The sequence below is a fragment of the Pseudomonas sp. S30 genome, assembly GCF_016518545.1.
Classification (GTDB): domain Bacteria; phylum Pseudomonadota; class Gammaproteobacteria; order Pseudomonadales; family Pseudomonadaceae; genus Aquipseudomonas.
In genome coordinates this window covers 1-48,323 of the sequence record NZ_JACVTO010000029.1, presented here as the reverse complement: position 1 = coordinate 48,323, position 48,323 = coordinate 1, and the positions used below count along the sequence as shown (strand labels likewise).

The 48,323-nt window shown below is 65.2% G+C and carries 40 protein-coding genes and 2 pseudogenes; 23 read left to right on the top strand and 19 right to left on the bottom strand.

Translation table 11 applies throughout. From position 1 onward, the window contains the following. The coding region (locus IAE34_RS22960; RefSeq protein ID WP_200141252.1) for a mechanosensitive ion channel family protein at nucleotides 1–1,254 on the bottom strand (1,254 nt) is incomplete at its 3' end. A 141-nt stretch (nucleotides 1,255–1,395) separates the two neighbouring features. On the opposite strand from IAE34_RS22960, the gene IAE34_RS22955 reads away from it, so the two are divergent. Both IAE34_RS22955 and IAE34_RS22950 read left to right on the top strand, forming a co-directional pair. Beyond that, nucleotides 1,396–2,718, top strand: a complete 1,323-nt coding sequence (locus IAE34_RS22955) for a DEAD/DEAH box helicase (RefSeq protein ID WP_200141251.1) — start codon at nucleotides 1,396–1,398, stop codon at nucleotides 2,716–2,718. Nucleotides 2,719–2,890: 172 nt separating this feature from the next. Further along, entirely contained in the window at nucleotides 2,891–3,541 is a 651-nt protein-coding gene (locus IAE34_RS22950; protein ID WP_200141250.1) for a DUF2625 family protein, read from the top strand. A gap of 90 nt (nucleotides 3,542–3,631) precedes the next feature. Here IAE34_RS22950 and IAE34_RS22945 read toward each other — a convergent pair whose 3' ends face one another. Next, nucleotides 3,632–4,192 carry an RNA 2'-phosphotransferase gene (locus tag IAE34_RS22945; protein WP_200141249.1) on the bottom strand — a complete coding sequence of 187 codons (561 nt, stop codon included), beginning with the start codon at nucleotides 4,190–4,192 and terminating at the stop codon, nucleotides 3,632–3,634. A 206-nt stretch (nucleotides 4,193–4,398) separates the two neighbouring features. Here IAE34_RS22945 and IAE34_RS22940 point away from each other — a divergent pair, with 206 nt between their 5' ends. Further along, the gene (locus tag IAE34_RS22940; protein ID WP_200141248.1) at nucleotides 4,399–4,809 is read left to right on the top strand and encodes a transcriptional regulator; all 411 of its coding nucleotides are present in this window, start codon (nucleotides 4,399–4,401) and stop codon (nucleotides 4,807–4,809) included. A 192-nt stretch (nucleotides 4,810–5,001) separates the two neighbouring features. After that, nucleotides 5,002–5,130 (top strand): PA1414 family protein, encoded by a 129-nt coding sequence (locus tag IAE34_RS24595; protein WP_325101010.1) that lies wholly within the window; start codon nucleotides 5,002–5,004, stop codon nucleotides 5,128–5,130. 75 nt (nucleotides 5,131–5,205) lie between these two features. Here IAE34_RS24595 and IAE34_RS22935 read toward each other — a convergent pair whose 3' ends face one another. Together IAE34_RS22935 and speB are read right to left on the bottom strand one after the other, a co-directional pair. Continuing rightward, the gene (locus IAE34_RS22935; RefSeq protein ID WP_200141247.1) at nucleotides 5,206–6,585 is read right to left on the bottom strand and encodes a sodium:solute symporter; all 1,380 of its coding nucleotides are present in this window, start codon (nucleotides 6,583–6,585) and stop codon (nucleotides 5,206–5,208) included. Nucleotides 6,586–6,711: 126 nt separating this feature from the next. Continuing rightward, on the bottom strand, nucleotides 6,712–7,662 hold the full coding sequence (gene speB, locus IAE34_RS22930) for an agmatinase (RefSeq protein WP_200141246.1): 951 nt from the start codon (nucleotides 7,660–7,662) through the stop codon (nucleotides 6,712–6,714). A 221-nt stretch (nucleotides 7,663–7,883) separates the two neighbouring features. Between speB and IAE34_RS22925 the strand changes: the two genes are divergently transcribed. From IAE34_RS22925 to IAE34_RS22915, 4 genes and pseudogenes are all read left to right on the top strand, one after another. Next, a complete protein-coding gene (locus IAE34_RS22925) occupies nucleotides 7,884–8,777 on the top strand; it encodes a LysR family transcriptional regulator (protein ID WP_200141245.1) in 894 nt (297 codons plus the stop codon). 128 nt (nucleotides 8,778–8,905) lie between these two features. Further along, nucleotides 8,906–9,220 (top strand): annotated as a pseudogene (locus IAE34_RS24825) (PAS domain-containing protein); the annotation flags it as partial. Nucleotides 9,221–9,406: 186 nt separating this feature from the next. Beyond that, nucleotides 9,407–10,471, top strand: a complete 1,065-nt coding sequence (locus tag IAE34_RS22920; RefSeq protein WP_442793244.1) for a methyl-accepting chemotaxis protein — start codon at nucleotides 9,407–9,409, stop codon at nucleotides 10,469–10,471. Nucleotides 10,472–10,547: 76 nt separating this feature from the next. Beyond that, complete coding sequence (locus IAE34_RS22915) at nucleotides 10,548–11,147, top strand: tRNA-uridine aminocarboxypropyltransferase (RefSeq protein WP_200141243.1); 600 nt, start codon at nucleotides 10,548–10,550, stop codon at nucleotides 11,145–11,147. A gap of 42 nt (nucleotides 11,148–11,189) precedes the next feature. Here IAE34_RS22915 and IAE34_RS22910 read toward each other — a convergent pair whose 3' ends face one another. Next, complete coding sequence (locus IAE34_RS22910) at nucleotides 11,190–12,563, bottom strand: TolC family outer membrane protein (RefSeq protein ID WP_200141242.1); 1,374 nt, start codon at nucleotides 12,561–12,563, stop codon at nucleotides 11,190–11,192. 469 nt (nucleotides 12,564–13,032) lie between these two features. Here IAE34_RS22910 and IAE34_RS24420 point away from each other — a divergent pair, with 469 nt between their 5' ends. Continuing rightward, entirely contained in the window at nucleotides 13,033–18,903 is a 5,871-nt protein-coding gene (locus IAE34_RS24420) for a retention module-containing protein (RefSeq protein ID WP_267908878.1), read from the top strand. Nucleotides 18,904–18,906: 3 nt separating this feature from the next. On the opposite strand, the gene IAE34_RS22900 is transcribed toward IAE34_RS24420, so the two are convergent. Next, the gene (locus tag IAE34_RS22900; RefSeq protein WP_200141253.1) at nucleotides 18,907–19,269 is read right to left on the bottom strand and encodes a YbaN family protein; all 363 of its coding nucleotides are present in this window, start codon (nucleotides 19,267–19,269) and stop codon (nucleotides 18,907–18,909) included. Between the two features lie 9 nt (nucleotides 19,270–19,278). Continuing rightward, on the bottom strand, nucleotides 19,279–19,866 hold the full coding sequence (locus IAE34_RS22895; protein ID WP_200141241.1) for a YecA/YgfB family protein: 588 nt from the start codon (nucleotides 19,864–19,866) through the stop codon (nucleotides 19,279–19,281). Nucleotides 19,867–20,109: 243 nt separating this feature from the next. Between IAE34_RS22895 and recQ the strand changes: the two genes are divergently transcribed. Further along, on the top strand, nucleotides 20,110–22,254 hold the full coding sequence (recQ, locus tag IAE34_RS22890) for a DNA helicase RecQ (protein WP_200141240.1): 2,145 nt from the start codon (nucleotides 20,110–20,112) through the stop codon (nucleotides 22,252–22,254). A gap of 116 nt (nucleotides 22,255–22,370) precedes the next feature. Beyond that, a complete protein-coding gene (locus IAE34_RS22885) occupies nucleotides 22,371–22,808 on the top strand; it encodes a MarR family transcriptional regulator (protein ID WP_200141239.1) in 438 nt (145 codons plus the stop codon). Between the two features lie 19 nt (nucleotides 22,809–22,827). Here IAE34_RS22885 and IAE34_RS22880 read toward each other — a convergent pair whose 3' ends face one another. Continuing rightward, a complete protein-coding gene (locus IAE34_RS22880; protein ID WP_200141238.1) occupies nucleotides 22,828–25,008 on the bottom strand; it encodes a patatin-like phospholipase family protein in 2,181 nt (726 codons plus the stop codon). Nucleotides 25,009–25,076: 68 nt separating this feature from the next. On the opposite strand from IAE34_RS22880, the gene IAE34_RS22875 reads away from it, so the two are divergent. Together IAE34_RS22875 and IAE34_RS22870 are read left to right on the top strand one after the other, a co-directional pair. Then, nucleotides 25,077–25,358, top strand: coding sequence for a SelT/SelW/SelH family protein (locus IAE34_RS22875; RefSeq protein ID WP_200141237.1), 282 nt, complete (start codon nucleotides 25,077–25,079; stop codon nucleotides 25,356–25,358). An 81-nt stretch (nucleotides 25,359–25,439) separates the two neighbouring features. Beyond that, nucleotides 25,440–26,252, top strand: coding sequence for a UDP-2,3-diacylglucosamine diphosphatase (locus tag IAE34_RS22870; RefSeq protein WP_200141236.1), 813 nt, complete (start codon nucleotides 25,440–25,442; stop codon nucleotides 26,250–26,252). Nucleotides 26,253–26,261: 9 nt separating this feature from the next. Here IAE34_RS22870 and IAE34_RS22865 read toward each other — a convergent pair whose 3' ends face one another. Further along, entirely contained in the window at nucleotides 26,262–26,573 is a 312-nt protein-coding gene (locus IAE34_RS22865) for a DUF962 domain-containing protein (RefSeq protein WP_200141235.1), read from the bottom strand. 155 nt (nucleotides 26,574–26,728) lie between these two features. On the opposite strand from IAE34_RS22865, the gene IAE34_RS22860 reads away from it, so the two are divergent. Next, nucleotides 26,729–27,730: an AraC family transcriptional regulator gene (locus IAE34_RS22860; protein ID WP_200141234.1), complete on the top strand. Its 1,002-nt coding sequence runs from the start codon at nucleotides 26,729–26,731 to the stop codon at nucleotides 27,728–27,730. Nucleotides 27,731–27,736: 6 nt separating this feature from the next. On the opposite strand, the gene IAE34_RS22855 is transcribed toward IAE34_RS22860, so the two are convergent. Continuing rightward, the gene (locus IAE34_RS22855; RefSeq protein ID WP_200141233.1) at nucleotides 27,737–29,191 is read right to left on the bottom strand and encodes a TrkH family potassium uptake protein; all 1,455 of its coding nucleotides are present in this window, start codon (nucleotides 29,189–29,191) and stop codon (nucleotides 27,737–27,739) included. Nucleotides 29,192–29,360: 169 nt separating this feature from the next. Here IAE34_RS22855 and IAE34_RS22850 point away from each other — a divergent pair, with 169 nt between their 5' ends. Then, on the top strand, nucleotides 29,361–29,918 hold the full coding sequence (locus IAE34_RS22850; protein WP_200141232.1) for a nitroreductase family protein: 558 nt from the start codon (nucleotides 29,361–29,363) through the stop codon (nucleotides 29,916–29,918). Between the two features lie 66 nt (nucleotides 29,919–29,984). On the opposite strand, the gene IAE34_RS22845 is transcribed toward IAE34_RS22850, so the two are convergent. The 3 genes from IAE34_RS22845 to IAE34_RS22835 all read right to left on the bottom strand — a co-directional run bounded on the left by IAE34_RS22845 (nucleotide 29,985) and on the right by IAE34_RS22835 (nucleotide 33,251). Continuing rightward, the gene (locus IAE34_RS22845; protein ID WP_200141231.1) at nucleotides 29,985–31,313 is read right to left on the bottom strand and encodes a sensor histidine kinase; all 1,329 of its coding nucleotides are present in this window, start codon (nucleotides 31,311–31,313) and stop codon (nucleotides 29,985–29,987) included. A gap of 69 nt (nucleotides 31,314–31,382) precedes the next feature. Then, nucleotides 31,383–31,799, bottom strand: coding sequence for a Spy/CpxP family protein refolding chaperone (locus IAE34_RS22840; RefSeq protein WP_200141230.1), 417 nt, complete (start codon nucleotides 31,797–31,799; stop codon nucleotides 31,383–31,385). A gap of 105 nt (nucleotides 31,800–31,904) precedes the next feature. After that, a complete protein-coding gene (locus IAE34_RS22835; RefSeq protein ID WP_200141229.1) occupies nucleotides 31,905–33,251 on the bottom strand; it encodes a class II 3-deoxy-7-phosphoheptulonate synthase in 1,347 nt (448 codons plus the stop codon). A gap of 117 nt (nucleotides 33,252–33,368) precedes the next feature. On the opposite strand from IAE34_RS22835, the gene IAE34_RS22830 reads away from it, so the two are divergent. Together IAE34_RS22830 and IAE34_RS22825 are read left to right on the top strand one after the other, a co-directional pair. Further along, nucleotides 33,369–34,124, top strand: a complete 756-nt coding sequence (locus IAE34_RS22830; protein WP_200141228.1) for a spermidine synthase — start codon at nucleotides 33,369–33,371, stop codon at nucleotides 34,122–34,124. A 281-nt stretch (nucleotides 34,125–34,405) separates the two neighbouring features. Then, nucleotides 34,406–36,119, top strand: a pseudogene (locus IAE34_RS22825) (DEAD/DEAH box helicase). 122 nt (nucleotides 36,120–36,241) lie between these two features. Here IAE34_RS22825 and IAE34_RS22820 read toward each other — a convergent pair. After that, a complete protein-coding gene (locus IAE34_RS22820; RefSeq protein WP_200141226.1) occupies nucleotides 36,242–37,180 on the bottom strand; it encodes a LysR family transcriptional regulator in 939 nt (312 codons plus the stop codon). Nucleotides 37,181–37,289: 109 nt separating this feature from the next. Here IAE34_RS22820 and IAE34_RS22815 point away from each other — a divergent pair, with 109 nt between their 5' ends. Further along, nucleotides 37,290–38,258, top strand: coding sequence for an NmrA/HSCARG family protein (locus tag IAE34_RS22815; protein WP_200141225.1), 969 nt, complete (start codon nucleotides 37,290–37,292; stop codon nucleotides 38,256–38,258). Nucleotides 38,259–38,278: 20 nt separating this feature from the next. On the opposite strand, the gene IAE34_RS22810 is transcribed toward IAE34_RS22815, so the two are convergent. Continuing rightward, entirely contained in the window at nucleotides 38,279–39,046 is a 768-nt protein-coding gene (locus IAE34_RS22810; protein ID WP_200141224.1) for a DODA-type extradiol aromatic ring-opening family dioxygenase, read from the bottom strand. A 102-nt stretch (nucleotides 39,047–39,148) separates the two neighbouring features. Here IAE34_RS22810 and IAE34_RS22805 point away from each other — a divergent pair, with 102 nt between their 5' ends. Further along, the gene (locus tag IAE34_RS22805) at nucleotides 39,149–39,802 is read left to right on the top strand and encodes a thiopurine S-methyltransferase (protein ID WP_200141223.1); all 654 of its coding nucleotides are present in this window, start codon (nucleotides 39,149–39,151) and stop codon (nucleotides 39,800–39,802) included. Nucleotides 39,803–39,877: 75 nt separating this feature from the next. Here the strand turns inward: IAE34_RS22805 and htpX are convergent, their stop codons facing one another. Then, the gene (htpX, locus tag IAE34_RS22800) at nucleotides 39,878–40,765 is read right to left on the bottom strand and encodes a protease HtpX (protein WP_200141222.1); all 888 of its coding nucleotides are present in this window, start codon (nucleotides 40,763–40,765) and stop codon (nucleotides 39,878–39,880) included. Between the two features lie 255 nt (nucleotides 40,766–41,020). After that, nucleotides 41,021–42,232: a pyridoxal phosphate-dependent aminotransferase gene (locus IAE34_RS22795; RefSeq protein WP_200141221.1), complete on the bottom strand. Its 1,212-nt coding sequence runs from the start codon at nucleotides 42,230–42,232 to the stop codon at nucleotides 41,021–41,023. A 168-nt stretch (nucleotides 42,233–42,400) separates the two neighbouring features. Here IAE34_RS22795 and msrB point away from each other — a divergent pair, with 168 nt between their 5' ends. Continuing rightward, a complete protein-coding gene (gene msrB, locus IAE34_RS22790; RefSeq protein WP_200141220.1) occupies nucleotides 42,401–42,811 on the top strand; it encodes a peptide-methionine (R)-S-oxide reductase MsrB in 411 nt (136 codons plus the stop codon). Then, entirely contained in the window at nucleotides 42,808–43,296 is a 489-nt protein-coding gene (locus tag IAE34_RS22785; RefSeq protein ID WP_200141219.1) for a glutathione peroxidase, read from the top strand. The genes msrB and IAE34_RS22785 overlap by 4 nt, the downstream gene beginning before the upstream one ends. Here IAE34_RS22785 and IAE34_RS22780 read toward each other — a convergent pair. Then, complete coding sequence (locus IAE34_RS22780) at nucleotides 43,286–45,640, bottom strand: hybrid sensor histidine kinase/response regulator (RefSeq protein WP_200141218.1); 2,355 nt, start codon at nucleotides 45,638–45,640, stop codon at nucleotides 43,286–43,288. The genes IAE34_RS22785 and IAE34_RS22780 overlap by 11 nt on opposite strands. A gap of 102 nt (nucleotides 45,641–45,742) precedes the next feature. On the opposite strand from IAE34_RS22780, the gene IAE34_RS22775 reads away from it, so the two are divergent. Both IAE34_RS22775 and IAE34_RS22770 read left to right on the top strand, forming a co-directional pair. After that, nucleotides 45,743–46,633, top strand: coding sequence for an ATP-binding protein (locus IAE34_RS22775; RefSeq protein ID WP_200141217.1), 891 nt, complete (start codon nucleotides 45,743–45,745; stop codon nucleotides 46,631–46,633). Beyond that, the gene (locus tag IAE34_RS22770; RefSeq protein ID WP_200141216.1) at nucleotides 46,630–47,112 is read left to right on the top strand and encodes a GAF domain-containing protein; all 483 of its coding nucleotides are present in this window, start codon (nucleotides 46,630–46,632) and stop codon (nucleotides 47,110–47,112) included. Before IAE34_RS22775 ends, IAE34_RS22770 begins: the two co-directional genes overlap by 4 nt. Nucleotides 47,113–47,157: 45 nt before the next feature. Here IAE34_RS22770 and IAE34_RS22765 read toward each other — a convergent pair whose 3' ends face one another. Beyond that, on the bottom strand, nucleotides 47,158–47,925 hold the full coding sequence (locus IAE34_RS22765) for a hypothetical protein (RefSeq protein WP_200141215.1): 768 nt from the start codon (nucleotides 47,923–47,925) through the stop codon (nucleotides 47,158–47,160). Between the last annotated feature and the right edge of the window lie 398 nt (nucleotides 47,926–48,323).

The window sequence follows — 48,323 nt, the reverse complement described above, 5'->3', positions numbered from 1 at the left end:
CTCCCGCCCCGCCAACCCCAGCCGCATATCACTGCCACTAGGCTGCTGATACAAACTCAACCCGAACTCCGGCAGCACCGCCAGCAAGTAGTCGAAGATATCCCCCTGAATCCGCTCATAATCCGCCCACACTGTGGTGCGGGTGAAGCAGTACACCTCCAGCGGCACGCCTTCGGCGCTGGTCTGCATCTGGCGGACCATGCAGGTCATGTTCGGGTGCACGTCGGGGTGGTTCTTCAGGTAGGCCAGGGCGAAGGCCCTGAAGGTGCCGATGTTGGTGAGCTTGCGCCGGTTGGCCGCCAGTTCCTCGACCAGGCCCTGGGCCTCGTTCCAGTCGCGCAGCTCCTTGCGCTTGCTGGCCAGGTAGTCGCCGAGCAGACGCACGCCGCTCAGGCGCTGTTCTTCCTCATCGGTGAGAAAGCGCACGCCGGTGGCGTCGATGAACAGGCTGCGCTTGATGCGTCGGCCACCGGATTGCTGCATACCGCGGTAGTTGCGGAACGACTCGCTCATCAGGCGCCAGGTGGGAATGGAGACGATGGTCTTGTCGAAGTTCTGCACCTTCACCGTGTGCAGGGTGATGTCGATCACATCGCCATCGGCGCCCACCTGGGGCATTTCGATCCAGTCGCCGACGTGCAGCATGTCGTTGCTGGTCAACTGCACGCTGGCGACGAACGACAGCAGGGTGTCCTTGTACACCAACAGCAGCACCGCCGACATCGCACCCAGGCCCGAGAGCAGCAGCAGGGGCGAGCGGTCGATCAGGGTGGCGACGATGACGATGGCGCTGAACACCCACAGCACCATCTTGGCCAGTTGCACGTAGCCCTTGATCGAGCGGGTGCGGGCGTGTTCGGTGCGCGCGTAGATGTCCAGCAGGGCGTCGAGCAAGCACGACAGCGCCATGCTCAGGAACAACAAGGTGAAGGCCAGGGCCAGGTTGCCGAGGAAGTGCTGCGCCGTGTCGGACAGCTCAGGCACCAGGCGCAGGCCGAATTGCACCACCAGCGACGGCGTGGTCTGGGCCAGGCGCTGCAGCACCTTGTTGTGGCGCAGGTCTTCGATCCAGCGCAGCGCCGGCTGACGGGCCAGCAGGCGGCTGGCATGCAGCATCAGGAAGCGCGCCACGCGGCCCACCAGCAGCGAGGTCAGCAGCAGCACGCCCAGGCCGAGCGCGGCGTGGAGCAGGGGGTGTCGGTCGAGGGTGCCCCAGAGGTCCAGGGCGTCGACCCAGAGTCGTTGGATATCCATAGGGTGAAACGGTCTGCAGTGGCCTGACGAAGGGCTATTAGAGCGCGGAAGCAGGGCCGGGTGCCAAAAGAAATTCGGCGTCGACGGCGGAAACCGTTAACCTATGCAGCCGAATTGTCCGCATCTGTCTGAGGTACACCCGTGTTTTCCCAATTCGCCCTGCACGAACGCCTGCTCAAAGCCGTGGCCGAGCTGAAATTTGTCGAGCCGACCCCGGTGCAGGCGGCGGCCATTCCCATGGCCCTGCAAGGGCGCGACCTGCGCGTCACGGCGCAGACCGGCAGCGGCAAGACCGCCGCGTTCGTGCTGCCGCTGCTCAATCGTCTGGTCGACCTCAGTGGCCCACGGGTGGAGATCCGCGCGCTGATCCTGCTGCCGACCCGCGAGCTGGCGCAGCAGACCTTGAAGCAAGTGCAGCTGTTCTCGCAGTTCACCTACGTCAAATCGGGCCTGATCACCGGCGGCGAGGACTTCAAGGAGCAGGCCGCGATGCTGCGCAAGGTGCCGGACGTGCTGATCGGCACCCCGGGCCGCCTGCTCGAACACCTCAACGCGGGTAACCTCGACCTGTCCCACGTGCAGGTGCTGATCCTCGACGAAGCCGACCGCATGCTCGACATGGGCTTCGCCGAAGACATGGAGCGCCTGTGCAAGGAGTGCGAGCAGCGCGAGCAGACCCTGCTGTTCTCCGCCACCACCGGCGGCGCCGCCCTGCGCGACATCATCGGCAAGGTGCTGAAGAACCCCGAGCACCTGATGCTCAACAGCGTCTCGCAACTGGCCGAGGGCACACGCCAGCAGATCATCACCGCCGACCACGACCAGCACAAAGAGCAGATCGTGCAGTGGCTGCTGGCCAACGAGACCTTCGACAAGGCGATCATCTTCACCAACACCCGCGCCCTGGCCGATCGCATCTACGGCCACCTGGTGGCCAAGGACGTGAAGGCCTTCGTGCTGCACGGCGAGAAGGACCAGAAGGATCGCAAGCTGGCCATCGAGCGCTTCAAGCAGGGCAGCTCCAAGGTGCTGGTGGCCACCGACGTGGCCGCCCGCGGCCTGGACATCGACGGCCTGGACCTGGTGATCAACTTCGACATGCCGCGCAGCGGCGACGAGTACGTGCACCGCGTGGGCCGTACCGGGCGGGCCGGTGGCGAAGGCCTGGCCATCTCGCTGATCACCCACAACGACTGGAACCTGATGTCCAGCATCGAGCGCTACCTCAAGCAGCAGTTCGAGCGCCGGGTGATCAAGGAGGTCAAGGGCACCTACAGCGGGCCGAAGAAGGTCAAGGCCTCCGGCAAGGCGGCAGGGGTCAAGAAGAAGAAGGTCGACAAGAAGACCGGCGACAAGAAAGCCGCGGCCAAGCGCAAGCCCAGCGCCAAACCTCGTCCGAACGCGCCGCTGACCAGCGCCGATGGCCTGGCACCGCTCAAGAAGCGCGCACCGAAAGCGGAATGATCTTCTCGCTCCGGTCGCTGCGATGACACTGGGCGCCCACAGGGGTGCCCATGGGCTGCGCTGCTGGGCAGGGCAAGCCGCGCTGCCCGCGTGCCCTTAGCGAGGCGAACTCCACGACGCCTGCACAGTCCATGGCTCATCCTGGCCTTGGCTGCCGATTCTGCGAGCCCACATGTCTGACCTTCAAACCCTTATCGACACCCAGGACCCTGGCCTGCCGTATCTCCAGGCCCTGCTGAAAGACGCTGAGCGGCCCTGTGAAATGCTCCCGCCATCGAGCAGCAACGCCGAGGTGCTGCTGCATCTGCACGTCACCACCCGCTCGCTGTTGGGCACCGTGGCTTATCACACCGGTGGCATTCTCATCGACCACGGCTGGCTGCGCATCCTCGGCTCGGGTGACGCGCGCCTGACGCGCGACCTCAAGCACTGGAACGCCGACCCCGACTGCGGCTATCTGCTGGTCGCGGACGACGCCGCAGGCGGCTTCTTCGCGCTCAATGGCGGTGGGCTCGGTGCCGATATTGGCGCCCTGTATTACTGGGCACCCGACAGCCTGGACTGGGAAGCGCTAAACATCGGCTACTCGGATTTTCTGGGCTGGGCGCTGAGCGAGCAGTCGCAGTTGTTCTACGACGGGCTGCGCTGGGCGTCGTGGCAAGCCGACGTGCGCACCATGAGCGCGGATCAGTGCGTGAGCTTCTTCCCGTTTCTCTGGACCCATGAAGGGACGCCCGACGGCAGTGCGCGCAAGGTGGTGAGTGTCCAGGAGCAGTTCGCCGTCAAAGTGGAGCTGGCCGGGCAACTGGGCAGCGTTCGCTAGGCGCTGCCTGGCGGATCTGCATCATCCTGTCGAGCGGTCGAGGTCGAGCAGGCGCGGGCATCGCCGTTTTTGCCGCCCAGGGCATCGTCGTCATCTCCCTGGTTGCGAGCGGCGCCAGTAGCCCACTGGCACGCTAGCCACCAGCCACACGCCGTTGTCCGCCTGGTAGAAGCGCGCGCCGGTGGCCTGCAGCGCGCGCGTATCGATCTCCAGCAGCACCGGCTCGCCATAACGTCGGCCCACGGTCAGGGCGACCTGCGGGTCTTCGCTCAGGTGCACGTGGTGGCGGGCGCCGGCCAGCAGGCCGCGCTCTTCGATGGAGGCCATGAAGCGGCTCGCGGTGCCATGGTAGAGCAGGGCCGGTGGCAGCTTTTCGACGTGCTGGACGGCCACCTGATCGGTGCTGTGACCTTGTGCAGCGCGGATATGCCGGGCATCGTCCGACAAGGTGAAGCGGCGTTTCTCGTCGTTCTCGACCACTTCACGCAGCATTTCCAGGTCCACGAGGCGTCCGTGGTCGTTGGCATTGCGCAGCAGGGCCTGCACCTCGGCCCAGCCGTCGCGGTCCAGGGTCAGGCCAATGGACTGCGGCGCATGACGCAGCACATAGCTGAGGAATTTGCTGAGTGCGACGCGCTCTGACGGGTTCAAGGTCTCGTATCCTTCCGGTAGGTCTGTTCGATGTACCAGGCATTGTCACAGGCGAACCGGCCACGCTCAAGGCGACGGCCAGCTTGCTCCGCCACGTTCCGCCAGGCCTGTCACCTCGCCGACCCGGCAGTCAAGTTGAACGCCTGCCCGAGCGCTCCGGTCCCACCTTCTGTAAAGCCCTTCGTCCACTTCAAGAGGCCATCGCCATGAGCAAGAGCAGCTACGACTGGGACTTGATCGAACGCTTGCTGCACGAAGTGCAGAACGGCGCCGGTGAGCATTTCACTCCGCGCCCCTATGCCGAACAGCATGCCGCCGCCCTGGCCACGGCCGGTGAACCGGTGGGTGACGTGGACAGCCTCAAGGCGCGCGCCTGCGACTACGAAAAGCTGCTGCTCGAACGTGGCTTCATCGCCCCTCGCCCGGAAGAAGAGGGCGGCAACGGTGAGAATTTCGTGCTGACCGAGCGCGGCTCGCGTCTGCTCAGCCTGATCGATACCGCCATCCCCGGGGCTGACAGCCCGCGTCTTACCCTGGATCGACAGCCTGACGCGCTCGACCCCGACACCTTCGACAAGGTCTCCGCCCAGCCGCAGATCACCCCTGGCGCTGTGTGAGACCCGGCTCTGGCAACAAGGGGAAACAGTTAACCGACTGTCGGATGGCGCCGCTCTGGCTTGATCTGCGGCAAAATCGGACTTATGTGTAGCGCTAGAAGCAAGCGTCACTCAGAACATCGGACTATGATCTGTGTGAGGCACCGCAGAACCGATTCGCCGTGAGGCTGACCCGTCAAGGGGGCAATGATGATGAACAAACCCATGTCCAACTGGCTCCACGACCTCGGCGTCGCCCTGGGGCTGATCCCGCCACCGCTGCAACCGGTGCCGATCCCCAGTGACGAAAACGCGCGCAGGCGCCAACCCCGCCGGCGCTGAGCGCAAAGGAAAAAGGCCGTCGTCCTTCTCCAAGGACGACGGCCTTCGCGTTTCTGCCATCCTGTACGCGCCGTCTCAGGCCAGCCTGGTCGCTACGAGCGTGCGCCGCGACATCAGGCTCACCACGATGAAACTCACCAGCCCCACTGCCAGGCTGTAATAGATCGGCGAGTTGGCCTCCAGTCCATCCCTGAACATGAACAGCAGGGCGGTGGCGAAGCCCAGAGACATGCTGGCGAGCGCCCCCGAGGTGGTCGCACGCTTCCAGAAGATCGCGCCGATCAGCGGGATCAGCATGCCGCCCACCAGCAGGTTGTAGGCCAGGGTCAGGGCCGCGATCACATCGTCCACCACCAGGGCGATGCCCAGCATCAGCAGGCCGGTGAGCAGGGTGAACAGCCGGTTCAGGCCCAGGCTCGACTGCTTGCCGCCACGCAGGCGCGGCAACAGGTCCTCGGTCAGGGTGGTGGAGGCTGCCAGCAGGCAGGCGCTGGCGGTGGACATCATCGCCGCCAGGGCGGCCGCCATCAGCAGGCCACGAATGCCGTCGGGCAGGGTGGTCTTGATCATCTCGGCGAAGGCGTTGTTCGGGTTGGCCAGGTCCGGCAGCAGTACATGGGCGGCCATGCCGATCAGCGCGCAGGCCAGGCCGTAGACCACGCAGTACACCCCGGCGGCGGTGCCGGCGCGCTGGCAGACCTTGGCGTCACGGGCGGTGAACACGCGTTGCCAGATGTCCTGGCCGATCAGGATGCCGAAGAAGTAGATCAGGAAGTAGGTGAGGATGGTGTCCCAACCGATGGTGGTGAGCTTGAAGCTGGCGGCCGGCAGCTGCGCCACCAGGCTGTCCCAGCCGCCGGCCTTGTACACGCACACCGGCAGCAGGATGAACATCAGGCCCACGGTCTTGATCACGAACTGGACGATGTCGGTCAGGGTCAGCGACCACATGCCGCCGATGGTCGAGTAGATCACCACCACGCCGCCGCCGAACAGCAGCGCCATCCAGTACGGCACGTCCAGCAGCACCTGCAGCACGGTGCCCATCGCCAGGGTCGAGACCACCGCGATCATCAGCGCATAGACCAGCATGATCACCGCACTGGCCTGGCGCGCCATGGGGTTGTAGCGGCGTTCCAGCACCTGGGTCACGGTGAAGATGCGCAGGCGCAGCAGCGGCTTGGCCAGGAACAGATTGAGGGCGACGATGCCCAGGCCCAGCGCGGCGCACAGCCAGAAGCCGGAAATCCCGTGCACATAGCCCAGGCGTACGGTGCCGACGGTGGAGGCACCGCCGAGCACGGTGGTGGCCATGGTGCCCATGTACAGAGTGGGGCCAAGGTTACGCCCGGCCACCAGGTAGTCTTCGTGGGTTTTCGCCCGGCGCATGCCGTACCAGCCCAGCGCCAGCATGCCGACGGCATAGATCAGTACAACGAGGATATCCAAGGCCATGGGTGTCTCCGATTATCTTTATTATGCGAGATCGATTCGGGCGCGCAGACCGCGCCCAGTAATGCTCATCGAGTGTTGGCGGCCCTCCTGGCCCTGTACCGAGGCTCCTGCCAGGTCATTGCAGGCTCAGCGACGAACCACGCCGGGTAGCACGCAGAGCATTTCGTAGAGCAGGTTGGCGCCCAGCAGGGAGGTATTGCCGGTGGTGTCGTAGGGTGGCGAGACCTCCACCAGGTCGCAGCCGATCAGGTCCAGGCCCTGGCAACCTCGGATGATCTCCATCGCCTGGATGGTGGTCAGCCCGCCGATTTCCGGCGTACCGGTGCCCGGTGCCCAGGCCGGATCGATGCCGTCGATGTCGAACGACAGGTACACCGGACCGCCGCCGACCTTCTCACGGACCTCGGCCATGAGCGGCGCCAGCGAGCGGTGCCAGCACTCTTCGGCCTGGACCACGCGAAAGCCCTGGCGACGGCTCCAGTTGAAATCGTCGGCGGTGTAGCCCTGGGCGCGCAGGCCGATCTGCACCACGCGCTCGCAGTCCAGCAGACCCTCTTCCACGGCGCGGCGGAAGGTGGTGCCGTGGGCGATCTTCTCGCCGAACATATGATCGTTGACGTCGGCGTGGGCGTCGATATGCACCAGGCCGACCTTGCCATGCTTCTTGTGCAGTGCGCGCAGGATCGGCAGGGTGATGGTGTGGTCGCCACCCAGGGTCAACGGGATGATGCCGTGTTCGAGAATCTCGTCGTAGGATTCTTCGATGATGCGCACGGCATCGAGCAGGTTGAAGGTATTGATCGCGACGTCGCCCAGGTCGGCTACCGACAGCGAGTCGAAGGGGGCGGCGCCGGTAGCCATGTTGTACGGGCGGATCATCACCGACTCGGCGCGGATCTGCCGCGGGCCGAAGCGGGTGCCGGAGCGCAGCGAGGTGCCGATGTCCAGGGGCACGCCGATGAACGCGGCGTCCAGGCCTTCGGCGCTTTGCAGGTGGGGAAGGCGCAGCATGGTGGCGATGCCGCCGAAACGCGGCATCTCGTTGCCGCCCAGTGGTTGGTGGAGGATCTTGTCCACGGTGGGCCTCATCAGTCGGTCGATAGTTATGGTTGTTCGAACCTGTGTCGCGGTGCGCCTGGCCAGTCAGGCATGCCGGCGAGCAGGGACATTTCGGGCAGTCTGCGAGAGGGAGTGCGTCGGAAGAATCGCCACCGACAAAAACTTACTTCAGGAATTTATGAACTATCGGCGCGAGACAGGTAGACTCCTACGGATTTTTCCTACCGGACTCGCGCTCGATGGCCTCCTCGCTGCCTGACCTGAAACTGCTGCGCATCTTCGCCAGCGTGGTGCGTCACCAGGGGTTCGCCAACGCCCAGCGCGACCTCAACCTGTCCACCTCGGCCATCAGCACCTACATGAGCCAGTTGGAGAGCGCGCTGGGCCTGGTGCTGTGCCACCGCGGCCGAGGGGGGTTCAGCCTGACCAGCAAGGGTGAGCTGTTCCACCAGGAAACCTTGCGCCTGCTGGGCGAACTCGATGGCTTCGAGCAGTACGCCGCCGCCCTGAAGGGCGAGCTGCGCGGCACCCTCAACCTCGGAGTGATCGATTCCACTGTGGGTGATCGGGCGCTGCCGCTGGCCGAGGCGATCGGCGCCTACAGCCAGGAGCACCCGGCCGTGCACCTGCACCTGTCGGTCTCCAGCCCCTACGAACTGCAACTGGGCGTGCAGGACAACCGCCTCGACCTGGCCATCGGCGCCTTCTCGTCGCGCATGAGTGGCCTGCTGTATCAGCCGCTGTACCGCGAGCAGCACTGGCTGTATTGCAGCAGCCGCCATCCGCTGTTCGCCGAGCGGCGCATTCCGGCCCAGGTCATCACCCAGCAGCGCATGGTCGGGCGCGGCTACTGGAGCCAGGCCGAGCTGGCCCGGCATGGCTTCAAGCACAGCGCCGCGACCGTGGAAAGCATGGAGGCGCAGCTGATCCTGATCCTCTCCGGCGCCTACATCGGCTACCTGCCCGAGCACTATGCCCAGGCCTGGGCCGACCAGGGCGACCTGCGCGTGCTGTCGCCTTCGACCTTCGGCTACCAGGCGCCGTTCTCGCTGATCATCCGCCGTGGGCGCAGCCGCGAGCCGCTGATCCAGACCTTCCGCGACCTGCTCAAGTCGCAGCTGAACGTTGGCTGAAGGCATGCCCGTGGCCGGTCGCCCAGCGCTGTTCGTCGACTGGAGTGATCCGCCGTTCAGCCGTTCTGCTACACCTGTAAACGTTTTGTTTCATCTACATAATTCGAAAACCTGCAAGGACCGCCCGCATGCGCACCAATTTGCCCGTGACCGAGCAAGAAAGAACTTTCCCCAGTGAGCAGCGGCTGATCTCCACCACCGACCTGAACAGCCGCATCACTTACTGCAACGATGCGTTCGTCGCCATCAGCGGGTTCACCTACGACGAACTGGTCGGTCAGCCCCACAACCTGGTGCGCCATCCCGACATGCCGCCCGCTGTGTTCGGTCACATGTGGGAAACCATCAAGCAGGGCAGGCCCTGGATGGGCGTGGTGAAGAACCGCGCCAAGAACGGCGACCACTACTGGGTCAGCGCCTATGTCACCGGGGTCTATGAGAACGGTCGCCTCAGCGGTTACGAATCGGTGCGCTCGGTGCCCAGTCGCGAGCAGATCCAGCGCGCCCAGGCGCTCTACGCGCGGCTCAACGCGGGGCGCGCCGCCGTACCCAGGGCAGCGCGATTGACCCAGTGGCTGGGCACCGGCCTGCCGCTGCTGGGTGCAGGACTGATCGCCGCAGCCGCCTTCGTGTGGTTGCCCATCAGTGCCGCGCTCGGCGTACTGGCGCTTAGTCTGCTGGCGGCAGGCGGTGTCATCGAGCAGCGCCAGAACCGCGCGATTCGCCGTACCCTGGCCGAGCATCCCAAGGCCTTCACCAGCCCGCTGGTGGCGCTGACCTACAGCGACAAACCCGGCTTGCGTGGCCAGCTGGACCTGGCCATCGTCAGCGAGGAAGCCCGCTTGCAGACGGCCCTGACCCGCCTGGTGGACGCCGGCGAGGGGGTCAAGTCGCGGGCTTCGCAATCGGCCGAACTGTCCGACGCCCAGGCGCGCATGCTCGATCGCCAGCGCAGCGAGACCGACCAGTCGGCCACGGCCATCGCGCAGATGGCGGCGACCATCCAGGAGGTGACGCAGAACGTGCAGAATACTGCCCACGCCGCCAGCGATGCCGACCGACTGGCCCAGCAGGGCAGCGACCTGGCGCGCCAGAGCCTGCAGACCATGGGCAGCATGAGCGAGGCGGTGGGCGACATCAACCAGGCGGTCAATGCCCTGGCCGAGCAGACCCAGAGCATCGGCAGCGTGGTCGACGTGATCACGTCCATCGCCGAGCAGACCAACCTGCTGGCGCTCAATGCCGCGATCGAGGCGGCGCGGGCCGGCGAGCAGGGGCGAGGCTTCGCGGTGGTGGCCGATGAGGTGCGCTCGCTGGCCCAGCGTACCCGCACCTCCACCGAAGAAATCCACCAGATCATCGACTCCCTGCGTGCCGGTGCCGAGCGGGCGGTGGCTAGCGCCGGGCGTGGCGAGCAGATCTCCCGTGACAGCATGCACAGCGTCGAAGCGGTGCAGGCGGCGCTCACCGGCATCGTCCAGTCGGTGAGTCGCATCACCGGCATGAGCCAGCAGATGGCGACCGCCTCCGAGCAGCAGAGTCACGTGGCCGAGGACATCAGCCAGCAGATCGTGCGTATCGCCCAGCTGTGCGACGAGAGCGCGGGGCAGGCCAGGCAGGGCGCCGAGATCAGCCAGGAGCTGGAGCGCATGGCGCAGTACCTGCACAGCCTGGCCGAGCGATTCAGCCGCTGAGCCGTTGCACGCGCGAGCGGGCTTGCCGAGACCTGGCCCAAGGGCTGTGGCACACTGCGCAGCCCAAGGAGAACCCATGTCCAGACCTCGCTGCGAGCGCTGCCAGCGCCCGCTCGCCCAGTGCCTTTGCCCGTTGATTCCCACCTTGCCCAGCCGCACCCGGGTACTGCTGCTGCAGCACCCCAGCGAAACCGGCCATGCGCTGAACACGGCGCGCCTGGCGGCACTGGGGTTGTGCAATGCCGAGCTGAAAGTGGGGGAGGTGTTCGAGTCGCTCGCGCAATGGCTGGCCACGCCAGGGTATCGGCCGGTGCTGCTGTTCCCGGGCGAGCAGGCGCAGGTGGTGACTGACTATGGCCACCGCAAGGCGCCACCCTTGTTGCTGGTGGTGCCCGACGGCACCTGGCGCAAGGCGCGCAAGCTGCTGCACCTCAACCCGCTGCTACAGGCGCTGCCCAGGGTGACCCTGGGCGAGGTCGGTCCTTCGCGCTATCGCTTGCGCAAGGCGCCCGCAGCCGGCGCGCTGTCGACCATCGAGGCCGTGGTGCAGGCATTGAACGCGCTGGAGGCGCCTGCGTGCTTCGATGCCTTGCTCCAGCCGTTCGAGGCGCTGATCGAGGGGCAGATCCAGGCCATGGGCAGCGAGACTTTCCAGCGCAATCACGGCCCAGGTTGAGCGCCGCTGGCCAGGGCATTGCGCCTGGCCGCAGCACCCGCTTCAGCGCATTTCCGGCAACTGCGCCTCGTTGCGCACTTCGTTGGTGGCGATGGCTTCCGGCGGCAGGGTGATGCGTTGCTTGCTCAGCAGCTCACCCATGGTCGCCAGCACGCGGTACATCGAGTATTCCTCGGTATAGCGCACCTCGGTGTAGCGGCGGTTGGCGTTGTACAGCTCGTTTTCGCTGTCCAGCACGTCGAGCAGGGTACGCTGGCCGAGGCCGAACTGATCCTGATAGGCCGCGCGTACGCGGGTGGTGGTCTCGGCATACTCACGGGCGCTCGGAGTCTGCTTGCGCGCGTTGTTCATCGCGTTCCAGGCCAGGCTGAGGTTTTCCGTCAGCTCGCGCAGGGCATTGTTGCGGATGTCCATGGCCTGATTGATCTTGTAGGAGTCGGACTCAAGGCGCGCCTTGTCGCTGCCACCCCGGAACAGGTTGTAGCTCAGCTCGACGCCGGCCTGCCAGTCGTTGTTGCTATGGCCGCGCTCACCGCCCTGGTTGTTGTTGGCGCCGGTGGCCAGCACCGCATCCAGACGCGGGTAGAAGGGGGACTTGGCCACTTCGTACTGCTTCTCGGCAGCGTTGACGTCGGCCTGGGCAGACTTCAGGTAGGGGTTGTTCTCGCGCATGCCCTGGCGGGCTTCATCTAGGGTGGCGGGCACCTGCACCTTGATGCTGCTCGGCGCTTCCAGCTCGTCGGGCTGGCGACCGATCACGCTGTAGAAGTTGGCTTCGGCATCGGCCAGGTCCACTTCGGCGGTATCCAGGTTGTTCTCGGCCAGGGCACGACGGGCGCGGGACTGGTCGAGGTCGGCGGTGCTGCCCACGCCGCGCTCGCTGCGCAGGCCGATCTGGTCGTTGACCCGCAGGTGGGCCTGCAGGTTGTTGCGCGCCAGGGTCACCAGTTCGCGACGCTTGAGCACCTCCAGATATACCTCGATGGCACGCAACGCCACGTCCTGGGCGATGGCTTGGGTGTAGTAGGCACGCGAGGTGGCCACCGACTGGGTACGGCCGACTTCGTTGGCGGTGTTGAAGCCATCGAAGATCATTTGCCGCAGGCGCAATTCGGACTGCGTGTAGTTCAGTGTGGCCTTGTCGTGGTTGCGCGTGCCGTCGGCATTCAGGCCCCGGGTGTTCTGGTTGTCCGAGCGCTGACGGCCGTAGCCGGCCACCAGGTCGACGGTGGGGAAGTAACCACCCCGCGCGAATTTCACATCCTCATCGGCCGACAGCTTGCTGTTGCGGTTGGAGCTCACCTGGGGGTGGTAGTCCACGGCACTCTGGACGGCCTCGGTGATCGACATCGCCTGCGCGTTGGCACAGACCATGGCCAGCAAGATGGCGGCAGTGATGGGGGTTGGAACGCGCATCGGGTACTTCTCCCTGATCGAATGAGATGCTGCACTCGCCAAAAAAATGACGAAAAATGCATGTTAAAACCGTTTCACGTTTGTAACAACACAGCTAAGAACATTTCGAGGCAAAGCTAAGAAGATTTCTTCATAAATGATATGCGAAAAAAAACTTATGCGGTCTAACGAAACCAGGACATTGTTCTCTACAGATGCTTGGTGATTAGGCTGAAGTACCTGATTTCCGGGCTTAACTGAAAGTTCCATAGGTGTTGGCAGGTACGCGTCCCGGATAGCGAAATTCAGGCGGAAGTAATCGCCAAATAATTGGCGATAAATTGATGGCTAATTAGTATTATTCCCGCAGCAGTGGCCTGGAGAGCGCTGGAGTGCTCACAGGTCTGACTGGTGAAGTGATTGCCCCCGATTGACAGCCCGGAATCCGGAGCCGCATGCACGGCACGAACAGCAAGGGAGGCATCTGCTCATGGCAGGCTCAATCGGAGTGGTCAGCAAGGTCATCGGTCAGGTGTTCGCAATCGGCAGCGATGGCGGTCGACGCCTGCTGGTCGAGGGCGATCGGGTCTTCGTGGGCGAGCAGTTGGATACGGGGCTTGCCGGCGCAGTGGCGGTGCGGCTGGCCAATGGCAGCGAACTGACTTTGGGTCGGGGCAGTAGCCTGGAGCTGGGCGCCGAGCTTCTTTCCTCGCAGCCGCCGCATATTCGGGCGGACGAGAGTGCCCCGAGCCGCGCTCAGCTCGACGATGTCCAGCGCCTGCAGCGCGCCATCGCCGCGGGTGAGGACCCGACCCAGTCGGGCGAAGCCCCCGCGGCCGGCACTCAGCCCACTGGCGCTCCAGGGGCGCTGGGGGGGGGGCACAGCTTCGTCATGCTGACTGAGGTGGCCAGCAGCGTGGCACCTACGGTCGGCTTTCCCACGGCAGGTTTCAACGGCTTTCCTGAGCTGGCCGAGCGCGAGCTTGGTGGACTCGATGGGGGTCGGGCTGCAGCACCCATTGTCCCGCCAGTGACGCCGCCCATCGAACCGCCGGTGAATCCTCCAGTGGAGCCGCCGGTCCAGCCGCCGGTGAATCCTCCCGTGGAGCCGCCGGTCCAGCCACCCGTGAATCCACCTGTGGCGCCTCCAGTCGAGCCTCCGGTGAATCCACCTGTGGAGCCTCCAGTCGAGCCTCCGGTGAATCCTCCCGTGGAGCCCCCAGTCGAGCCGCCAGTGAATCCACCGGTGGAACCCCCGGTCACCCCTCCTAATCATCCAGTCACCCTGGTCGGCCTGGACCTGAGTCCGGCCGAGTTGACACTCGACGAGGCCCACCTGCCACTCGGCTCGGCGCCCGACGCACAGGCCCTGACCCAGGCCGGCACCTTCACCGTATCCGCCCCCGACGGCCTGTTCGACCTCAGCGTAGGCGGGATCGTCGTGGTCAGCGCCGGTGTGGTCAGTGGCGTGGGCCAGTCGATCATCACGGGCCTGGGCAACGTGCTCACCATCACCGGTTACGAAGCTGCCACCGGAGTGGTCAGCTACAGCTACCTCCTCACCGCCGCCGACACCCATCCGCAGGGCGCGGGCGCCAATGTGCTGGGTGAACGTTTCGCCGTGCTGGCCCGCGATACGGATGGCGATGTGGCCAATGGCTCGCTGGACGTGATCATCCGCGACGACGTGCCCACGGCCATCGACGACGGCAATCCGCTTCAGGCCACCGAGCGATTCACCCAGCTCAGCGGCAATGTGCTGGACAACGATATCCAAGGTGCCGACCGCGTGACGACGGGCCCGATAGTGGCTGGCACCTTCGTCGGCACCTACGGCACCTTGCTGCTGGCCGCCGACGGTTCCTACACCTACACCCTCGCCCCCGAAGCCACGGCGTTCAAGAACCTGCACGGCGGCGGACAGGGCATCGAAACCTTCACCTATACCCTGCGTGACGCAGATGGCGATACCAGCGACGCGACCCTGACCCTGAACGTGATGAACCTCGACGATCCCGTGACCCTCGGTGGCCTCGACGTGGTCGGTGGAGCGCTGACCCTGTACGAAAAGCACCTGGCCGCTGGTACGGCCCCGGACCCTGCGGCCCTGACCCAGCGCGGCAGCTTCACCGTCGAGGCCCCCGACGGCTTGCAGAGCCTGGTCGTCGGCGGCATCACCGTGGTCGGCGCGGGCGTGGCGGCGAGCTTCCCGCAGTCCATCACCACCGCCTTGGGCAGCACCCTGAGCGTCACCGGCTATGATCCGGCCAGTGGCGTAGTGACCTACAGCTACACCTTACTCGGCAGCGGCAGCCACGCGGCTGCTCAGGGCAGCAACAGCCTGGTCGAGCGCTTCGACGTGGTCGCCCAGGACACCGACGGCAGCCGAGCCACTGCCCACCTGGACGTCACCCTCGTCGACGACGTGCCCCAGGCCGGTAGCGATTTTGCCAATGTCTACGAAGGCGGCACGGTCAGCGGTAACGTGCTGGTCAACGACGTGATCGGCGCCGACGTGCGTGCCGACGGCCAGTACGTGGTCGGCGTGCGCGCAGGTTCCGACCTGTCCACCTCGGCGCTCGGGCAACTGGGCGTGCGGGTCGAGGGCCAGTATGGCTACCTGATCCTCGACGCCCAGGGCAATGCCAGCTACCACGCCCGGCCTGACAGCGTCGCGCCGCCGGGGGCCACCGACGTGTTCGTCTACACCGTGCGCGACGCCGATGGCGACGAAAGTACCACCACCATCACCCTCGACATTCATGATCGCTCGCTGGTGATCGCGCCCTGCATGGGTGTCACGGTGTACGAAAAAGCACTGGACCTGTTCCAGGATGGCAACGACCTGGCGCCAGGCACCGTCACCGGCAGCGATCCGAACTCCACCGGTGAAACCGCCTCCGGCTCACTGGCGGGCCTGGTGAGCGGCGGCATCGGCGCCGTGAGTTTCACCCTGGTGGGCAGCCCCTTCGGCCAGTACGGCCAAGTTCAGCTCAACGCCGACGGTTCCTACATCTATACCCTGACCTCAGCGCCGAAATCGCCGGACAACCTCAACGACGGCGCGAATCGTCTGACAGAATCGTTCACCTATGTGGTGAAGGATTCTCTCGGCAATTCGACCACCGGCACGCTGCTCGTCACCATCGTCGACGATGTGCCCAAGGCCCACTGCGACCGGGTCAGCGTCGTGGAGGGTGGGGTGGTCAGCGGCAACGTGCTCGACAACGACATCATCGGCGCCGATGTGCGTGCCGACGGCCATTACGTGATCGGCGTGCGTGCCGGCTCGGACACCTCCACCTCGGCCATCGGCCAGTTGGGGATGCAGGTGATGGGCCAGTATGGCTACCTGACCCTCGATGCCCAGGGCAACGCCACCTATCACGCCAATCCCGACAGCGTCTCCAGGGCCGGCGCTACCGACGTGTTCGTCTATACCTTGCGCGATGCCGATGGCGACGAAAGCAGTACCACCATCACCATCGACGTGCAGGACAGCCGCCTGGTGGCCTGTGACACCAACGGCGTCACCGTGTACGAAAAGGCCTTGGATCTGACCAAGGACGGCCACGACCTGGCGCCCGGCACCGTCATTGGCAGCGACCCGACTTCCAGCGGCGAAACCGCCCTGGGTAACCTGTCGGGCTCGGTGGCAGGCGGGGTCGGCGCCCTGACCTACAGCCTGGTGGGCAATCCCATTGGCCAGTTCGGGCAGATCCAGGTCAACGCCGACGGCACCTACACCTATACCCTGACCTCTGCACCCAAGACCCCGGGCGGGGCCGACGATGGCGCCAACCGCGTCACCGAGCGGTTCACCTACAAGGCCACCGACGCATTGGGCAACAGCGTGACCAGCACGCTGACCGTCTCCATCGTCGATGACGTGCCCAAGGTGGTGTGCGCCGAACGCACCATCACGCCGGGCCAGCTCGACTCGAACATCCTGCTGGTGATCGATGTGTCGGGCAGCATGAACTTCGCCTCGGGCGTCGGCAGCCTGAGCCGTCTGGACCTGGCCAAGCAGGCGATCGACGCCTTGCTCCAGCGCTACGACGAAATGGGCGACATCAAGGTGCAGTTGGTCACTTTCGCCACCGGTGCCTGGGTCAAGACACCAGTCTGGGTGTCGATCGCCGAGGCCAAGAGCCTGGTCGCCGGGCTGACGGCCGATGGCTCCACCTACTACGACGCCGCTGCGACCAAGGCGCAGGAGGCGTTCGCCAGCAGCGGCAGGATCGAAGGCGCGCAGAATATCAGCTACTTCTTCTCCGACGGCGTACCCACCAACGGCCATGCGCTGACGCCGGTGCGGGAAAGCGCCTGGGAGCGCTTCCTGGGTGAAAACGGGATCAAGTCCTACGCCATTGGGCTGGGCACGGGCGTCAACCAGGCGAACCTGGATCCGCTGGCCTACGACGGCAGCAGCCATGTCGACAGCGGCTCGGTGGTGGTCACCGACCTGAGCCAGCTGGCGGCTTTGCTCAGCGGCACCGTCCAGGGCGCACCCATCACCGGCAGCCTGCTCAGCGGCGGTCACTTCGGCGCGGACGGCGGCTTCGTCAAGGCACTGCTGGTCGAGGGTGCCACCTACACCTTCGATCCCAAGGCCAGCGGCGGGCAGGGTGGCTACACCGTCACAGGCGGCCAGGACAACGCCAGCTTCGACGCGCCAAGCCACACCTTGACCATCAAGACCGCGCTTGGCGGCGCGCTGTTGGTCGACATGCAGACCGGCGACTTCATCTACACGCCGCCCAAGGACGATGGCCGCAGCCACCTCGAACGCTTCGGCTTCACCGTCAGCGACAACGACGGCGACACCAGCAGCGCCGGGCTGGTGGTGAAGATCAACAGCAACAGCGCGCCGGTCGCCGGCGCCGATCACCTCATCACCAACATCGCCGGCCCCAGCCTGGCAGTGCCCATGCAGGCGCTGCTGGCCAACGACCGCGATGCCGATCACGACCGCCTGAGCGCCTCGCCGCTCACCTTCGCTACCGGCTTCGCCGACAAGGGCGCGGATTTCTCCAGCGCCGGGCAGGTGCAGACCCTGCGCTTCGACGGCGCGGCCAATCGCCTGGAGAACCAGTTCAAGGCGCTCGCCCGCAGTGATTTCGCCCAGGTCTCCGGCACGCTCACGGCAGCGTTGGTGGTCGCCGGTTACCTGGGCGCGATCAGCCCTGCCCACGGCAATGACCAGGACATCCTGACGGTCAGCCTGCGCAAGGGCGAGAGCCTGAGCCTGGCCCACGACCGGCCCGTCGGCAACCTGGCGCTGGAGTGGAAGGACACCACCGGCAACTACCAGCCGTTGGCCGACGGCGACCGTTTCACCGCCAGCCATGACGGCCTGTACAGCCTGCACGTGGTCAACAGCCCGAACGCCCAGGGCACGCCAGGTGTGGCCGAGCACTACACCCTCAGCCTGGTGATCGACTACAGCCACGCCGAAAACGAACTGCGGCACGACACCTACACCCTCAGCGACAACCACGGTGGCACCGCGACAGGCGCCGTGGACATCACCTACCAGGCAGGCAATACCTTGCTGGGTTCCGCTGGGGGCGATGTGCTGTTGGCCGGGCAGGGCGACGACACGCTGATCGCGGGCGCCGGCCAGGATGTGCTGGTGGGCGGAGCGGGCGATGACCGGCTGTACGGGGGGGAGGGTGACGACCTGTTGATCGGCGGTCCCGGCAACGATCTGCTCGACGGCGGCCCGGGCAACGATACCGCCAGCTATGCCACGGCCACCGCCGGGGTCACGGTCGATCTCGGTCATGATGGCCCCCAGGACACTGGCGGCGCGGGAGTCGATACGCTGGTCGGGATCGAGAACCTGATCGGTTCGGACTTCGACGACCGACTGTTCGGCAACGACGCCGGCAACCGTCTGGAAGGTGGAAAAGGCAATGACCTGCTGGTCGGCGGCGGTGGCGACGATGTCCTCATCGGCGGACCTGGCAATGACACCCTCACCGGCGGCAGCGGCCACGACACCTTCGTGTGGCAGCAGGGCGACACGGGCCACGACCGGGTCACCGACTTCACGCCCGGCAGCGATCGCCTGGATCTCTCGCAGTTGCTGCAAGGCGAGAACGCCACGGCGGCGTCCCTGGACGACTACCTGCACTTCAGGGTCAGCGGCAGCGGTGCGAGCGTGGTCTCCACGCTGGAGGTCAGCAGCATGGCGGGCGCGGCGCCCACCCAGGTCATCGATCTGGCCGGTGTCGACCTGGCGCAGCACTATGGCGTGACTCCCGGCGCGGGTGGCTTGATCGCGGCGGGCTACGACACCTCGTTGATCATCAACGGCCTGCTCGACGACCACTCGCTGAAGGTCGACAGCGTCTGAGTTTCAGGTGCGTTTGAGGGTCTTCTGTTTGAGCAGGTAGCCGGTCACCAGCACGGCGCTGGTCAGCATGAAGACCCTGGCCCAGAACAGCGGGACCAGGTAGCAGGACAGTGCGATGCTGGTCCACATCAGGGCGATGGCGTACACCTTGCCCTTGAGTGGAATGCCCTGGCCGCCGAGGTAGTCGCGGATCCACGGGCCGAGCCGGGGGTGGTCGATCAGCCAGGCATGGAAGCGGGGCGAGCTGCGCGCGAAGCAGGCAGCTGCCAGGAGCAGGAAAGGCGTGGTGGGCAGCACTGGCAGAAAGATGCCGATCACCCCCAGTGCGACGCTGAGCCAGCCGAGGCCCAGCAGCGCATAGCGCAGCACCGCGGATCAGTGATGGCGTGGCTTGAGCAGCGCTGGTTTCTCTTCTGGGGCGTGAAGCAGCAGGAACAGCGCGCTCAAGGCTTCCGGGATCTGCACGATCATGTCGTCCTGCAGGTTGGCGTTGCTGGCGATGTCGGCGAATTCCGGCTGCTCGTCGAACAGTCCCGAGCCGACCATGATCGGCAGCAGCATTTCGCTGACCTCTTCCTCGGCGTTCTCGAACCAGGCTTCCTCGCGCAGGAACACGCCCTCCATGAAACCGATGCACCAGCCGCGCAGGTCGGAATCGTCCGGCTCGTCGGTGAGGTCCAGGTCGCAGGGCAGGTCGAATTCCTCGTCGCTGGCCAGCTGACGGGCGATGTGCCCCTTCAGCGCCACCAGCGTGGCCTCGATTTCCACATGCTGGGCCTCGCTGGCGTAGTGCGGGGTTTCGGCGAACAGCGCGTCGATCCATTCGCGCTCCGGAACGTCCTCCGAGCAGATCGACAGCGCGGTCAGGTAGCCGTGTGCGGCGACGTAGTCCAGCGCTTCTTCGTGCAGCTCGTCGGCGTCGAGGAAGGCTTGCAGGCGGGTCAGTTGCTCGGCGAAGGACATTACGGGGCTACCTTGGGGAATAGACGATGCTGAATTCTAGCACCTTGCAGCCGCAGCGGGGCAAAGGGAACGTCTGTCACCTGGCCTGCCGCCGGGCAGGGCAGTGGGGTATACTTCGCGGTTTTCGAGCCGGGTCGGCGTCTTCGCGTCGTCCGGTAAAGAACGCTTACGCATTCGATGTGTGCGAAGCGGATTTATCGTCCAGCCTGTCTGCGGGATGGTACGACGATCGTGGAGTGGCACATGCTCGAACAGGCTCAGCGCGTCCTCAAGGACATCTTCGGCTACGACAGTTTCCGTGGTCGCCAGGCGGCGATCATCGAATGCGTGGCCAACGGGGGCGATGCGCTGGTGCTGATGCCCACCGGCGGCGGCAAGTCGCTGTGCTTCCAGGTGCCGGGCCTGCTGCGTCCCGGGCTCACCGTGGTGGTGTCGCCGTTGATCGCGCTGATGGACGACCAGGTCGCCACCCTGGACGAGCTCGGCGTCGCGGCGGCGGCGCTCAACTCCACCCTCAGCGCCGAGCAGCAGCGTGACCTGGCCGCGCGCCTGCGCCGCGGTGAGATCAAGATGCTCTACCTAGCGCCCGAGCGGCTGGTGCAGCCGCGCATGCTGGACTTCCTTCGTGGCCTGGACATCGCCCTGTTCGCCATCGACGAAGCCCACTGCGTGTCGCAGTGGGGCCACGACTTCCGTCCCGAGTACCTGCAACTGGGCCAGCTCGCCGAGCTGTTCCCCCACGTGCCGCGCATCGCCCTCACCGCCACCGCCGACATGCGCACCCGCGAGGAGATCGTCCAGCGCCTGCACCTGCAAGGTGCCGAACGGTTCCTCTCGAGCTTCGACCGGCCCAACATCTTCTATCGCATCGTGCCCAAGGAGTCGCCGCGCAAGCAGCTGATGGCCTTCCTCGCCGAGCGACGCGGCAACGCCGGCATCGTCTACTGCCTGTCGCGCAAGAAGGTCGATGAAACCGCGGCTTATCTGTGTGAACAGGGCTTCCCGGCGCTGCCGTACCATGCCGGCCTGCCAGCCGAGACGCGCTCGGCCAACCAGCACCGTTTCCTCAACGAGGAAGGGCTGATCATGGTCGCGACCATCGCCTTCGGCATGGGCATCGACAAGCCCAACGTGCGTTTCGTCGCTCACCTGGACCTGCCCAAGTCCCTGGAGGCCTACTACCAGGAAACCGGCCGCGCCGGCCGTGACGGCCTGCCCTCGGATGCCTGGATGGCCTATGGCCTTCAGGACATGGTGATGCTCAAGCAGATGCTGCAGAACTCCGAGGGCGACGAGCGCCACAAGCGCGTCGAGCAACACAAGCTCGACGCCATGCTGGCGCTGTGCGAGGAAACCCGCTGCCGCCGCCAGGCGCTGCTGGCCTACTTCGACGAGGTGCTGGAGCAGCCTTGCGGGCACTGCGACAATTGCGTCGACAAGGTGCAGACCTGGGATGCCACCGAGCCTGCCCGTCAGGCACTGTCGGCGGTGTTCCGCACGGGCCAGCGCTATGGCGTCGGGCATCTGGTCGATGTGCTGCTGGGCAAGGACAACGAAAAGGTGCGCAGCTTCGGCCACGAGAAACTGTCGGTGTTTGGCGTCGGCAAGTCCCTGGGCGAGCACGAGTGGCGCTCGCTGTTCCGCCAGCTGGTGGCGCGCGGGCTGGTGGACATCGACCTGGAAGGCTATGGCGGGCTGCGCTTGTCCGACAGCTGCCGGCCGTTGCTGCGCGGCGAAGTCAACCTGCAGTTGCGCCGCGACCTCAAGCCGCAGACCGTCGCCAAGTCTTCCAGCGGCGGCGGCAGCCCGGCCAGTCAACTGGTGCGCGCCGAGGAGCGCGAGCTGTGGGAGGCGCTGCGTACACTGCGCCGCAAGCTCGCCGAAGAGCACAGCGTGCCGCCCTATGTGATCTTCCCCGATTCCACCCTGCTGGAGATGCTGCGCAGCCAGCCCACCAGCCTGGCCGACATGGCCCAGGTGAGTGGGGTGGGTGCGCGCAAGCTGGAGCGCTATGGCCAGGCGTTCCTCGAAGTGCTCAACGGCGCAGGCGGCACCGAGCAGGCGCCGAAGGTGGTGCTCGACCTGCGCCATGAGCTGGTTAGCCTGGCTCGCGCAGGCATGACTCCGGCCCAGATCGGCGGTCAGCTCAACTGCAGTGAAAAGAATGTCTACAGCCTGCTGGCCGAGGCCATCGGTCGTCAGGAACTGAGCCTGGAGCAAGCCCTGGATCTGCCCGAGGATCTCATGATGGAAGTGCAGGACGCCTTCCTGGACGGCGAGGGCGAACTGCCTCCGGTATCGGCGCTGCTGCCGCAGTTCGGCCAGCGTGTCCCCGAAGGGGTGCTCTACTGCATTCGCGCGGCGCTGGCGGCCGAGTTCGAACTGTGAACTGACGGGCGTCATGATTCGCCGATTATCGGCCCTTTCCCACACGCCTGGCCTTGCCTGATCCTGTGGAGCATGGTTAGCTGGCTAATAATTAGTCTTCAGTCACCGAGTCATCTATGCCCCTCACCGACAATCAACACCGCTTCGGCATGCAACTGGCCCAGATGTCCCGAGGCTGGCGTGCGGAGCTGGACCGCCGCCTGGCCGGGCTCAACCTGTCCCAGGCGCGCTGGCTGGTGCTGCTGCACCTGGCGCGGTTCGAAGAGGCTCCCACCCAGCGCGAGCTGGCGCAGAGCGTCGGCGTCGAAGGGCCGACCCTGGCGCGCCTGCTCGACAGCCTGGAAAGCCAGGGGCTGGTGCGTCGTCAGGCAGTGATGGAGGATCGGCGAGCCAAGAAGATTCACCTGTGTGCGCCGGCCAAGCCGCTGATCGAGCAGATCGAAACCATCGCCAATGCCCTGCGCATCGAGCTGTTCACGGGCGTCGATGAATCGGACCTCGAAGTGTGCATGCGCGTGCATGCCAGGATTCTGGACAACCTCGAGAAGCCCTGATGGCGCCTCGACCTCGCCTTCAGAAGGTGTTGCCCAGGTTCAGGTACACCGCCTTCTGGTCCTCGGTATTGATGCCGTAACTCAGGCTCAGCGGCCCCAGGGGCGTCTCCAGCCCCAGGAAGATACTGGCGGCATTGATGTAGCCACTGTCGAACTCGTTGTCGTTGTTCCAGGCACGGCCGCGCTCCAGCGAGCCGCCCAGGTACAGCGGCAGGTCCAGTGGCACATAGGCTCTGGGCGTCAGCCGACGGTAATACACCATTCGCATCAGGCTGATGTTCTGCCCCGACAGCGAATCCTGGCGAAAGCCCGACAACTGCCGAGCGCCGCCCAGCACGAAGCTGGAGGTCACCACCTCGGTGTCGTCCAGGGTGCGGCCATAGCGGCCTCCCACCACCCAGGTGTTGGGGCCATGGCTCAGGGCCTTGTCCACGTGGAACTGCCATTGTCGGAAGTCGCTGTCGGAGTCCAGCGAGCGATCGTACTGGCGCACGCTCAGGCCGATGTCTTCGCCACTGTGGGGGAAATACACGTTGTCGAAGGTATCGAAGGAGTACTTCAGCTCATAGAACCCTTCGTTGAAGCTGAGCGTGGGCAGGTGCTGGTCGCCGATGCGCACCTCGGCCTCGCCCCAGGCCTTGCCCACGCCCAGGCGTACTTCGCCGTAGGTGCCAACCTGCCGACCGAGGTTGAGCCCGAAGCCATAGCGCTCCAGACGGTACTGGGCCACCGGATCGCTGTCGAGCGTAGCTTCGATGTTCTGCGCGCCCAACGACAGGTAGGGCGCGACGAAATACCGCGAACCCACGTCCAGAGGCTGGTAGAACTCGCTGTACAACTCCTGCTGGTCGCCGATCTGGGCGCGCGTGAGCCACTCGGCGCCCAGCCGGTTGATGCCGTTGATCCGGTAGCTGGCGCCGAGGTTGAAGGCGCTGTCACCACGCATGTCGTCCGACAGGTTCAGGCCCAGGCGCAGGTAGTCGGTGCCGCCGGTTCGACCCCGGGCGCTGATCACCAGGGTGTTGTCTTCGCCCTTGTGCACCACGCGGTACTGCACACGATCGAAGTAGTCCAGGCCGTACAGCGTGCCCATGTCGGTCTGCAGGCGGTCCAGTGCCAACGGCTCGCCCAGCGGCTGGCGGATGTAATAGCGAATCACGTCGTCACTGACCTTGGAGTCGTTCTCGACCTTGATCGCCGTGATCACCGGCGTGCGCTGGCGGGGTGAGCGGGCCACGGCCAGTTGACTGTCGCCTTCGCGGCGCAGGGCGGCCAGGCGGCTGTCCAGGGCGCGGGTGGCGCGGTAGCCGGCGTCGATCATTTCCTCGGCGCGGCCGAAGTCGGTGACACCGAAAGCGGTCAGCGATGGTTGCACCAGGATGTCCTCGCGGCGCAGGCTCGCCAGCTGCTCTTCGGAGTTGCGCCGGGTCATCAGGGTGATGGACTGGTTGAGCACGTCGACCACCGTGGCCAACTGTTTTCGCGAGCGCAGCGGGGTGCCGATATCCACCACGATGGCCAGGTCCACGCCCATGCCCCGCACCACGTCCAGCGGGATGTTGTCGACCATGCCACCGTCCACCAGCAGCCGGCCGTCCAGCTCGACCGGGGCGAACACGGCGGGGATCGACATGCTGGCGCGTACCACCTGGGGCAGATGACCGCGGCGGAACACCACCTTCTCGCCGTTGGCGATGTCGGTGGCGACCGCGCGAAACGGAATCGGCAGTTTGTCGAAGTCGCGGGTGTCGGCGGTGTGGGCCAGTTTACTTTCCAGCAGCAACGACAGGTTCTGCCCCTGGATCACCCCCAGCGGCAGGCCGAGACTGCCGTCGTCGCGAAAGCTGAGCTTCTGCTTGACCAGAAAATCCCGGTCATCCTGCTTGCGCCTGAACGGCACGTCCCGGCGTGGTGGGGCATCGGACAGCGCCTGCTGCCAGTCCAGCGTGAGCGCCAGGTGCTCGAGTTCCTCGACGCTGTAGCCCGAGGCATACAGCCCTCCCACCACCGCGCCCATGCTGGTGCCGGCGATGGCGTCGATGCGAATGCCCTGTTCCTCGAGCGCCTTGAGCACGCCGATGTGCGCCAGGCCACGCGCGGCGCCGCCAGACAACACCAGGCCGACCTTGGGCCTGGGGTCTTCGGCAGCCAGGAGGGAACAGGACGTGAGCAGCAGCAGGCAGAGTAGCAAAGGGCGCATCGTGACTCTCAAAACCAGGGTCAAAGACCGCTAGTATAAGCGCCTCATCCTCGCCGGAGCGCTCGACCATGGCCAATGCCAAGCCTGAAATCGTCATCACGTATTGCACACAGTGCCAATGGCTGCTGCGCGCCGCCTGGCTGGCCCAGGAACTGCTCAGCACGTTCTGCGACGACGTGCGCCAGGTCGCCTTGCAGCCGGGTACCGGGGGCGTGTTCCTCATCACCTGCGACGGCGTGCAGATCTGGGAACGCAAGGCCGATGGCGGCTTCCCCGAAGCCAAGGTGCTCAAGCAGCGCGTGCGCGACTGCATCGACCCGCAGCGCAACCTGGGCCACAACGACCGCTGAGCGCGCACGACTGTCACACCACTGCCACCCACCTGTCATCGGCACCTGCCAGTCTCCTGCAAACAGTGCCGGAGGCCGCCGATGACCCACGCCGAACGTGTCAGCCCGTCCACCAAGCAACGCGTGCGCACGCTATGGATTTCCGATGTGCACCTGGGCACCCGCGATTGCCAGGCCGAGCACCTGTCGCGCTTCCTCAAAGGGTATCAGGCCGATCGCATCTACCTGGTAGGGGACATCATCGACGGCTGGAAGCTGCGCAGCGGGATCTACTGGCCGCAGGCCCACACCAACGTGCTGCGCCGGCTGCTGACCATGAGCAAGCGCGGCACCGAGGTGATCTACGTCACCGGCAACCACGACGAATTCCTGCGCCGCTATTCACGGCTGGTGCTGGGCAACATCCAGCTGGTCGACGAAGCCGAGCACGTCACCGCCGACGGTCGGCGGCTGCTGGTGGTGCATGGCGACCAGTTCGACGTGATCACCCGCTGTCACCGCTGGCTGGCGTTTCTCGGGGACCGCGCCTACGAGTTCAGCCTGGTGCTCAATCGCTGGCTGAACCGCTGGCGTGCCCGCTACGGCTACGGTTACTGGTCGTTGTCGGCGTACCTCAAGCACAAGGTCAAGGGCGCGGTGAACTTCATCACCGACTTCGAGCACGCCATCGCCCATGAATGTACGCGGCGGGGCTTTCACGGCGTGGTCTGCGGGCACATCCACCATGCCGAGATACGTCGGGTGGGGGAGGTGGAGTACCTGAACTGCGGGGATTGGGTCGAGTCGTGCACGGCGCTGATCGAGCACTGGGACGGGCACATCGAGCTGTATCGCCTGGCCGACGCCCAGGCCAGGGCCAGCGAGCCGCTTGCCGCTCTGGGCGAATCGGCCTAGCACCCGTATTCAGAGGCTGATCTTGCCGCGCAGGATATCGCGAAACATGGCGAAATCGCCGATCAGGCTGTACCAGGGGTAGGTGAAGGTCGCGGGCCGATTCTTCTCGAAGAAGAAGTGACCGGCCCAGGCGAAGCCGTAGCCGGCGACCGGTACGGCCAGCAGCAGCCACCCGCTGCCACTGCCGATGGCGTAGGCCAGCAAGGCAATGACCAGGCTGGTGCCGACGAAATGCAGGCGCCGGCAGGTGGGGTTGGCATGTTCGCCGAGGTAGTACGGATAGAACTCGGCGAAACTGCGAAACTGCACGGTGTCGTTCATGGCGAGGTACTCGCAGCGGAAATTTGCTCGGCTCGCAGAGCGTGGAGCCTGATTCGAGTCTAGAGTCACTGGAAGCGGCCACCAGTGACAATCGGCGCCAATTGAGTATCCTTCCGAAACACCGCAGCCGCGGTCGATCGCACAAGAAGCCTGCCATGAGCGAAAGAACCACCTCGGCCAGCTGGGCCTCAGGGATCGTCAAGGCGCTCGAACTGGAAGGGCTGGACTGCCCTGCCATGTTCAGGCAGTTGGGCCTGGACTTCGCTGCCCTGGAAGACCCGGACGCGCGCTTCGCGCAGGACGACATGACCCGTTTGTGGCTGCTGGCCGTGGAGCTGTCCGGCAATCAGGCCATCGGCTTGAACATGGCGCGGGTAGTACGCCCAGCCTCTTTCCATGTGGTGGGCTATGCCCTGATGTCCAGCCGTACCCTGGCCGAGGGATTCGAGCGGCTGGTGCGCTACCAGCGCATCATCGCCGAAAGCTCGGACCTCAGTTTCACCCTCGGTCCGCAAGGCTACGCGCTGGTGCTGACCGTGCACGGCGATCACCTGCCGCCGACCCGTCACAGCGCCGAGGCCTCGCTGGCCTGCGCGCTGTCGCTGTGCAGCTGGCTCAGCGGACGCCCGGTGCAGCCCAGACGTGTGTTGATCCAGGGGCCGCCACCTGCCGATATCGAGCCCTATCGCCAGGCGTTCCGTGCGCCGTTGCTGTTCGGCGCGCCGCACGATGCGCTGCTGCTGGAGCGTGCCGACATGGAGGCCCCTCTGCCCACGGCCAACGAGGCGATGGCGATCCTGCACGACCGTTTCGCGGGCGAGTACCTGGCGCGTTTCTCCGAAAGCCGGGTGACCCATCGAGTGCGCCAGACCTTGTGCCGCCTCCTGCCCCAGGGCGAGCCCATGCGCGATACCGTCGCCAAGGCGCTGCACCTGTCGCCACGCACGTTGCAACGCCGACTGCAGGAGGAAGGCACCAGCTTCCAGGCCCTGCTGGACGTGACCCGTCGCGAACTGGCCGAGCAGTATCTGGCACAACCTGGCATGACGCTTTTGGAAGCCGCCTACCTGCTGGGCTTCGCCGACCCCAGCAATTTCTACCGGGCGTTCCGTCGCTGGTTCGGCGTCACCCCGGGGGAATACCGCGCGCGGCTGTAGCCCCGGTCAGTGACGCCAGAACGCCGGCATGCACAGCACCAGCACGGTGATGATTTCCAGCCGGCCCAGCAGCATGCCACCGGCCAGGATCCACTTGGCCGCATCCGGCAGGCTGGCGAAATTGCCGGCCGGACCGATCACCTCACCCAGGCCCGGACCCACCCCGGAGACGGTGCTGGCGGCGCCGGTCAAGGCGGTCATCCAGTCCACCCCGAGCAGCGACAGCGCCAGGGCGATGGCGCAGATGGTCGCGGCGAAGAAGAACGAGAAGGTCAGGATCGAGCGGACGATTTCTTCGTCCAGGCGGTGGCCGTTATATTTCTGCTTGATCACCGCGCGCGGGTGAATGAGCTGGTTGAGGCTGGCCTTGAGCAGAATGTAGGCGACCTGGAAGCGAAAGATCTTGATGCCGCCGGCGGTCGAACCCGAACAGCCGCCGATGAAGCCCAGGTAGAAGAACAGCATCAGCGAGAAATTGCCCCACAGGCTGTAGTCACCCAGGGCAAAGCCCGTGGTGGTCACCACCGAGGTGACATTCAGCGCCACGTGACGCAGAGCGTCCAGCCAGTGCAGGTCGGTGGTCGCCCAGTACCAGGTGCCGAGGACCACCCAGGTCGCCACCAGCAGCCCCAGCAGCCCCTGCACCTGCTGGTCGCGCCACAGCGCCCAGCGATTGCCGCGCAGGGTCGCCACGTACAGGGTGAAGGGCACGCTGCCGAGGATCATCACCACCACCGCGACCCAGTGCACCGCCGGCATGTCCCACTTCGCCAGCGACAGGTCGGAGGTGGAAAAGCCGCCGGTGGAAATCGCCGACATGGCGTGGTTGATCGCATCGAACAGGCTCATGCCGGCCCACCAGAACGCCAGGCTGCCCAGCACCGTGATTCCGACGTACACGGCGACGATGTACTTGGCCACCATGTGCGAGCGCGGCATCACCTTTTCCGAGCGGTCCGAGGATTCGGTCTGAAACAGGCGCATGCCGCCAATGCGCAGCAGTGGCAGGATCGCCACGGCCATGCCGATGAATCCGATGCCACCGAGCCAGTGCAGCATCGAACGCCACATCAGGATGCCCGGCGAGACGGTGTCCAGGCCGCTGAGCACCGTCGAGCCGGTGGCGGTGATGCCGGACATGCTCTCGAAGAAGGCGTCGGTGTAGCTGATGTGCTGGGTGAGCAACAGGGGCAGGGCGGCGAACACGCACACCACCAGCCAGCTGCTGACGGTCAGCAGGTACATGTCGCGCGGGCGCAGGTGCACGTGCTCGGGCCGTCCCTGAAGCACCATGGCCAGGCCCGCGACAAAGGTGATCAGGCTCGACCACAGGAACGACGGCAGGTCCGAGGTGCGTTCGAAGATCAGCAGCGTGGCCATGGGCACGACCATGCTCACCGCCAGGGTGATCAGGAAGATGCCGATGATGAACGCGATGATTCGTAAGGTCGGCAACGCCATGTGATCTGCTCTGACTCGCTACGGGAAAGGGCGACATTCTAAGCGTCGAACGCAGCGCTGCAAGCGCCGCGTTGCAACGCCCGGCGAGCGCCGGTAGTTTCCTGGCCCTTGCAGCCTGTGGCGCGTCGCTTGAGAATGAGGCACTTTCAATCTGCCAGGAGGGTAGCCGATGGAGGCTCTCGACGCATTGCTCAACCGTGTATCCGTGGCGCGCCTGACCGAGCCTGCGCCCAACGCCGCCCAGCGCGAGGGGCTGTTCCAGGCCGCGCTGCGCGCGCCGGACCACGGCCAACTGCGGCCTTGGCGCTTTCTGACCATCGAAGGGCAGGCGCGCGAGCGCTTGGGCGAGCTGTTCGCCGAAGCGGTCCAGGCCAAGCGCGACGCCAGTCAGGCCGCGCTGGACAAGGCCCGTGCCATGCCGCTGCGTGCGCCGCTGGTGGTGGTGGTGATCGCCTGCCTGCACGCGCACCCCAAGGTGCCCGAGTCCGAACAGCGCCTGGCCGCCGGTTGCGCTGCCCACGGCATGCTCATCGCCGCCCATGCCCAGGGCATCGGCGCGGTGTGGCGCACCGGCGACATGGCGTTCGACCGCCATGTATACGCCGGCCTGGGCCTGGCGTCCAACGAAGAACTGATCGGCTACTTGTATCTGGGGACACCGGCCACCGAGCCGCGCACGCCCCCGGTGTTGCACACCAGCGACTTCGTCCAGGCCTGGGGCGAATGACGCCGGCCTGAGCGCCGGACCGCGGCTGCGCCGGAGACTGGGCAGCCGCGCGGCGCCGTCAGCCGCTCAACCGATCGCCGGGGTCAGCGGGATGGCCAGCCGCGCCTCGAAGCCGTTTTGCGGGTGATTGCCCAGCACCAGCGTACCCCCGTGGCGCTCCGCGGCGCGCCGCGCGATTGCCAGGCCCAGCCCGTGCCCTGGCGTGTCCTGGCCGGGAGCGCGAAAGAAGGGTTCGCCGAGTTGCGTCAGGTACTGCTCGGCGACGCCCGGGCCATGGTCGCGCACGCTGAGCAGCACCAGGTCGTTGTCGCGGCGGGCATGAATCTCGATCGGCTGACCGGCCGGATTGAACCGCAGCGCGTTGCGCAGCAGATTGTCCAGCGCCCGTTCGAGCAGCGTCGGCCAGCCTTGCAGCATCAAGCCGGCCTCGGCTTCCAGCCTGACGTCCTGCTCCGGTGCGCTGAGCTGGGCGTCCTTGCGCACGCTGCCCAGCAAGGCGTTGACATCCACCGGTTCTGGATGCGCCTGTTCGGCATCGACCCGGGCCAGTACCAGGATCTCGCTGATCAGGTCTTCCAGGCGATCGCATTCACGGGTCAGGCGGGGCCACAGCGCCTGGCGCTGCTCGGCTTCGGCACGCTCGGCCAGGGCCAGGGCGATGCGCAGGCGCGCCAGGGGCGAGCGCAACTCGTGGGACACATCGCGCAGCAGTTGCCGTTGGCTGGAAATCAGGCTCTGCAGGCGGGCGCCCATCTTGTTGAAATCGTTGGCCAGCACACCGAACTCGTCGCGTCGACCGGCCAGCTGCGCCAGGCTGTTCTGCTGGTAGGTGGTCTGGCCCAGGTCGTGCACCGCGCCGCGCAGGCGGCTGAGCGGGCGGGTGATGGACAGGGTGACGAACAGGCTGAACAGCGTCAGCACCACCAGCGCGATGCCCAGGGCACTCAGAGGCCAGATCAGGCTCTCGCGGTGCCAGGCCATCAGCTCGGGGTGCGGAATGCGGTATATCAGCAGGTAGGTCTGGCCGGTGGTGGGGCTGGTGTACTCCTCGGTCAGCCGCCGCCAGGGCAGGCGCTCATCATTGTGCTGACGGCGCTCGAAATCCTCGGCGCGCCGGGGAAAGGTGCCAGGCACCACTGCATCGCCGCTGTCGTCGAGTACCTGCACGTCGATCTTGTAGCGCTGCTTGCGGCGCTCCAGGAAGCGCTGGGAGGACTGCAATCCTTCCTGCTCGTAATGCTGGACCCAGCGACTGGCCAGGGTGTTGAGCCCGGGGTGGCGGCTGAGGATCCAGGCATCCTGATTGAGCATATGGCCCAACAGGATCGACAGCCCGGCGACCAGGGCGATGGCCAGCCAGAAGCTGGCCAGGATGCGCCAGAACAGTGAGCGCAAGAGGTCTACCTCCCAGACAGGAAAAGGCCCGGCCCGCAGAGGTGCGGGCCGGGCACGGGGGTGTACAGCTTACTGGGCCTTGGCGGCCTTTTCAGCTTTCCAGGCCTGGAACTGCTCCCACTCGGCCTTGTCGGCGGCGCGCTTGCTTTGCAGCTCGTCGAACTGCTTCTGCTGGTCGGGCTTGAGCAGGGCGCGGATCTGGCTCTGGGTCTTGTCGTGACCGGCCTTGATCTCGTCCTTCATGGCTTTCTGCTCGGCGGCTGGCAGTTTGTTCAGGTAGCGCTCGGTGATGTCGCGACGCTGCTTCATCTGCTCGCCCATCAGGTGGCCGATCTGCTGGCGCTGTTCTGGGGTCAGGTCGAGCTGGGCGAAAGGCGCGGGGCCGCGATGATGGGGGCCGTCGCCGTGTGGACCGGGCTCTGGCATGGCCATCGCGACGGTGGGCAGGGCAGCGGCGAACATCAGGGCCATCAGGGTCTTGCGCATGGGTGTCTCTCCTTTCTCGGGCCGGTGGTTACCGGATGAGCCCAGTCTAGGGATCGCTGGGTCAAGCGCCGTCAGGCTTGGGTAAAGGCTCGGTAAAGAGGCCGCTCAGCGGCGTACCTGTTTCAGCGTCTCGGCGATCAGGAACGCCAGCTCCAGCGACTGGTCGGCATTGAGCCGCGGGTCGCAGTGGGTGTGATAGCGGTCGGACAATCCGTCCTCGGTGATCGGTCGGGCGCCGCCGATGCATTCGGTGACGTTCTGCCCGGTCATCTCGATGTGAATGCCGCCGGCATGGCTGCCTTCGGCCTGATGCACCTGGAAGAACTGACGGACCTCATCGAGGATCTGCGCGAAGTCGCGCGTCTTGTAGCCGCTGCTGGCCTTGATGGTGTTGCCGTGCATGGGGTCCGAGCTCCATAGCACCTGGCGCCCCTCGCGCTGGACGGTGCGGATCAGCCCCGGCAGGTGCGCGCCGACCTTGTTCGCGCCCATGCGCACGATCAGGTTGAGGCGACCGGGGTCGTTGTCCGGGTTGAGGGCGTCGATCAGGCGGATCAGCTGCTCGGGGTCCATGCTCGGCCCGACCTTGACGCCGATCGGGTTGTGCACGCCGCGCAGGAACTCCACGTGGGCGCCGTCGAGCTGGCGGGTGCGGTCGCCGATCCACAGCATGTGCGCGGAACAGTCGTAGTAGTCGCCTGTCAGGCTGTCACGGCGCACGAAGGCTTCTTCGTAGTTGAGCAGCAGCGCCTCATGGGCGGTGAAGAAGCTGGTCTCGCGCAGTTGCGGGGCGCTGTCCAGCCCGCAGGCGCGCATGAAGGCCAGGGTCTCGTCGATGCGGTCGGCGAGTTGATGGTACTTCTCGGCCAGCGCCGAGTTGGCGATGAAGTCCAGGTTCCATTTGTGCACCTGATGCAGGTCGGCGAACCCGCCCTGGGCGAAGGCGCGCAGCAGGTTGAGGCTGGCGGTGGACTGGTGATAGGCCTGCAGCAGGCGCTCGGGATCGGGAATGCGGCTGGCCGGGTCGAAGCCGATGCCATTGACGATGTCGCCGCGGTAGGCGGGCAGGGTGACCTGCCCCAGGGTTTCGTCGTTGGCCGAGCGCGGCTTGGCGAACTGGCCAGCCATGCGCCCGACCTTCACCACCGGACAGCCGGCCGCGAAGGTCATGACGATCGCCATCTGCAACAGCACCTTGAAGGTGTCGCGGATCTTGGCGGCGGAGAACTCGGCGAAACTCTCGGCGCAGTCGCCGCCTTGCAACAGAAAGGCGCGGCCCTGGGTGACCTCGGCGAACTGGCGACGCAGCTCGCGGGCTTCGCCGGCGAACACCAGCGGCGGATAGCTGGCCAAGGTCTGCTCGACCTTGAGCAGGTGCGCGGCGTCGGGGTAGCCGGGCTGCTGCTCAATCGGCAGGGTACGCCAGCTGTCGGGGGTCCAGGGTCGGTTCATGATCGGCTCGGTGGGTTCGGTTCAGGCAGTGCAGCCATGGTAACAGCTGCCGGGCGGCTTGTTGCAGCGCAGGCAATTGGCGGACAATGCCGGTTTTGCGCGGGCAGGTAGCGAGCGATGGCGATGGAGCGGGAAGAGCGGCTGCTGGCGCGGGTAGAGGATGCCCACGGCGTCATCAGCGTATACGAAGTCGAGGACTACCGGTTTCTCGAATTCGGCGACGCCATCGAGCAGAGTTGCACCTTCACCGCCGACCCCAGCTGGCTGGAATACGACTACACCCGCGCGATGCTGGTCGGCGCCCTGTGCCATGCCCAGCCCGAGAGCGCATTGTTCCTGGGCCTTGGCGCCGGCACCCTGACCCAGGCGTGCCTGAAGTTCCTGCCCCTGGAAGACGTCGAAGCCATCGAACTGCGCGCCGAGGTGCCGCGCCTGGCCATGGAGTACCTGGGCCTGGACGACGATCCGCGCCTCTACGTGCGCATCGGCGATGCCCTGGAACTGCTGCCCACCGCGGAAAAGGCCGACCTGATCTTCGTCGACCTCTATACCGACTACGGGCCGGGCGTGGGGCACATGGCCTGGAAATTCCTCGAGCAGTGCCAGCGACAGCTCAACCCGGACGGCTGGCTGGTCATCAACCAGTGGGCCTCGGACGATGGCCGGCCATTGGGCGCGGCCCTGTTGCGTGGGCTGTATCACCGCCACTATTGGGAGTTGCCGGTCAAGGAAGGCAACGTGATCCTGCTGGTGCCGGCGGATCTCGAGCAGCACCTGGACTTCGATGCCCTGCGCGCGCGTGCCGCGGCACTGGCGCCGCGTCTGGGCTATTCACTGGACTACCTGCTCAAGGCGATCCGCACGGCGACCTGAAGTTCGGGATAAACGTTTCAGCCCGCCAGGCACCGATGGCCAGCGTGGGTGCGCAAGGGAGAAATTTTTCTCACGGTATTGGCGGAATTCATATATAGTACGCGCCGGTCTTTTAGCGGACCGCAAAATCAGGCGGTGCAAATCCTCCGAGTCCAGCTTCGGCTGCACGTCCGCTAGGCGGACCTTCCCACGTATTCTTTTTCAATCGTTTTCGCAAATCCCCGCCGCCAGAGCTGCCTGGGTGACCTCCGGGTCTTTCAAGGCATGTGCAGCTCTGGAGCATGGGTCTTTGCGGATGCACATAGAGGCAGACCCATGACCCAGGAAACCGGCGGATTCGCCGCTCTCGATCTTCATCCGAACATCGTTGCTGCCGTACTGGCCACAGGCTACGAAGAGCCTTCGGCCATCCAGCAACAGTCGATCCCGATCATCCTCGCCGGTCACGACATGATCGGCCAGGCGCAGACTGGCACCGGCAAGACCGCTGCCTTCGCCCTGCCGATCCTCAACAAGATCGACGTGAGCAAGCGCGAACCGCAAGCCCTGATCCTGGCGCCAACCCGTGAGTTGGCGCTGCAAGTCGCTACCGCTTTCGAAACCTACGCCAAGCAGATGCCGGGCGTGAATGTCGTGGCCGTCTACGGTGGTGCCCCCATGGGCCCGCAGTTGCGCGCCATCCGCAACGGCGCCCAGATCGTGGTCGCCACACCGGGCCGTCTGTGCGACCACCTGCGTCGTGACGAGAAAGTCCTGTCCACCGTTCAGTACCTGGTACTGGACGAAGCCGACGAGATGCTCAAGCTGGGCTTCATGGACGACCTCGAAGTGATCTTCGATGCCATCCCGGCCACGCGTCAGACCGTGCTGTTCTCCGCCACCCTGCCTTCGTCGATCCGCTCGATCGCCGAGCGTCACCTGCGCGAGCCCAAGCACGTCAAGATCCAGAGCAAGACCCAGACCGTCACCGCGATCGACCAGGCCCACCTGATGGTCCACGCCGACCAGAAGATCCCGGCCGTGCTGCGCCTGCTGGAAGTCGAGGAGTTCGACGCCCTGATCGCCTTCGTGCGCACCAAGCAGGCCACCCTGGACCTGGCCGCCGCGCTGGAAGCCAAGGGCTACAAGGCCGCCGCGCTGAACGGTGACATCGCCCAGAACCAGCGTGAGCGCGTGATCGATTCGCTCAAGGACGGTCGCCTGGACATCGTCGTCGCCACCGACGTCGCCGCTCGAGGCCTGGACGTACCGCGCATCACCCACGTGTTCAACGTGGACATGCCGTACGATCCGGAATCCTACGTGCACCGTATCGGCCGTACCGGCCGCGCCGGTCGTGAAGGCCGCGCCCTGTTGCTGGTAACGCCGCGTGAGCGCCGCATGCTGCAGGTGATCGAGCGCGTCACTGGCCAGAAGGTCGCCGAAGCCCGTCTGCCTGGTCCGCAGGCCGTACTGGACGCGCGCATCAAGAAACTGACCGCCAGCCTGGCACCGTTGGTGGCCGAAGCCGAAGCGACTCACGGCCAACTGTTCGACCGCCTGACCGCCGACCTGGGCTGCTCCGCCCGTGCCCTGTCCGCTGCGCTGCTGCGCAAGGCCACCAACGGCCAGTCGCTGGACCTGGCGTCGGTCGAGCGCGAGCAACCGCTGGTGCCGACCTTCGCCGCCCGTGAGCGTTCTTCCGAGCGCAGCGACCGTGGCGAGCGAAGCGAGCGTGGTGATCGCGAGCGTCGTGCACCGATGCCCCTGGCCGAAGGTCGCGTACGCTGCCGCACCGCCCTGGGTGCCCGTGACGGTATCGCCGCGAAGAACCTGCTCGGCGCCATCCTCAACGAGGGTGGTCTGGCGCGTGACGCGATCGGCCGTATCCAGGTGCGCGACAGCTTCAGCCTGGTCGAGCTGCCCGAAGATGGCCTGGAGCGTCTGCTGACCAAGCTCAAGGACACCCGAGTGGCCGGCAAGCAACTCAAGCTGCGCCGTTATCGCGAAGACTGAGCCTTGCGCTGATCAGACCCTTCACCAGGGTCTGTAGAGAAATCCGATGGCCGTTCGCGGCTGTCGGATTTTTTTTTGACCTTCGCCCGCCGATCACAGCGCTGGCCCGCCTGGCTCTGCCGTCATCCTGGGTTCGACGCATCAAGCCCGGGATCTGGCCAGTGCTCACGCGCCAGCTCGGCCACCACCTTGCGTATCCAGCGTTGCCCGCTGTGCCCGTGGTTGCGCGCGTGCCACAGCATGTCCACGGAAAAACCAGGCACGGGAAAAGGGCAGTCGACGATCTCGAGCCTGTCGCGGTCGCCACGCACCAGGCTTTCCGGCATCAGCGCCACGAAATCGGAATGGGCGACGATCTGCGGCACGAACAGAAACGAGGCCGCCGACAGCACGACATGGCGGCGGTAGCCCAGTGCGGCCAGACCCTCGTCGACCCCGGTAGCGAAGGCCCCACCGCCCAGCGATACGATCACATGCTCGAGCTGCGCGTACGCCTGCACGGTCAACGTCCGGCGCAATGCCGGATGCCCGTGCCTGCCGATCAGCACGTAGCGCTCGTCGAACAGATGCTGGCTGCGCAGGTTCGGTGAGCCCTGCAGCGGCGACATCAGGGCCAGGTCCACCTTGCCACTGGTCATCTGCTCTTCCAGTACCGAGGGGTCGAGGTGGCGCAGGGCCAGGCGGATGCCGGGCGCTCGCTCACGCAGCGCAAGCGCCAGCGGTTGGATCAGGGTCGCCTGCAGGTAGTCGGTACACGCGACGGTGACCGTGAGCCGAGCTTGCAGGGGATCGAAATGTCGGTGTTCGGCCAAGGTGCCACGGACCTGATCCAGGGCCAGGCGAAGCGGCGCCAGCAGCTCCAGCGCCTTGGCCGTCGGGATCATGCCGCGCTGCGCGGGCAGCAACAGGGGGTCGTCGAACAGGTCACGCAGGCGGCTCAGTTGCGCGCTCACCGCAGGCTGACTGAGGTGCAGGCGATTCGCCGCCTTGGTGACGTTACGCTCCGACAGCAGCGCTTCGAGGGTGACGAGCAGGTTCAGGTCGATGCGTCTGGTATCCATCGGCTGGATAGTACTGCAAAAAAAACCGAATTTCACAGATGCCAGCTCGCCCGGGAAACTGGCGCTCGGTTGCAGGCGAACGTCGCCGGCACTCATCTGGAGAGCTCACATGTCCACCTTACCGGACAAACCCCTGATCACCGTCGCCGGTGCATCCAGCAAACAGGGGCGCAGCGTGGCCACCACGCTGTTGGCCAGCGGTCGCTACCGCGTACGCGTACTTGGCCGGCGTGCCGACAGCGCGCCGATCCGCGCGTTGGTCGAGCAGGGCGCCGAAGCCATCGTGGTGCCTCTGGAACTGGGCCGTCAGGCCGAGCTCACGGCTGCGCTGCGGGGCTCTCACGGCGCCTTTCTGATGACGCCGCCCACCTTGCCCGTCGCACCGCCCGACCAGCCCGAGCTGGCATTGGGGCGAGAGCTTGCCGATGCGGCACATGCTGCGGGGGTTCGCCATGTGGTGTGGAGCGGACTGGAAAATGTGCAGGCACGCACCCAAGGCGCGCTGTGGGTGCCCCACTTCACTGAAAAAGCACAGGTCGAGGCGCATATCCGCAGCCTGCCCATGATCAGTTCGTTCGTCTATCTGGCGTTCTTCTACAGCAACTTTCAGGAGTATTACGTACCCCAGCGCAATTCAGACGGCAGCCTGACCTTTGCCATCTATCTGCCGCCGGATGTTCCGATGCCCTTCGTCGACCCCCTCACCGCAACGGGGCCGGCGGTACTGGAGATCTTCGACCATCCTCAGCGCTATGCCGGCAAAACCCTGCCCGTCATCGGCGAGATACTGACAGCGCGACAGATGGTCGACACCTTCACTCGGGTCTCGGGGTGCGAAGCCCGCTACGCCTCGGCCTACTCACGCGAAGAATTGCTGCGACACTTCCCTGCGTTCGCAGCGAACGAGTACCTGCTGCGTGAGTTGGTGGGCATGGTGGAGTACGCGGTGAGGTATGGCTATTACGCCCCCGAGCGTGACCTGGAGTGGAGCAGGACGATCGATTCGAATGCGCTCACCTGGGAAGAGTTCCTCCGTGCCACTCGATGGCGCGGGCAACCGGCAGGCTACGGAGCCTGACCGGAGCTTTCGTGCAGCACTCAGTCGAAGCGGTAGATGTCCATTCCCAGCGCGCCCAGGGTGAAACCCTGGTGCACGACAGCGAAGCGCTCGCCCGCGCCCATGGCGAAGAACAGCGGCAGCAAATGCTCGTCGCTGGGATGGTTGCGCACGGCATGCGGCGCCAGTTCCCGGTAGTCCAGCAGCGCCGCCGTATCGCCCTCGGTCAGGCGCTGCACCACCCAGTCACGGAAGCTGCGCGCCCAGGGTTCGATGCTGTCCGGTCCGGCGTGCCAGTCGAGTTCACCCAGGTTATGGGTGATGCTGCCCGAGCCCACCAGCAATACGCCCTGTTCGCGCAACCCGGACAACGCCTGGCCCACCTGCACTTGCAGTGCGGCACCTCGGTGGCTGGGCAGCGAGAGCTGGAGCACCGGAATGTCGGCCTCGGGGTACATCAGCGATAAAGGCACCCAGGCGCCATGGTCCAGTGGTCGTTGGTTGTCGAGGTGAGCCAGCAGTCCTGCCTGACCGAGCCGCTCGACGATCTCGCTGGCCAGTTGTGGACTGCCGGGGGCGGGATAACGCACCTCGTACAGCGCTGCAGGGAACCCCCGAAAGTCGTGCCACGTCTGCGGGCGAGGTGAACTCGTCACCACCAGCTCGCGGCTTTCCCAGTGCGCAGACACCACCAGGATCGCGCGTGGCCGGGGCAGCGCTGCCGCCAGGCTGGCGAGCGCCGGTCCACTGGCACCGTGGTGCAGCGCCAGCATCGGAGAGCCGTGGGAGATGAACAGACTGGGCAGCATGACAAGGTCCTGGAAGGTTAAGATGACTCCATCTTGGTCCAGCTTCACATCGATATTCAAACTAAGTTTTTCGCCCAATTGATCGAAGAAATGGGAGTAAATATGGAGCCAGCGTTCTGGCACAAGCGGTGGGCGGACAACCAGATCGGTTTTCATCAGCCCCAGGTCAACTCCGATCTGATCAGGAACTGGCCGACATTGCCGGCAGCCAGTCGCGTGTTCGTGCCGTTGTGCGGCAAGAGCCAGGACATGGCCTGGTTGGCCGGGCAGGGCTATCGAATACTGGGCGTCGAGCTGTCACGCAAGGCCGTCGAGGCCTTCTTCGACGAGCATCAACGGGTCGCCGAGGTCGAACGGCGCGGCGTGTTCGAGGTCTGGCGCAGCGGGCCGATCGAACTGTGGTGTGGCGACGTCTTCGCCTTGCAGCCGCAGGACCTGGCAGACTGCGCCGCTGTGTACGACCGCGCAGCGCTGATCGCCTTGCCCGAGGCCCTGCGCAAGCGCTATCTGGAACTGCTGTGTGCCTGTCTGCCACACCATTGCCAAGGCTTGCTGATCACCTTGGAATACGATCAGTCTCGGGTGGAGGGGCCACCGTTCTCGGTGACCGAAACTGAGGTGAGAGCGGGGCTTGGGGCATGGGAAATCACCGAGCTTCAGGCGCCTGAAACGCTCGACAGCAGTCCCAAGTTCCAGGCTGCGGGGGTGCCCAGCTTGATCGAGCGGGTCTATCGCCTGGAGCGTCCTGGTCACTGAGACTGGTCTGTGCCCGCCTTTCTGGCGGGCGAAGAAAAGGGCGACCGGGGTCGCCCTTGGTGAACGCTCGCCGTATCAGCCGCGGCGACGCAGGGCGTCGATACGGTCTTCCAGCGGCGGGTGGCTCATCAACAGCCCGGCCAGGCCCTGCTTCAAACCGCCGTTGATGCCGAACGCCTTGAGCGTGTCCGGCATGTGCACCGGCATGCCCTGCTCGGAGCGCAGGCGTTGCAGGGCGGCGATCATGGCGCCGGTGCCGGCCAGTCGGGCACCGGCTTCGTCTGCGCGGTACTCGCGGCGGCGCGAGAACCACATGACGATGATGCTGGCCAGGATACCGAGGATCAGCTCGGCGACGATGGTCGCGATGTAGTAGGCGATACCCTGGCCTTCTTCGTTCTTGAACACCACCTTGTCGACGAAGTTGCCGATGATGCGTGCGAAGAACATCACGAAGGTGTTCACCACGCCCTGCACCAGGGCCAGGGTGACCATGTCGCCGTTGGCGACGTGCCCGATCTCGTGCGCCAGCACCGCCCGTACCTCGTCCCGGGAGAAGCGCTCCAGCAGGCCCTGGGACACGGCCACCAGCGCGTCGTTGCGGTTCCAGCCGGTAGCGAAGGCGTTGGCTTCGTAGGCAGGGAAGACGCCCACCTCGGGCATCTTGATCCCGGCCTCGCGCGACAGCTCCTCGACGGTTTGCAGCAGCCACTGTTCATGGTGGGTGCGCGGCTGGGTGATGATCTGGGTGCCGGTGGTCATCTTCGCCATCCACTTGGAGATGAACAGCGAGACCAGCGAGCCGGCGAACCCGAACACGGCGCAGAAGACCAGCAGACGACTCAGGTCCAGGTCGACGCCGTTGGCGGCCATGAAACCGTTGAAGCCGAACAGGCTGAGGGTAATGCTTGCAACCAGCACCACCGCAAGGTTGGTGGCCACAAACAACAGAATGCGCATCATGGTTGTTACGTTCTCCTGACGGATGAAAATGTCGCTTTGCTGCGGGGTATATAAGGTGACCGCTCGGGGGATTCAACAGGCCGACTATTTCAAACTGTGTACCTGGCAGTCTGCCAGACAGCCCAAGCGCTACCGGAGGTAGACCGTTGCAGGATGTAAGAATTCATCCAGGGGGGAGGTAGCAAACGCTTGATGGCGCCTTTCCAGAAGGCGCCATCAACGTAGGAAAACTTACTGGACTGACTGGAGCTGGACTTACTGGGAGTAGGTGCGCAGGAAATTGCCGATGCGTCCGATGGCTTGTTCGAGATCATCGACGCGGGGCAGCGTGACCACGCGGAAGTGGTCCGGCCATGGCCAGTTGAAGGCGGTACCCTGGACGATCAGCAGCTTCTCCGACAGCAGCAGGTCGAGCACGAACTTCTCGTCGTTGTGGATCGGGCAGACCTTGGGATCGATTCTCGGGAAGGCATACAGCGCACCCATGGGTTTGACGCAGCTGACCCCGGGAATGTCGTTGAGCAGTTCATAGGTGCGGTTGCGCTGCTCGAGCAGGCGGCCCGGCGGCAGGACCAGGTCGTTGATGCTCTGGTAGCCGCCCAGGGCGGTCTGGATCGCGTGCTGGGCCGGCACGTTGGCACACAGGCGCATGTTGGCCAGCATGTCGATGCCTTCGATATAGCTGTGGGCAGTGTGCTTGGGACCGGAAATGATCAGCCAGCCGGAGCGGAAGCCTGCCACTCGATAGGACTTGGACAGGCCGTTGAAGGTCAGGCACAGCAGGTCCGGGGCCAGCGCAGCGGTGCTGATGTGCACCGCTTCGTCGTACAGGATCTTGTCGTAGATCTCGTCGGAGAACACCACCAGATTGTGCTGACGGGCCAGCTCCAGCATGCCCAGCAGCAGCTCCCTGGAGTACACCGCACCCGTGGGGTTGTTCGGGTTGATGATCACCAGCGCCTTGGTGTTCGGAGTGATCTTGGCCTTGATGTCGTCCAGGTCGGGGAACCAGTCGGCCTGCTCGTCGCACAGGTAATGCACCGGCTTGCCGCCTGCCAGGCTGACCGCAGCGGTCCACAGCGGGTAGTCGGGCGCCGGAATCAGCACTTCGTCGTTGTTGTTCAGCAGCGCCTGCATCGACATCACGATCAGCTCGGACACGCCGTTGCCCAGGTAGATGTCCTCGATGCCGACGCCTTCGATCTGCTTCTGCTGGCAGTACTGCATCACCGCCTTGCGCGCGCTGAACAAGCCCTTGGAGTCACTGTAGCCCTGGGCGGTCGGCAGGTTGCGGATCACATCCTGGAGAATCTCGTCCGGCGCCTCGAAGCCAAACGGCGCCGGATTGCCGATGTTCAGCTTGAGGATGCGCTGGCCTTCCTCCTCCAGTCGTTTGGCGTGCTTGAGCACCGGGCCGCGAATGTCGTAGCAGACATTGGCGAGCTTGTTCGATTTGCTGAACTGCATGATGTGATCCCGAATGGATAAGTCGCGGGGCGCGCGCGTCTAAGGGTTTGAAAAGGACGAGGCGCGAGTGCCAGACTGAACGCCTGCACACAAGCCGACTAATATACGTGCCACCCGCGCCAGGGAAAAGCCGGCGCAGGGTGAAATTCAGCCTGCCGAGGTTCAGCCATGCAAAAGATCGACAAAACCCTGGAAGAATGGCGCGAGATGCTCGATCCCGCGCAGTATCAGGTCTGCCGCCTGAAGGGCACCGAGCGGCCGTTCACCGGCAAGTACAACGGCGAAAAGCGTGCCGGCATCTATCATTGCATCTGCTGTGGCCTGGCGCTGTTCGACTCGCGTAGCAAGTTCGATTCCGGTTGCGGCTGGCCGAGCTTCCATTCCCCGATCGAGCAGAGCGCGATGATCGAGATACGCGATACGTCCCACGGCATGATCCGCACCGAGGTCACCTGTGCCCAGTGCGATGCGCACCTGGGCCACGTGTTCCCCGATGGGCCGCCGCCGACCGGGCTGCGCTACTGCATCAATTCGGTGTGCCTGGATTTCGAGCCGCGCGATGAAGGGGCGCCGTCATGACCGATGCGCTGCTGGAGATTCCCTGCGTCACCCTCCAGGGCGAGCAGAAAACCCTGGGGGACTTCGCCGGCAAGGCTGTGCTGGTGGTCAATACCGCCAGCCAGTGTGGCTTCACGCCCCAGTACCAGGGGTTGGAGGCACTGTGGAAGCAATACGCCGGTCAGGGCCTGACGGTGCTGGGCTTTCCCTGCAACCAGTTCGGCAAGCAGGAACCGGGCGAGGCCAAGGAGATCGCGCAGTTCTGCTCGCTGAATTTCGGCGTGAGCTTCCCGCTGTTTCGCAAGATCGAAGTCAACGGGCCGGGCGCCCATCCCTTGTTCGCCGAGCTCAAGCGCCGGGCGCCAGGCGTGCTGGGCACGCAGAAGATCAAATGGAATTTCACCAAGTTCCTGCTCAACCCGGCCACCGGCAAGGTTCAGCGCTACGCGCCCACCACCAAGCCGCAAGCCCTGCAGGCGGACATCGAACGGCTGCTCAACCGCTGAGGGGCACCCACTGGTCGATCAAGGCTTGGAGTTCCTCCCGCCGAAAAGGCTTGGCCAGGTAATCGTCCATGCCGGCGGCGCGGCAGCGTTCGCGCTCCTCCGGCATGGCGTTGGCGGTCAGGGCCACGATCGGCAGTCGTGGCCAGCGCCCGTCCTGGCGGATGCGTCGACTGGCCTCGTAGCCGTCCATCACCGGCATGTTGCAGTCCATCAGCACCAGGTCGAAACGCTCGTGTTCGAGGATCTGCATCGCCTCGCCGCCGTGGGCGGCGACCTGCACGTGGCAACCCAGTTTGCCGAGCATGCCGATGGCCACCAGCTGGTTCACCGGATTGTCCTCCACCAGCAGGATCCGTGCGCGCCCTGTCGGCGATTGGGCGGCGCCGGCGGGCAGGGCGCTGCCACTGTCGCCTTGCAGGGTGCGGCGCAAGCACTGATAGAGCGTATTGCGCGCCAAGGGGCGTGCCAGTTGCTGCAAGGGCGCCATGGGCAGCGCTTGTTCGGCCGCGAGGAAATTGCCGTAGGCGGTGATCAGCAGAATCGGTGAGCGGGTGCGCCTGCGCAGTGTGTGCAGCTGCTGGGCATCGTCGCAGATGATCAGGTTCACCGCCGCGCCAGCGATGTCCTCGACCCGGTCGCAGCGGCTGTAGTCCAGGCCCCAGCGCGGCAGCAGCCGCTCGAGCAACTCGGCCAGGCCGCTGCCGGCATCGGTCAGCGCCTCGATACGGCCACGCAGTGCCGGTGGCGGGTTGGCCTCCAGGTGGGCAGGCAGGGGCAGATCGGCCCTGAAGCGGCTGCCGAAACCCATCTGCGACTCGATGGTCAGCTGGCCGTTCATCGCGGTACACAGGTTGCGCGTCAGCGTCAGCCCCAGCCCGGTGCCGCCATACTGGCGGGTGATACCGGCACCGGCCTGGGTGAAAGGCTGGAAGATCCGCACCTGGGCGTCCTCGGGGATGCCGATGCCAGTGTCCGACACTTCCAGGCGAACACCGCCGACGAACGTCGACAGGCGCACGTCGACTCGCCCGAAACGGGTGAACTTGAGCGCGTTGGCCAGCAGGTTGCTGACGATCTGCCGCACGCGGGTCGGATCGCCCAGCACGCTGGCCGGAAAATCCGCTGCGATCAGGCAGGTCAGTTCGACGTTGGCCGCGGCATTCTGCGACAGCAGGCTGGCGGTATCTTCCAGCAGCATGGCCAGGTCGAAGGGAATCCGTTCGAGCTCCAGCTGGCCTGCATCGAACTTGGACAGGTCGAGGATATCGTTGAGCAGCTCGACCAGCACCTTGCCCGAGTCATGGGCGATCGCCAACTGCTGGCGCTGTTCGCTGGTCAGGCCGCTGTCCAGTGCCAGGGCGAGCATGCCGAGCATGCCGTTGAGCGGGGTACGGATCTCGTGGCTCATGTTGGCCAGGAATGCGGCGCGCGCGTGGGCCATGTCCAGTGCACGACGCCGGGCCTCTTCCAGCTCTTCGTTGGAGCGGCTCAGGCGGCTGTTGCTGGCCTTGAGTTCGTCGGTGCGCGCCGAGACGATGCTTTCCAGTTCGTTGAGGTACTGCGTCAGGCGATTTTCAGCGCTGCGCCGCTGCTGGATTTCGGTGGCCATGCTGACGAACTGCTGATTGGCGACCTTCACCAGCACCCCGATCTCATCGTTCTCGTGGCCGCTCGGACATTCCAGGCGAGCCTGCCCCGAGGCGCGTGGGTCGCGGTTGCTGAGCGCACTGATCACCTTGACCAGCGGTTGGGTCAGCATGAAGTAGAACAGTCCCAGCAGAATGCCGGTCAGCACCAGGCTGCGGGCGAAACCGTTGAGCAGGGTGATGCCGGCGCGTTCCAGAAAGCGGCCGCCGAAGGCATAGGTGTCGACGTCCAGGTACAGGGTGCCCAGGTAGTCGGCGGGCATGTGGGCGAGGTAGAGCGCATCCTTGAACTGGCGCTGCTCGCCGAACAGGAAATCGCTCAAGGCGCGGTAGCGGTCATCCCGGCGCGGACGGCTGACATCGGCGAGCACGGTCTGGTTGTTGTCGATCAGCCGAGCCCGTACCACCGAGGGCGAGCGCAGCAGCCCGCGGGTGAGCTCCTGGGCCAGCTCGGCGTCGATGTTGTAGGCGATGCGTGAAGCCGGGTCGTGACTTATTTGCAGCAACGCCTGCACTTCGCGGTTGATGGACGCGTCTTCGCTGGCATAATCGATGCCGATCTGGATGAGACTGAGCAACGTACCCAGGATGAAGCCGACCAGGACTGTCAGCCGGGCTTGCTTGTAAGACAGGCGATTGGTGAACGTGATATCCATGCTTCCCGAGCCGGTTCCATGCCGCTTGCGCTGCGCAAGCATAGCCGATCGGCCTCGGCTGCTGGCGGGTCTGTCTGTTCATTTCAGTTGATTCGCTGGCAGGTCGGCTTGCAGCCTGCCTCACTGAAATCCGTAGGAGTCGTCATGGATCCCCGCTTGAATGCTTTCCTGGAGCGCGCCGAATCGGTACTGGCGCGCCTCGAACCCTTGTTGCCCGCTCCTCGTGAGCCCATCGACTGGCGCGACACCCTGGCCGCGCGCTGGCAGCGCGATGGCCGCAGTGGCTACCTCATGCCGTTGCAGGTGAGCCTGGACCTGCGCCTGTCCGATCTGATCGGTGTGGATCAGCAGCGCGAGCAACTGGGGCGCAACACCCACCAGTTTCTCCAGGGCATGCCCGCCAACCATGCGTTGCTCTGGGGCTCGCGCGGCACCGGCAAGTCGTCGCTGGTGCGAGCGCTGCTGGCCGAACATGCCCAGCAGGGGCTGCGCCTGATCGAGATCGAGCGCGACCACCTGGCCGACCTGCCGCGTGTGGTCGAGCAACTGCAGGGCCACGAGCAGCGCTTCGTCCTGTTCTGCGACGATCTGTCCTTCGAGGCCGGGGAGGGAGATTACCGCGTGCTCAAGAGCGTGCTCGATGGCTCCCTGGAACAGGCGCCCGACAACGTGCTGCTCTACGCCACCTCCAACCGTCGACACCTGGTGCCGGAAAAGGAAAGCGACAACGAAAACTGGCAGCGAGTCGACGGCGAACTGCACCCCAGCGAGGCGGTCGAGGACAAGATCGCGCTGTCCGACCGCTTCGGCCTGTGGCTCTCGTTCTACCCCTTCACCCAGGCGCATTTCCTCGACGTGGTCGAGCACTGGATCGGTCAGCTCGCCGCGCGTGCCGGGCTGACCTGGCAGCGCACCGAGGCACTGGACATTCTCGCCACCCGCTGGGCGACCGGGCGTGGCAACCGTAACGGCCGATGTGCCTACCAGTTCGCCCGCTACTGGGTCGGACTGCAATTGCTGGAGCAGAACCCATGATCGACCTCAACGCCAGTGGCCAAGGCCTCGACGGCTATGCACTGCTGGCCGCGCAAGTCCAGGCGCTGTTCGCCGACGAGCGCGACTTCATCGCCAACGCCGCGCAGTTCTCGGCGTTTCTCTATCATCAGGTCGATGACCTGAACTGGGCCGGCTTCTATCTCAATCGGCATGAGCAACTGCTGCTCGGCCCGTTCCAGGGGCAGGTGGCGTGCGTACGCATCCCATTCGACAAAGGGGTCTGCGGTGCGGCAGCCGCCACGCGCACCACGCAGCGAGTCGACGACGTGCACGCCTTTGCTGGGCACATCGCCTGTGACAGTGCCTCGAACAGCGAGCTGGTGATCCCGTTGGTGAAGGAGGGCAGGCTGATCGGCGTCCTGGATCTGGACAGCCCCACCCCTGCGCGCTTCAGCGAAGCCGATCAACGCGGCCTGGAGCACCTGGCTGCGCTGTTCCTGGAATTGACCGATTGCTGAAAACGACAAGGGCCGCAGCGCGGCCCTTTTCATTCGGTGGACGGATCAATCGTAGATCACGCGTTTCTTCCAGGTTTCGTCTTCGTCGGTCTTGAGGCCTTCGGTCAGGGCGTTCTGCTCGTCCTCGGCCGGCTCCATCTGGTCCAGTACCTGGGCATTGGCCCGCGCCAGCAGTTTCTCCAGGTAGGTGAGCTGCTCTTCATACTGCTTGGGTTCGGGCTGCTTGCGCAGGTACTGCACGCCGCGCTCGAAGGCCAGCCGTGCCTGGCCTGGCTGGCCCTGCTGCAAGGCCTGCTGTCCCAGGTTGTTGAAGAACTCGATGTGCAGCAGCACCAGGATGTGGCGGATTTCCTTGACCCAGTACTTGCCTTCATTGGACTGCAGGAAATTTTCCTGGGTCGCACGCACGATCTGGTTGTGCAGCGATTCCAGCAGGAAACGCACGTCCTTGGCCTTGGCTTCGGTCTGGATCGGCGTAGGCGGATTGTTCACCGGCAATTTGTCGCCCAGGGCGATCAACGCTTCGAGCTCGCCGATACGCGCCTTGATATCACCGTTCTGCTTGTCCAGCGCCAGCTGGCGCTGGTTGATGTTCAGCTCCAGGCGGGCGAGAAGCAGCTTGAGCGCCGGGCTCATCAACTGGCCGGGAAACGTCTCGGTGATTTCGCCGCAGCGACGCAGGCGGTCGGCGAGTTCGATCTTCAGGCGCGTGCGCTCGAGCTTGGCGTTCTCCACGACATTGTTGAGGTAGCCGATCACGATCAGCAACGCGATACCCGCCACGATGAGCAGGGTGATCAGAAGTGGTGTCACCGTTAACGCCTCATGAAGAAGTTTTGCATCGTTGAGTGTAGTGAGTCCGTCCGCACGCGAACAGGGTGGCCGATGAGCCGCCTGTTGCAGGCCTGCACTCCGTTGTCGGCACGCGCGCGAAAAACTGCAGTGCTGGCAATGTGCAGCGAGCTTGCCGGGGTGCCGTCAGAAAAGCAACGTCAAACCCCGGGCACGGTGTCGGCACCGCTGCCGAAACACCGGAAGTCATTGATTTAGATAAATTTCCATAAAGGGGTTGACGAGCTGGCGACCCATCCCTAGAATGCGCGCCACTTGCAGCGTAAAGCGCTCGGCGCGACGCGGCAGGCAGTGAAAAGTTGTAGCGTGTCCCCTTCGTCTAGTGGCCTAGGACACCGCCCTTTCACGGCGGTAACAGG

Excerpts from the sequence above, each read along its gene's own strand:
- IAE34_RS22950 (WP_200141250.1), top strand. The coding sequence starts at position 2,891 with ATGTCTGACCTTCAAACCCTTATCGACACCCAGGACCCTGGCCTGCCG.
- IAE34_RS22940 (WP_200141248.1), top strand. The coding sequence starts at position 4,399 with ATGAGCAAGAGCAGCTACGACTGGGACTTGATCGAACGCTTGCTGCAC.
- IAE34_RS24595 (WP_325101010.1), top strand. The coding sequence starts at position 5,002 with ATGAACAAACCCATGTCCAACTGGCTCCACGACCTCGGCGTCGCCCTG.
- IAE34_RS22935 (WP_200141247.1), bottom strand. The coding sequence starts at position 6,585 with ATGGCCTTGGATATCCTCGTTGTACTGATCTATGCCGTCGGCATGCTG.
- IAE34_RS22925 (WP_200141245.1), top strand. The coding sequence starts at position 7,884 with ATGGCCTCCTCGCTGCCTGACCTGAAACTGCTGCGCATCTTCGCCAGC.
- IAE34_RS22915 (WP_200141243.1), top strand. The coding sequence starts at position 10,548 with ATGTCCAGACCTCGCTGCGAGCGCTGCCAGCGCCCGCTCGCCCAGTGC.
- IAE34_RS22910 (WP_200141242.1), bottom strand. The coding sequence starts at position 12,563 with ATGCGCGTTCCAACCCCCATCACTGCCGCCATCTTGCTGGCCATGGTC.
- IAE34_RS24420 (WP_267908878.1), top strand. The coding sequence starts at position 13,033 with ATGGCAGGCTCAATCGGAGTGGTCAGCAAGGTCATCGGTCAGGTGTTC.
- IAE34_RS22895 (WP_200141241.1), bottom strand. The coding sequence starts at position 19,866 with ATGTCCTTCGCCGAGCAACTGACCCGCCTGCAAGCCTTCCTCGACGCC.
- recQ (WP_200141240.1), top strand. The coding sequence starts at position 20,110 with ATGCTCGAACAGGCTCAGCGCGTCCTCAAGGACATCTTCGGCTACGAC.
- IAE34_RS22885 (WP_200141239.1), top strand. The coding sequence starts at position 22,371 with ATGCCCCTCACCGACAATCAACACCGCTTCGGCATGCAACTGGCCCAG.
- IAE34_RS22880 (WP_200141238.1), bottom strand. The coding sequence starts at position 25,008 with ATGCGCCCTTTGCTACTCTGCCTGCTGCTGCTCACGTCCTGTTCCCTC.
- IAE34_RS22875 (WP_200141237.1), top strand. The coding sequence starts at position 25,077 with ATGGCCAATGCCAAGCCTGAAATCGTCATCACGTATTGCACACAGTGC.
- IAE34_RS22870 (WP_200141236.1), top strand. The coding sequence starts at position 25,440 with ATGACCCACGCCGAACGTGTCAGCCCGTCCACCAAGCAACGCGTGCGC.
- IAE34_RS22865 (WP_200141235.1), bottom strand. The coding sequence starts at position 26,573 with ATGAACGACACCGTGCAGTTTCGCAGTTTCGCCGAGTTCTATCCGTAC.
- IAE34_RS22860 (WP_200141234.1), top strand. The coding sequence starts at position 26,729 with ATGAGCGAAAGAACCACCTCGGCCAGCTGGGCCTCAGGGATCGTCAAG.
- IAE34_RS22855 (WP_200141233.1), bottom strand. The coding sequence starts at position 29,191 with ATGGCGTTGCCGACCTTACGAATCATCGCGTTCATCATCGGCATCTTC.
- IAE34_RS22850 (WP_200141232.1), top strand. The coding sequence starts at position 29,361 with ATGGAGGCTCTCGACGCATTGCTCAACCGTGTATCCGTGGCGCGCCTG.
- IAE34_RS22840 (WP_200141230.1), bottom strand. The coding sequence starts at position 31,799 with ATGCGCAAGACCCTGATGGCCCTGATGTTCGCCGCTGCCCTGCCCACC.
- IAE34_RS22835 (WP_200141229.1), bottom strand. The coding sequence starts at position 33,251 with ATGAACCGACCCTGGACCCCCGACAGCTGGCGTACCCTGCCGATTGAG.
- IAE34_RS22830 (WP_200141228.1), top strand. The coding sequence starts at position 33,369 with ATGGCGATGGAGCGGGAAGAGCGGCTGCTGGCGCGGGTAGAGGATGCC.
- IAE34_RS22820 (WP_200141226.1), bottom strand. The coding sequence starts at position 37,180 with ATGGATACCAGACGCATCGACCTGAACCTGCTCGTCACCCTCGAAGCG.
- IAE34_RS22815 (WP_200141225.1), top strand. The coding sequence starts at position 37,290 with ATGTCCACCTTACCGGACAAACCCCTGATCACCGTCGCCGGTGCATCC.
- IAE34_RS22810 (WP_200141224.1), bottom strand. The coding sequence starts at position 39,046 with ATGCTGCCCAGTCTGTTCATCTCCCACGGCTCTCCGATGCTGGCGCTG.
- IAE34_RS22805 (WP_200141223.1), top strand. The coding sequence starts at position 39,149 with ATGGAGCCAGCGTTCTGGCACAAGCGGTGGGCGGACAACCAGATCGGT.
- htpX (WP_200141222.1), bottom strand. The coding sequence starts at position 40,765 with ATGATGCGCATTCTGTTGTTTGTGGCCACCAACCTTGCGGTGGTGCTG.
- IAE34_RS22795 (WP_200141221.1), bottom strand. The coding sequence starts at position 42,232 with ATGCAGTTCAGCAAATCGAACAAGCTCGCCAATGTCTGCTACGACATT.
- msrB (WP_200141220.1), top strand. The coding sequence starts at position 42,401 with ATGCAAAAGATCGACAAAACCCTGGAAGAATGGCGCGAGATGCTCGAT.
- IAE34_RS22785 (WP_200141219.1), top strand. The coding sequence starts at position 42,808 with ATGACCGATGCGCTGCTGGAGATTCCCTGCGTCACCCTCCAGGGCGAG.
- IAE34_RS22780 (WP_200141218.1), bottom strand. The coding sequence starts at position 45,640 with ATGCTTGCGCAGCGCAAGCGGCATGGAACCGGCTCGGGAAGCATGGAT.
- IAE34_RS22775 (WP_200141217.1), top strand. The coding sequence starts at position 45,743 with ATGGATCCCCGCTTGAATGCTTTCCTGGAGCGCGCCGAATCGGTACTG.
- IAE34_RS22770 (WP_200141216.1), top strand. The coding sequence starts at position 46,630 with ATGATCGACCTCAACGCCAGTGGCCAAGGCCTCGACGGCTATGCACTG.